This is a genomic window from Flavonifractor sp. AGMB03687 (genome assembly GCF_017811815.1).
GTDB lineage: Bacteria > Bacillota > Clostridia > Oscillospirales > Oscillospiraceae > Flavonifractor.
In genome coordinates, this window is sequence record NZ_JADKZI010000001.1 from 511,387 (window position 1) to 569,057 (window position 57,671).

Annotated in this window: 49 protein-coding genes and 2 pseudogenes (2 of these 51 only partly in view); 33 read left to right on the forward strand and 18 right to left on the reverse strand. The window is 56.8% G+C overall.

All coding sequences use genetic code 11. The annotated features are described in order from the left end of the window. Positions 1 to 161: the start of a helix-turn-helix transcriptional regulator gene (locus J9789_RS02460; protein WP_019541686.1), read on the reverse strand. The gene continues 373 nt to the left of window position 1, outside the view; the window shows 161 of its 534 coding nt (coding positions 1–161); the start codon lies at positions 159 to 161; the stop codon falls past the left edge of the window. 189 nt (positions 162 to 350) lie between these two features. Here J9789_RS02460 and J9789_RS02465 point away from each other — a divergent pair, with 189 nt between their 5' ends. The 14 genes and pseudogenes from J9789_RS02465 to J9789_RS02525 all read left to right on the forward strand — a co-directional run bounded on the left by J9789_RS02465 (position 351) and on the right by J9789_RS02525 (position 11,458). Further along, positions 351 to 539, forward strand: a complete 189-nt coding sequence (locus tag J9789_RS02465) for a hypothetical protein (RefSeq protein WP_016412724.1) — start codon at positions 351 to 353, stop codon at positions 537 to 539. Beyond that, a complete protein-coding gene (locus tag J9789_RS02470) occupies positions 540 to 1,616 on the forward strand; it encodes a site-specific integrase (RefSeq protein WP_209341963.1) in 1,077 nt (358 codons plus the stop codon). Further along, a complete protein-coding gene (locus J9789_RS02475) occupies positions 1,616 to 1,936 on the forward strand; it encodes a hypothetical protein (protein ID WP_019541684.1) in 321 nt (106 codons plus the stop codon). The genes J9789_RS02470 and J9789_RS02475 overlap by 1 nt, the downstream gene beginning before the upstream one ends. Before the next feature lie 7 nt (positions 1,937 to 1,943). Then, positions 1,944 to 3,098: a helicase RepA family protein gene (locus J9789_RS02480; RefSeq protein ID WP_031583915.1), complete on the forward strand. Its 1,155-nt coding sequence runs from the start codon at positions 1,944 to 1,946 to the stop codon at positions 3,096 to 3,098. A 320-nt stretch (positions 3,099 to 3,418) separates the two neighbouring features. Beyond that, complete coding sequence (locus J9789_RS02485; RefSeq protein ID WP_036376036.1) at positions 3,419 to 4,762, forward strand: plasmid recombination protein; 1,344 nt, start codon at positions 3,419 to 3,421, stop codon at positions 4,760 to 4,762. Positions 4,763 to 5,271: 509 nt separating this feature from the next. Beyond that, positions 5,272 to 7,191: a tetracycline resistance ribosomal protection protein Tet(W) gene (gene tet(W), locus J9789_RS02490; protein ID WP_209341965.1), complete on the forward strand. Its 1,920-nt coding sequence runs from the start codon at positions 5,272 to 5,274 to the stop codon at positions 7,189 to 7,191. A gap of 387 nt (positions 7,192 to 7,578) precedes the next feature. Further along, a complete protein-coding gene (locus J9789_RS16930) occupies positions 7,579 to 7,983 on the forward strand; it encodes a phage integrase N-terminal SAM-like domain-containing protein (RefSeq protein ID WP_209341966.1) in 405 nt (134 codons plus the stop codon). Continuing rightward, positions 7,928 to 8,149, forward strand: a pseudogene (locus J9789_RS02500) (TnpV protein); the annotation flags it as partial. The gene J9789_RS16930 and the pseudogene J9789_RS02500, both read left to right, overlap by 56 nt. Before the next feature lie 203 nt (positions 8,150 to 8,352). Continuing rightward, positions 8,353 to 8,925, forward strand: coding sequence for a TetR/AcrR family transcriptional regulator (locus tag J9789_RS02505; RefSeq protein ID WP_209341968.1), 573 nt, complete (start codon positions 8,353 to 8,355; stop codon positions 8,923 to 8,925). Positions 8,926 to 8,928: 3 nt separating this feature from the next. After that, positions 8,929 to 9,645 carry an NAD(P)H-dependent oxidoreductase gene (locus tag J9789_RS02510; RefSeq protein WP_209341969.1) on the forward strand — a complete coding sequence of 239 codons (717 nt, stop codon included), beginning with the start codon at positions 8,929 to 8,931 and terminating at the stop codon, positions 9,643 to 9,645. Between the two features lie 195 nt (positions 9,646 to 9,840). Next, positions 9,841 to 9,930 carry a helix-turn-helix transcriptional regulator gene (locus J9789_RS17360; protein ID WP_348633616.1) on the forward strand — a complete coding sequence of 30 codons (90 nt, stop codon included), beginning with the start codon at positions 9,841 to 9,843 and terminating at the stop codon, positions 9,928 to 9,930. A gap of 48 nt (positions 9,931 to 9,978) precedes the next feature. Continuing rightward, entirely contained in the window at positions 9,979 to 10,716 is a 738-nt protein-coding gene (locus J9789_RS02515; protein WP_348633617.1) for a transcriptional regulator, read from the forward strand. 19 nt (positions 10,717 to 10,735) lie between these two features. After that, on the forward strand, positions 10,736 to 11,257 hold the full coding sequence (locus J9789_RS02520) for a hypothetical protein (protein WP_209341970.1): 522 nt from the start codon (positions 10,736 to 10,738) through the stop codon (positions 11,255 to 11,257). 15 nt (positions 11,258 to 11,272) lie between these two features. Then, positions 11,273 to 11,458 carry a cysteine-rich KTR domain-containing protein gene (locus J9789_RS02525; RefSeq protein ID WP_055237695.1) on the forward strand — a complete coding sequence of 62 codons (186 nt, stop codon included), beginning with the start codon at positions 11,273 to 11,275 and terminating at the stop codon, positions 11,456 to 11,458. Between the two features lie 632 nt (positions 11,459 to 12,090). Here J9789_RS02525 and J9789_RS02530 read toward each other — a convergent pair. Genes J9789_RS02530 through J9789_RS02540 form a run of 3 tightly spaced genes read right to left on the reverse strand, consistent with a single transcriptional unit; the run spans position 12,091 to position 15,930 of the window. Then, positions 12,091 to 13,311, reverse strand: a complete 1,221-nt coding sequence (locus J9789_RS02530; protein ID WP_009260860.1) for an MFS transporter — start codon at positions 13,309 to 13,311, stop codon at positions 12,091 to 12,093. Next, a complete protein-coding gene (locus J9789_RS02535; RefSeq protein WP_209341972.1) occupies positions 13,304 to 14,713 on the reverse strand; it encodes a sodium:solute symporter family protein in 1,410 nt (469 codons plus the stop codon). The genes J9789_RS02530 and J9789_RS02535 overlap by 8 nt, the downstream gene beginning before the upstream one ends. A gap of 26 nt (positions 14,714 to 14,739) precedes the next feature. Beyond that, positions 14,740 to 15,930, reverse strand: a complete 1,191-nt coding sequence (locus J9789_RS02540; protein ID WP_009260858.1) for an amidohydrolase family protein — start codon at positions 15,928 to 15,930, stop codon at positions 14,740 to 14,742. A gap of 217 nt (positions 15,931 to 16,147) precedes the next feature. Here J9789_RS02540 and J9789_RS02545 point away from each other — a divergent pair, with 217 nt between their 5' ends. The 3 genes and pseudogenes from J9789_RS02545 (at position 16,148) to J9789_RS02555 (ending at position 19,729) form a co-directional block, all read left to right on the forward strand. Beyond that, the gene (locus J9789_RS02545; RefSeq protein WP_209341974.1) at positions 16,148 to 16,942 is read left to right on the forward strand and encodes a helix-turn-helix transcriptional regulator; all 795 of its coding nucleotides are present in this window, start codon (positions 16,148 to 16,150) and stop codon (positions 16,940 to 16,942) included. 139 nt (positions 16,943 to 17,081) lie between these two features. Next, a pseudogene (locus tag J9789_RS16935) lies at positions 17,082 to 17,261 on the forward strand (Fic family protein); the annotation flags it as partial. Positions 17,262 to 17,548: 287 nt separating this feature from the next. Beyond that, positions 17,549 to 19,729: an alpha-galactosidase gene (locus J9789_RS02555; protein ID WP_209341976.1), complete on the forward strand. Its 2,181-nt coding sequence runs from the start codon at positions 17,549 to 17,551 to the stop codon at positions 19,727 to 19,729. A gap of 47 nt (positions 19,730 to 19,776) precedes the next feature. Here J9789_RS02555 and J9789_RS02560 read toward each other — a convergent pair whose 3' ends face one another. The 7 genes from J9789_RS02560 to J9789_RS02590 all read right to left on the reverse strand — a co-directional run bounded on the left by J9789_RS02560 (position 19,777) and on the right by J9789_RS02590 (position 29,041). Beyond that, positions 19,777 to 21,474: an alpha-glucosidase gene (locus tag J9789_RS02560; RefSeq protein WP_209341978.1), complete on the reverse strand. Its 1,698-nt coding sequence runs from the start codon at positions 21,472 to 21,474 to the stop codon at positions 19,777 to 19,779. A 7-nt stretch (positions 21,475 to 21,481) separates the two neighbouring features. After that, complete coding sequence (locus J9789_RS02565; protein WP_209341980.1) at positions 21,482 to 23,485, reverse strand: alpha-amylase family protein; 2,004 nt, start codon at positions 23,483 to 23,485, stop codon at positions 21,482 to 21,484. Beyond that, positions 23,475 to 24,431: a carbohydrate kinase gene (locus tag J9789_RS02570; protein ID WP_209341982.1), complete on the reverse strand. Its 957-nt coding sequence runs from the start codon at positions 24,429 to 24,431 to the stop codon at positions 23,475 to 23,477. The genes J9789_RS02565 and J9789_RS02570 overlap by 11 nt, the downstream gene beginning before the upstream one ends. Positions 24,432 to 24,478: 47 nt before the next feature. Further along, on the reverse strand, positions 24,479 to 25,819 hold the full coding sequence (locus tag J9789_RS02575) for a glycoside hydrolase family 32 protein (protein WP_209341984.1): 1,341 nt from the start codon (positions 25,817 to 25,819) through the stop codon (positions 24,479 to 24,481). 100 nt (positions 25,820 to 25,919) lie between these two features. Continuing rightward, positions 25,920 to 26,780 carry a carbohydrate ABC transporter permease gene (locus J9789_RS02580; RefSeq protein ID WP_209341986.1) on the reverse strand — a complete coding sequence of 287 codons (861 nt, stop codon included), beginning with the start codon at positions 26,778 to 26,780 and terminating at the stop codon, positions 25,920 to 25,922. After that, a complete protein-coding gene (locus J9789_RS02585) occupies positions 26,780 to 27,652 on the reverse strand; it encodes a sugar ABC transporter permease (RefSeq protein ID WP_209341987.1) in 873 nt (290 codons plus the stop codon). The genes J9789_RS02580 and J9789_RS02585 overlap by 1 nt, the downstream gene beginning before the upstream one ends. Before the next feature lie 12 nt (positions 27,653 to 27,664). After that, the gene (locus J9789_RS02590; protein ID WP_209341988.1) at positions 27,665 to 29,041 is read right to left on the reverse strand and encodes an ABC transporter substrate-binding protein; all 1,377 of its coding nucleotides are present in this window, start codon (positions 29,039 to 29,041) and stop codon (positions 27,665 to 27,667) included. A 358-nt stretch (positions 29,042 to 29,399) separates the two neighbouring features. Between J9789_RS02590 and J9789_RS02595 the strand changes: the two genes are divergently transcribed. From J9789_RS02595 to J9789_RS02655, 13 genes are all read left to right on the forward strand, one after another. Next, positions 29,400 to 30,443 (forward strand): LacI family DNA-binding transcriptional regulator, encoded by a 1,044-nt coding sequence (locus J9789_RS02595; RefSeq protein WP_209341990.1) that lies wholly within the window; start codon positions 29,400 to 29,402, stop codon positions 30,441 to 30,443. 166 nt (positions 30,444 to 30,609) lie between these two features. Then, positions 30,610 to 31,215 (forward strand): TetR/AcrR family transcriptional regulator, encoded by a 606-nt coding sequence (locus J9789_RS02600; protein WP_209341992.1) that lies wholly within the window; start codon positions 30,610 to 30,612, stop codon positions 31,213 to 31,215. Between the two features lie 18 nt (positions 31,216 to 31,233). After that, a complete protein-coding gene (locus tag J9789_RS02605) occupies positions 31,234 to 33,225 on the forward strand; it encodes an MATE family efflux transporter (RefSeq protein WP_209341994.1) in 1,992 nt (663 codons plus the stop codon). A gap of 297 nt (positions 33,226 to 33,522) precedes the next feature. Continuing rightward, entirely contained in the window at positions 33,523 to 34,806 is a 1,284-nt protein-coding gene (locus J9789_RS02610) for a response regulator (protein WP_209341996.1), read from the forward strand. Next, positions 34,803 to 36,521 carry a sensor histidine kinase gene (locus tag J9789_RS02615; RefSeq protein ID WP_348633618.1) on the forward strand — a complete coding sequence of 573 codons (1,719 nt, stop codon included), beginning with the start codon at positions 34,803 to 34,805 and terminating at the stop codon, positions 36,519 to 36,521. Before J9789_RS02610 ends, J9789_RS02615 begins: the two co-directional genes overlap by 4 nt. Beyond that, complete coding sequence (locus tag J9789_RS02620) at positions 36,508 to 37,488, forward strand: substrate-binding domain-containing protein (protein ID WP_209341998.1); 981 nt, start codon at positions 36,508 to 36,510, stop codon at positions 37,486 to 37,488. The genes J9789_RS02615 and J9789_RS02620 overlap by 14 nt, the downstream gene beginning before the upstream one ends. Positions 37,489 to 37,669: 181 nt before the next feature. After that, the gene (locus J9789_RS02625) at positions 37,670 to 38,965 is read left to right on the forward strand and encodes a substrate-binding domain-containing protein (RefSeq protein WP_209342000.1); all 1,296 of its coding nucleotides are present in this window, start codon (positions 37,670 to 37,672) and stop codon (positions 38,963 to 38,965) included. Between the two features lie 199 nt (positions 38,966 to 39,164). Further along, complete coding sequence (locus J9789_RS02630) at positions 39,165 to 40,673, forward strand: sugar ABC transporter ATP-binding protein (protein ID WP_209342002.1); 1,509 nt, start codon at positions 39,165 to 39,167, stop codon at positions 40,671 to 40,673. A 159-nt stretch (positions 40,674 to 40,832) separates the two neighbouring features. Continuing rightward, positions 40,833 to 42,488 carry a galactoside ABC transporter permease gene (locus J9789_RS02635; protein ID WP_209342003.1) on the forward strand — a complete coding sequence of 552 codons (1,656 nt, stop codon included), beginning with the start codon at positions 40,833 to 40,835 and terminating at the stop codon, positions 42,486 to 42,488. Between the two features lie 194 nt (positions 42,489 to 42,682). After that, entirely contained in the window at positions 42,683 to 43,969 is a 1,287-nt protein-coding gene (locus tag J9789_RS02640) for a galactokinase family protein (protein WP_209342008.1), read from the forward strand. Positions 43,970 to 44,010: 41 nt separating this feature from the next. Next, positions 44,011 to 45,003 carry a UDP-glucose 4-epimerase GalE gene (gene galE, locus J9789_RS02645; RefSeq protein WP_209342009.1) on the forward strand — a complete coding sequence of 331 codons (993 nt, stop codon included), beginning with the start codon at positions 44,011 to 44,013 and terminating at the stop codon, positions 45,001 to 45,003. Between the two features lie 2 nt (positions 45,004 to 45,005). Further along, positions 45,006 to 46,502, forward strand: a complete 1,497-nt coding sequence (gene galT / locus J9789_RS02650; protein ID WP_209342011.1) for a UDP-glucose--hexose-1-phosphate uridylyltransferase — start codon at positions 45,006 to 45,008, stop codon at positions 46,500 to 46,502. 31 nt (positions 46,503 to 46,533) lie between these two features. Next, positions 46,534 to 47,004, forward strand: a complete 471-nt coding sequence (locus J9789_RS02655) for a GNAT family N-acetyltransferase (protein ID WP_209342012.1) — start codon at positions 46,534 to 46,536, stop codon at positions 47,002 to 47,004. A gap of 104 nt (positions 47,005 to 47,108) precedes the next feature. On the opposite strand, the gene J9789_RS02660 is transcribed toward J9789_RS02655, so the two are convergent. The 7 genes from J9789_RS02660 to J9789_RS02690 form a co-directional block, all read right to left on the reverse strand. After that, positions 47,109 to 48,521: a solute carrier family 23 protein gene (locus J9789_RS02660; RefSeq protein WP_209342014.1), complete on the reverse strand. Its 1,413-nt coding sequence runs from the start codon at positions 48,519 to 48,521 to the stop codon at positions 47,109 to 47,111. A gap of 184 nt (positions 48,522 to 48,705) precedes the next feature. Continuing rightward, positions 48,706 to 49,212: a xanthine dehydrogenase subunit XdhC gene (gene xdhC / locus J9789_RS02665; protein WP_209342016.1), complete on the reverse strand. Its 507-nt coding sequence runs from the start codon at positions 49,210 to 49,212 to the stop codon at positions 48,706 to 48,708. After that, on the reverse strand, positions 49,205 to 50,092 hold the full coding sequence (gene xdhB / locus J9789_RS02670) for a xanthine dehydrogenase subunit XdhB (protein WP_209342018.1): 888 nt from the start codon (positions 50,090 to 50,092) through the stop codon (positions 49,205 to 49,207). The genes xdhC and xdhB overlap by 8 nt, the downstream gene beginning before the upstream one ends. Next, on the reverse strand, positions 50,085 to 52,394 hold the full coding sequence (gene xdhA, locus J9789_RS02675; protein WP_209342026.1) for a xanthine dehydrogenase subunit XdhA: 2,310 nt from the start codon (positions 52,392 to 52,394) through the stop codon (positions 50,085 to 50,087). Before xdhA ends, xdhB begins: the two co-directional genes overlap by 8 nt. A gap of 43 nt (positions 52,395 to 52,437) precedes the next feature. Then, entirely contained in the window at positions 52,438 to 53,139 is a 702-nt protein-coding gene (locus tag J9789_RS02680; RefSeq protein ID WP_209342027.1) for a Crp/Fnr family transcriptional regulator, read from the reverse strand. A gap of 190 nt (positions 53,140 to 53,329) precedes the next feature. Continuing rightward, the gene (locus tag J9789_RS02685; RefSeq protein WP_209342029.1) at positions 53,330 to 54,499 is read right to left on the reverse strand and encodes an NADP-dependent malic enzyme; all 1,170 of its coding nucleotides are present in this window, start codon (positions 54,497 to 54,499) and stop codon (positions 53,330 to 53,332) included. A gap of 62 nt (positions 54,500 to 54,561) precedes the next feature. Continuing rightward, positions 54,562 to 54,738, reverse strand: a complete 177-nt coding sequence (locus J9789_RS02690; RefSeq protein ID WP_209342031.1) for a hypothetical protein — start codon at positions 54,736 to 54,738, stop codon at positions 54,562 to 54,564. 315 nt (positions 54,739 to 55,053) lie between these two features. Between J9789_RS02690 and glnA the strand changes: the two genes are divergently transcribed. From glnA to dapF, 3 genes are all read left to right on the forward strand, one after another. Further along, positions 55,054 to 56,385 carry a type I glutamate--ammonia ligase gene (gene glnA, locus J9789_RS02695; protein WP_209342033.1) on the forward strand — a complete coding sequence of 444 codons (1,332 nt, stop codon included), beginning with the start codon at positions 55,054 to 55,056 and terminating at the stop codon, positions 56,383 to 56,385. A gap of 27 nt (positions 56,386 to 56,412) precedes the next feature. Further along, entirely contained in the window at positions 56,413 to 56,931 is a 519-nt protein-coding gene (locus tag J9789_RS02700) for an ANTAR domain-containing protein (protein WP_209342035.1), read from the forward strand. A gap of 90 nt (positions 56,932 to 57,021) precedes the next feature. Then, a protein-coding gene (dapF, locus tag J9789_RS02705; protein ID WP_209342037.1) for a diaminopimelate epimerase crosses the window boundary here: on the forward strand, positions 57,022 to 57,671 show its 5' portion. The gene runs 142 nt beyond the window's last position; the window shows 650 of its 792 coding nt (coding positions 1–650); it begins with the start codon at positions 57,022 to 57,024; its stop codon lies off the right edge, out of view.

Genomic DNA, 57,671 nt, shown 5'->3' on the forward strand with positions numbered 1-57,671 from the left:
AGGGTCTTTGTCAGGTCGGCCTTGGGGGTGCGGCTCCCGGTTTCATACTGTGCCATACGCACATCGGCGGAGCGTTCCGGGAAACCCACCACCATGCCAAGATACTTCTGTGTGATGCCCTTCATGTTGCGGAAGAAACGAATACGTTCACCAATCGCCATAACTGCCAACTCCAATCTATGTAATGGGGACACTTGAAGTATAACAGATATGTTTAGACCAGTCAAGAGAAAAATAAATAAATTTGTTTATATTTTCTCGTTGGAAGGTCTTGACATAACGGAATAGAGTTAGTATAATAGGACTACGTTAAGCAAATAGCGTTAAATCAAAAGAAAGGAGGAATCCATATGGAGAACAGATTCATCCGGGCGGAAGAAGTTGCGGACGAGCTGGGTGTATCGAAGCCCTACGCCTATAAACTCATCCGGCAGCTCAACGAAGAATTGAAGGACAAGGGCTTCATCACCATCGCAGGGCGGGTCAACCGCCAGTATTTCAACGAACGGCTCTACGGGGCCAGAAAGGAAGGGAACTAAATGCCAGTCTTTAAGGACGAAGCAAGAGGAACATGGTACGTCATGGTGCGGTATCAGGACTGGACGGGGGAGCGCAAACAGAAGTGCAAGCGTGGCTTTGCCACCAAACGGGAGGCCCAGGAGTGGGAGCGCAGTTTCCAGATGCAGACCTCCGGCGACCTGGATATGACCTTTGAAGCCTTTACCGAGCTTTACACCAAGGATATGAAACCCCGGCTCAAGGAGAACACCTGGCTGACCAAGGAGAACATCATCCAGAAGAAAATTCTGCCCTACTTTGGCAAGCGGAAGATTAGCGAGATCACCACCAAGGACGTGATCGCATGGCAGAACGAGTTGCTGGCCTACCGGGACGAGAAGCGCAAGCCCTACTCGGCTACCTACCTCAAAACCCTGCACAACCAGCTTAGCGCCATCTTCAATCACGCTGTCCGCTTCTATGAGCTGCGCTCCAATCCCGCCGCCAAGGCTGGGAACATGGGGTCAGAGGAACGGAAGGAAATGCTGTTCTGGACGAAAGCGGAGTACCAGAAGTTTGCAGATGCCATGATGGACAAGCCCGTTTCCTACTACGCCTTTGAAATGCTCTACTGGTGTGGTATTCGGGAGGGGGAACTGCTGGCCCTGACCCCGGCAGACTTTGACTTTGAGGCCGGGACGGTGAAAATCAGCAAGTCCTATCAGCGGCTCCACGGCAAGGACGTCATTACCACGCCAAAGACGAAGAAAAGCAACCGCACCATTAAAATGCCCAACTTCCTCTGTGACGAGATGAAGGATTACCTGGGGATGCTCTACGGTATCGAGAAGAAGGAGCGCATTTTCACCATCACGAAAAGCTATCTCCACCATGAGATGGACAGAGGGGCGAAGTCGGCAGGGGTCAAGCGTATCAGAATCCACGACCTCCGGCATTCGCACATCTCACTTCTGATTGACATGGGCTTCTCCGCTGTGGCGATTGCTGACCGTGTGGGGCATGAGAGTATCGAGATCACCTATCGCTATGCCCACCTGTTTCCGTCCAAGCAGACGGAAATGGCAGACAAATTGGACTTTGAAAGGATGGGAGCGTAATGTCAGCTAAGAATTTGGACACTCACAACCGCTGGAGGAACAAGACCGTGGCCTTCCGGGTATCCCCGGAGGAAAACAAGCAGATTGACGCCGCTGTGCGGCTCTCTGGCCTGACGAAGCAGGACTACATCACCCGGCGGCTCTTAGACCGGGCCGTGGTGGTGCAGGGCAATCCCAGGGTCTACAAGGCCCTGCGTGACCAACTCGCCGCCGTCCTGGGGGAACTGCGGCGCATTGAGGCCGGGGGCGACGTGGGGGATGAACTTCTCGCCACCATTGACCTTATCTCAGTGACGCTGGGCGGCATGAAGGAGGATTGATAGATTGATGGATTCCAGAGAAACGAAAAGGACTGTCCCGGTTCCGTCTGTTGGCGCAGACGGGGAACAGCCCAATTCTCAAACAACTACCCAAAGTATAGCAGAGGAAACGGCTGAAAACAACCCCCAAGAGAAAGATTTAGAGGAAATGCTCCGGGATATGCGGCGCATGAACGACCCAGCCTACCTCCACACAGTTTCCATGAACGACCTTTACCAGAACATCTACCAGAGCAGACCGCCCGTAATAGACGGTCTGCTCTACCCTGGGACGTACCTCTTTGCGGGAGCGCCCAAGGTGGGCAAGTCGTTCCTGATGGCCCAGCTTGCCTACCATGTCAGCATGGGCCTCCCCCTGTGGGGCTACCCTGTCCACAAGGGGACTGTCCTCTATCTGGCGTTGGAGGACGACCACCGCCGCTTGCAGGGGCGGCTATACCGAATGTTCGGCACAGAGGGCACCGACAATCTGCTCTTTGCGGTCTACGCCAAACAGCTTGGCGTTGGCCTGGAGGAACAGCTAAAGAAGTTCGTCCGGGAACACCCGAACACCAAGCTGATTATCATTGACACCCTCCAGAAAATCCGGGAGGCTGGTGGGGATAAGTACAGCTACGCCAACGATTACGAGGTGGTGGGTAAGCTGAAACGCCTTGCCGATGATTGCGGCGTCTGCCTCCTGCTGGTACACCACACTCGAAAGCAACAGGCAGATGACAAATTCGATATGATCTCCGGCACCAACGGTCTGCTGGGAGCGGCGGACGGGGCCTTTCTTCTTCAAAAGGAGAAGCGGACAGACGGCAGCGCCGTTCTGGACGTGGCCGGGCGTGACCAGCAAGACCAGCGATTCTATCTTACCAGGGACAAGGAACGGCTGATATGGACGCTGGAGCGTACGGAAACGGAGGCATGGACAGAGCCGCCCGACCCGGTGCTGGAGGCCATAGCCGCCCTTGTGACGGCGGAGAAGCCGACCTGGGGTGGTACGGCCACCGAGCTGGTAGCGGCGCTCCAGACCGACATGAAGCCCAACGCCCTGGCGATGCGGCTAAACGTCCGGGCCGGGAAGCTGCTGATAGACTACCACATCCGCTATGAGAACAGCAGGAGCCACGCCGGGAGAAGTATCAGCCTGACGCTGGAACCGTCCCAGGCGTGACGACCGTGACGGCTGTGACGGCTTTTTTGAGAGTGGCGGCGGTGTCTGAAACATCGTCACGGTCGTCACGGCTGTCACGGGGAGCAGCAAAGTTTAGGCGGGGTGCAGGGTGCCCTTTTCAAAGGGCGGCCCTGCTGGGGGAGGCAACCGCAGTTGCCGGGGGCAAAGCCCCCACACCCCCTCGGAGAGCCCACGACACTTTGCAGACCGAAGGGATGAAAGTGTCATAGTGGGTTATTACACTTCCTGCAGGAAGTGCCTCCCCCGAACCCCCGTCCTCTTTCAACAACCCAACATCTGAAACAGGAGGATTTTTGCCTATGGCGAGAGGCGACGGTATTGACCGTACCAACGCAAGAAATATGAGGCTGACCGAAACCAAGATCGGTAACACCCAGCAGCACAACGAGCGTGAGAAGGATTCCTATGTCAATCAGGACATTGTACTGGAGCGGACGCCGCTCAATGTCCATTTCAAAACCCCGTCTGCCGGGTATCGGGAGATGTTTGCTCAAATGGAGGCCGACGGCGTGATCTCCACCCGTGGCATCAAGGAGGATGCCTTTCGATACGGTGAGTTGGTCTTTGATGTAAACTCCGCTTACTTCTACAATCACGGCGGGTATGACTTCGCAAAACAATTTTACACCGAAGCCTATAAAGCCGCAATCAAAATCGTGGGCGGAGAGCAGTATATTTTGTCGGCGGTCATGCACGCTGACGAGCGCAACCGGGCCATGTCCGAGGCGCTGGGGGAGGACGTGTACCACTACCACCTCCATGTGGTTTATATCCCGGTAGTGGAGAAGGAGATACGCTGGACAAAGCGGTGCAAGGACAAGTCCCTGGTGGGCAAGGTCAAGGAAACGATCATGCAGGTGAGCATGAGCAAGAAGTGGGCGTCCAAGCCCATTCTGGACGAAACTACCGGGGAGCCGTTACGCACAGCTAAGGGCAAACCCGTTCTACGAAAGTCGTACAGTGTCCTGCAAGATGATTTCTTTGAGCATATGCGCTCCGCTGGCTATGACGATGTAGAGCGTGGGGAACGTGGTAGTTCCGAAGAACATTTGACTGTTACGCAGTTCAAGACGGAGCGTGAGCAGGAACGGCTTGCACAGCTTCAAGAGGTGTCGGCGCTGGCCCAGGTTGAGGCCGACAAAAAGAATAAGGAGGCAGCATCAGCTGAGAAGAAAGCGGCCCAGGCCAGGGCTAAGCTGGACGATGTAGCGCCCTTGCTCAAGGGCATGGAGAAACTGGCGGCGGACTTCTCCGACGACCCGGAGCGGACGCTGCCGGAGGCGGGGCCGCTGGAATCGGCCAAGTCCTACCGGGAGAAAAAGGCCAAGCCCCTTTGGGAGAAGATCGTCAAGGTGCTGCGCTCCGTCTACCGGGCCTACTTCGACCTCAAGAGCAAGTTTGAGCGGTTGCAGAGCGCCTATGATCGTGAGGTCAGTAAGAACGGCTCCCTGTCAGCCAGGATTTATGAGGTTTGTGCCGAGAGGGACGGCTTGAAAGGGCAAGTCAGGGACTATGAGCGGGTCAGACGGGCCATTGGCCCGGAACAGGCGGACAGGATACTGGAGGCAGCTTACCAGCAGGAACAGGTCGAAAAGGAGCAGAAATGGGGTGCAAGGTCAAAAATAAGGGTAGGCGCACGATAATCACAAAAAATGGAGGTAATTTCATGGAAAAGTACATCTTTGACGAGGGCAACGGTCTGTGGTATGAGTTGCAGAGGGACTAACAATATTCGGGCGTGTGCGGCGGAAATCGTGGACACAGAAATTATTTGCGCATGAGGCCCCAAATCGGAGGGTGTCCCGGTGAATGCCCTCCTGATTTATTTGGGACAGCGGGTAAAAACTTCTTGCATTTTAGAGTGTGCTATGCTATACTGCTGTCATCCTGATTTGAGGAGTCTATCAAATATGCGGCAAGGTATTCTTAAATAAAATTTGATAATGGGCGCAAAAATGATTGCCCCTTGCAGGGGCTTGGTTTTTGTACCCAATTTTAAGAATACTTTTGCCTTTTTAGTAAATATCGTGACGGACCGCGGCTTATGTAAGTCGTGTATGTTTCTGTGTGTCCGAAGTCATGATCCCCAGCGGTAAAAGTATTAGCCGCTGGGGATTTTTGCGCCCATTCGGGCCTTGTATGGAGGATAGACATGAACATTATCAATATCGGGATTCTTGCCCATGTAGACGCTGGAAAGACGACCTTGACGGAGAGTCTGCTATATGCCAGTGGAGCCATTTCAGAACCAGGGAGCGTCGAAAAAGGGACAACGAGGACGGACACCTTGTTTTTGGAGCGGCAGCGTGGGATTACCATTCAAGCGGCAGTCACTTCCTTCCAGTGGCACAGATGTAAAGTTAACATTGTGGATACGCCCGGCCACATGGATTTTTTGGCGGAGGTGTACCGCTCTTTGGCTGTTTTAGATGGGGCCATCTTGGTGATCTCCGCGAAAGATGGCGTGCAGGCCCAGACCCGTATTCTGTTCCATGCCCTGCGGAAAATGAACATTCCCACCGTTATCTTTATCAACAAGATCGACCAGGCTGGCGTTGATTTGCAGAGCGTGGTTCAGTCTGTTCGGGATAAGCTCTCCGCCGATATTATCATCAAGCAGACGGTGTCGCTGTCCCCGGAAATAGTCCTGGAGGAAAATACCGACATAGAAGCATGGGATGCGGTCATCGAAAATAACGATGCATTATTGGAAAAGTATATCGCAGGAGAACCAATCAGCCAGGAAAAACTTGCGCGGGAGGAACAGCGGCGGGTTCAAGAAGCCTCCCTGTTTCCGGTCTATCATGGCAGCGCCAAAAAGGGCCTTGGCATTCAACCGTTGATGGATGCGGTGACAGGACTGTTCCAACCGATTGGGGAACAGGGGAGCGCCACCCTATGCGGCAGCGTTTTCAAGGTTGAGTACACCGATTGCGGCCAGCGGCGTGTCTATCTGCGGCTATACAGCGGAACGCTGCGCCTGCGGGATACGGTGGCCCTGGCCGGGAGAGAAAAGCTGAAAATCACAGAGATGCGTATTCCATCCAAAGGGGAAATTGTTCGGACAGACACCGCTTATCCGGGCGAAATTGTTATCCTTCCCAGCGACAGCGTGAGGTTAAACGATGTATTAGGGGATCAAACCCGGCTCCCTCGTAAAAGGTGGCGCGAGGCCCCCCTCCCCATGCTGCGGACGACGATTGCGCCGAAAACGGCAGCGCAAAGAGAACGGCTGCTGGACGCTCTTACGCAACTTGCGGATACTGACCCGCTTTTGCGCTGCGAAGTGGATTCCATCACCCATGAGATCATTCTTTCTTTTTTGGGCCGGGTGCAGTTGGAGGTCGTTTCCGCTTTGCTGTCGGAAAAATACAAGATTGAAACAGTGGTAAAGGAACCCACCGTCATTTATATGGAGCGGCCGCTCAAAGCAGCCAGCCACACCATCCATATCGAGGTGCCGCCCAACCCGTTTTGGGCATCTATCGGACTGTCTGTTACACCACTCCCGCTTGGCTCCGGCGTACAATACGAGAGCCGGGTTTCGCTGGGATACTTGAACCAGAGTTTTCAAAACGCTGTCAGGGATGGTATCCGTTACGGGCTGGAGCAGGGCTTGTTCGGCTGGAACGTAACGGACTGTAAGATTTGCTTTGAATACGGGCTTTATTACAGTCCAGTCAGCACGCCGGCGGACTTCCGCTCATTGGCCCCGATTGTATTGGAACAGGCATTGAAGGAATCGGGGACGCAGCTGCTGGAACCTTATCTCTCCTTCACCCTCTATGCGCCCCAGGAATACCTTTCCAGGGCTTATCATGATGCACCGAAATACTGTGCCACCATCGAAACGGCCCAGGTAAAAAAGGATGAAGTTGTCTTTACTGGCGAGATTCCCGCCCGCTGTATACAGGCATACCGTACTGATCTGGCCTTTTACACCAACGGGCAGAGCGTATGCCTTACAGAGCTAAAAGGGTATCAGGCCGCTGTCGGCGAGCCAATCATCCAGCCCCGTCGTCCAAACAGCCGTTTGGATAAGGTGCGCCATATGTTCAGTAAGATTCCTTGATACGCCACAGCAAGGATGGTTATTGCATTTCCCTGCCTTTCGTGGTAAAATGTAGTTGTAAACCACCAGAGAAAACAACAACCCTGCTACCCCCCGTTATCACCACCGATAACAATTTGATAACAGCCCATCGTATAGGGCTGGATAATATGGACACATCAAATAATCAAAAAAATGAGGTATCAAATTTATGAAGCAAAATCCGTTAAATATGATGCCCAACAACGAGTGGGAGTAAAATTGTCCTGATTTTTAAATAAAATCAGAGAAAAACTCTGTTTTTCTATCGAAAAAGTTGCAGAAAGAAAAAATGAAAAATTGACAAACCTCCTCATTTTTCAAGCCAAGGTAGCCACCGTGTTTTCAGAAAAATGAGGAGGTTTTGTTATGCCCAGACCGAGTGGGAAAGCTACAATCAGTTTGAAGGGAAATGCCAAGAATCTGCCCGACATTTACTTTCGTGAATTGGTACAGCTCTATTCCAGAGATTGCCGCACAAGGGGCATTGAAGAAGTCACGATTGCCGGGTATGAATACGCCTGTAAAAAGTTCCTTGAATACTTGCAGGAGGACATTCGATGCTCCGATTTGCGTCAAGAGCTGTTCGACGATTACCAGATGGAGCTTGCCACTAGAGTAAAGGCCGAAACGGTCAACAGCTATCTTTTCAAAATTTCGCCCGTCTTGAAGTTCGGCAAGGAACGCGGCTACATCACCGCCGACATTCAGTTGTCGCACATGGCCTACCCTACTTACAAGCGGCAAGCTGAACAGCTATCTTGCTGGCATTGACGAACAGGCGCAAGAAATGTTTTCTCGGTTAGTAAAACATATGGCAGAGCGTGAGGGCGTGACAGAACAGTTAAAAGCAGAAAATGGCTTAGAGTGGACGAGGCGAATGAATAACATTCGAGCGTGTGCGATGGAGCTTGTCAATGAGGAAATCATCTACAATTAAAGAATTGTAACGCATATAACCGTAAAATTTTGGTGGGTAGGGATAAACTCCTTACCCGTCATTTTTTGTTCTCTTATCTGCTTAAACAAGGCGTTTTGACACCAAAAAGCGTTACATACTCCACTTGTTAGTCGCAATCTCTTGACTTTTTGAACATCGTTCAGTATAATGTAACTGAACGATGTTCAATAGGGGGGTATAGTGTGGATAATAAAGAAGCAATCATACAGGCAGCGATTAAACTCATTGAGGAAAAAGGGGAACATTTAGAAGAAGTTACAGTCCGTGAGATATGCAAAAGAGCAGGTGTTGGATTAGGACTTGTAAATTATCATTTTGGAAACAAGGATAAACTCATCGAGCAATGTATTGAGCGTATGATAAACGGAACAGTCGAGCATTTTCAGAATATACGAGAGAAAACAGACGGTTTTACTCCTTTTGAGAAGTTGGAGTATCTCGGCAATATGACGCTTGATTTTCTGTTTGAACATTATGCCATTTCCAAAATTTCTGTTCTTACCGATATGCAGTCACCGAAAGAAAATGACAACACTTACAGAACTTATGCGGCATATCTTCCGCTTGTTGCAGCCTGCCGTCCTGACCTTGATGAAGCGGCGATAAAGCGAAAGACGCTGTATTTGATTACCGTTATGCAGCAAATGTTTTTGCGATACGAAATCATATCGCAAATATTGGGGATTGACCTTAGGCAGAAAGAAAATCGCAAGAATTTTCATACACAAGTTTTACACGATATTTTGGAGGTATAAAAAGTGAATATAACAGTGATAAATGGAACAGAAAAACACGGAGTTACCTACCGTTTAAAAGAGATGTTTTTAGCAGAATTCAGGGATAAGGCGACTATTACAGAACATTATCTTCCAAAGGACTGTCCGAGTTTCTGTACTGGCTGCCTGAGCTGTACATTAAAGGGTGAAAGCACTTGCAAGGACGCAGAATATATTGGGAGAATTGATAAATCACTTTTGGAAGCAGACTTGATTGTGATGACGTCCCCTGCCTATGTGTTTCACGCCACGGGAGCAATGAAAGCATTTCTTGACCATTTTGCTTACCGTTGGATACCGCACCGTCCTGCTCCTGAAATGTTTGGAAAGCGTGCAGTTATCATAACGCAATGCTTAGGCAACGGAGCAAAATCTGCGGCGAAAGATATTAAGCATAGTTTATCTTGGTGGGGAATTTCTAAAATCGGAATATTTACCGGCGCTTTAATGAGCGATATTGTTTGGGAAAAGCTATCCCGAAAGAAACAAGGCGAGCTTACGGAAAAGATTCAAAAGCTATCCCGAAAGTTTGCTCATATAGATTATACAAAGCCCGCACACACAAATTTGATTACGAAATTCAAGGTTTTCTTTTGCCGTATGATGCAGAAATCCATACATAAATCAGACCCCGAATACCTTGACGGGAAGTATTGGGCGGAGCAAGGTTGGCTTGACAGCGGCAGACCGTGGAAATAATGTGGGGCAAAACGAAATCTCGATTACTGGCAGATGTGAAAATGATAAATCAGTGAGTGATATATCAAATATTTTGCTCAAAATCAGTAAATGCCACGCAAAGTAGCAGGAAAATTCCGAATGTCATCTCTGCTTGCTTGTAATGCAAAGCACGGTTTTCTATACTTGGCGTATCAACATAAGGAGGTCACGAGAATGACATTTGCAGAAAAACTAAAATCTATCCGCAAGAAGGCAGGACTTTCGCAGGAACAGCTTGCGGAGAAGTTAGGCGTGTCAAGGTAGGCGGTTACAAAATGGGAAACTGAAACAGGCATTCCCGACATTGAAAATATGATGGCTATCTCTGCCCTGTTTGACATTTCCATTGACGAGCTGCTTTCCAATGAAAGAGGAATGAAAAAATCAGACGAGTATCTTTTTGAAAGCGTTACGGAATACGATATTGACGAGCCGAAACGCTATGATATGAAATTCGGTGGAGCAAAGCAATTCGTATTGTCTGGTTATGAGGGAGAGAAAATCCGTGTCCGTCTGGTATCTAATACCCTCTCCACGCTCCAGAACGATTTTAAGGTTAAAATTGACGACATCCGAAAACGGATTGATGTAGATGTAATCCGTAAAAACGGTATATCTGAAGCAACGGCAAAAGAAACTGTCAGTATTTTCGTTCAAATTCCTATGCCCTATGTGGGAAAAATTGAGGGTGCTGTCAATGCGGAAACCGTAGAAATCCGTTCTTTAGATTGCGACAGTATTGAGCTTGATGTAAAGACGCCGAATATCATTCTAAACGATGTCGGCGGCACAGTAGAAATTAACTGCAATCTGGATATGAGTGTGGTTTGCAATTCCTTAAAGGGATACCTTGCAATCAATCAGGTGTCGGCAACTTCCAAAATCCATATTCCAGAGGGTGAAGTATTTACTGCTGTTACGAAAGGTATTGGAACGAGCATTTCCTATGAAAAGGACGGCAGACAGACGGAATGCTTTGACACGCCCGATGCGGAAAATGTCATAGAACTGAACGGCATTAAAAGTGAGCTTGTTATTTGCAACGATTAAAAACGAAGGAGTGTAAAAAATGAATAATCTTGAAAAAATCCAAAAGACAATGAAGGTCTTTCAAACACTAACGAAGATTGTAATGGTATTTAGTTTTGTGGCGATTGCCTTTACATTAGTGGCTGGCAGCGTAAGTTTGATGGCAGATAAACTTCCATTTGGCGAGCTTCTGCAAAGGTTGCTCATAGAAGCTGACAGAACGATTGACAATCGTGAAATAGGAATAGCCCTGCTCTGTGAAAGCGTGGTTTTGATTTTCGGAGCGATTGAAGCTATTTGTGTTTGCAGATATTTTAAGTTGGAACTGAGCGAGGGAACACCTTTTACTGAAACAGGAGCAAAAAGCATAACGAAGCTCGGAATACTCTTTATTGTTGTAGATGTTTTATCAGCAGCATTTTCCTCTGCGATGGAAAAGTTTGCATTTATATCAGAACGGATGGATAACGGCGGTGGCATTGGTATCGGCATTTGCTTGATTTTACTTGCAATGGTTGTTCGCTACGGTGCGGAATTGGAGCAACGAGGCAGAGCAAAGTAACGCAGGAGGATTTCTATGGAAGATAGTAAATGGATACTCTGCCCTGTCTGCGGAAACAAAACGAGATTGCAGCTACGGGCAGATACGGAACTGAAAAATTTCCCGCTCTACTGCCCGAAATGCAAGCAGGAAAGTTTGATTAACGCAAAGGATTTGCAGGTAACGGTTATTAAAGGATTTGGAGCAAAAATACATAGCTGAATAGCAAAGCGACAAATTGAAATTTGAAAGGAGGAATTGAAAATGCTTTTTGATATTTTAGTGCGGCATTTCCATGGATATTACTGGGATTATTTGTTGCATTTGCCTGTGCCTATTTGGGTAAAAAGAAAGGTTAAATTCCGGTTTATTGGAATTTTTGAGGGAGGATATTGTGTCACTTAATATAGCAGAAACATTTGAACTATTGTTTGACGGTAAAACCACGGCTGGTTGTGATGCCTGTGATCCCAGTTTTCTGCTTGGGTCATCTCTTTTATCTCATCTATGGTTGATTCGCAAATGGGAACGGCTTTTGCAGATATGCGGTTTATCCTCAAATTTTCATTAGACTGAGAGGCTGACATTCCAAATTTCCGCATTGTTAGTCTGCGTCAGCCCCTTCGTAGGCAAGCGATGATCTGACCGGCCCGGTCAGCAGTAATCGGATTCCATAAATGGTGGGACGGCATGCGCGTCGCTTGTAGCGTGACTGCCTTCCTAACCACCTAGGAATTCTATTGACGCAAATACCGCGAACAGGAATCTTGTTCTGCTTCCTGTTCGCGGTATTTGTTTCAGGTGCTTGTCTAAAATGCACCATTGGCGACCGGAGACGTTTCTATCCGTAAAACTTAAACTTCACTGCGCTCAAAGATATGGTGTCTTTTCTCATAGCGGTATAGCAGAATACTGCAGATAATAACCATGGCAACACCCGCCAAAGACAACAGTAGCACATACTGGTATCCGGTATTTCCGTAATTGTCCAGCCAGTTTCCAATCAATGTATACGACCAGATATCGGTGGAATAACCCACAGCAGAGCAAATACCCATAGCGGTGCCGGTAATGGCCATTGGGATTTTTGCTTCAGGGATAGGTGTATACATACCGCTCCGCGCAGTAGACATAAAAATCAAGATTAGGAATGCTATGATAACTGCGATCACCATGGATCCGCTGTTTTGGGGAATTACAAACATACCAACAATGGCGGCTGAGAGAAATACCATGCAGATAATCATGAACTTGGGGGTTTTCCATTTGTCAAGCAGCATGCCTCCAACACCGACGACGCAGAGGCGTACAATGCACTTATTCATGATGGCAAAGGATGTGGCAAAGGCTACGCTCGTTCCGAAGACCCCATTCAGATAGGGATTCAGATAGGCGGAGCCGGTGGCGACAATAAACATGCCCATTACAATCAGGCCGTTCAGCCAGGTGACCGGATGCGCAATCGCCTGCTTTACCATTCGCACATTGAAATCGTTGTCGTTGATGCCCTTAACGTCCTTGAGCAAAAAGATAACCAGCAGGGCGATGATTACCAGTATGGTTGCATACAGCGCAGTCGCGATTTTAAAGGAGCTGACATATCCCAGCAGCGCCAGCAGTCCGTAGCTTGCCACTGCACCGACAAGTGCGTAACACCATTCAAATGTGCCAAACGTGCGTCCCTGGTCATCTTTGTCATCCGCCTGTGCACGAATGAGTTTCATGAAGGCGCTCCAATGGATAAAGGTAGTGGAGATGCCAAATCCAAAGTAGCATACCATCAGGACGGTATAGCCGCTCATAAAATACATCGCATAGCCAAGAGCGGCTGTCATCAGCAGGGAAAGAATGATGAGTTTCTTTGGGCTGAATTTGTCAGCCAACATTCCGCCAAACAGATAGCCAGGAGTTGCTGTCAGAGAGAAAAAGGTAATCAGTATACCAGCCTGGGTATTTGACAGGTTAAATGCCTCCAGAAACTGTGTATAAAATGTGGAACTGAGGTAAGGCAAATTGTAGATTAGGCAGGTAGATGTTAACAATAGAATTACGCCAAATTTTTTCGTTTTAAACATGGCCTTCATCCTTTCTTACCTTATTTGTAAGCACCGATATGATGCAGATCGTCCCTGCGCTGACAGCCAGTCCAAAGACATTGGACGGAATCTGTGCAAGCGCACTGATACGAAAAGATGGAAAATACTCCCACAACAAACTCAGCACAACAGTCATGACCATACTTATCAGCGCAGCTTTGCCTGTGACAAATTTGGAGTACAATCCTAACACCATTAGAACAAAGGCAGAAACACCGTAGAACAAGCCACCAATATAGCAAATATTTACAATATTGCTGGAGAACATCGATATGCTCAATGCGAACAGTGCCACGGCAAAAACGCAAATGCGACTGGTTACCAATATACTTTGATCATTTCGCTCTGACTTGCCAAGCGGAACATAGATATCGTTGACAATGAGTGTTGCCGTCGCGTGCAGCATTGATGTTCCGGTGGATATTGTTGCCGCAAATACAGCGGCCAGCCCTATGCCCAGCAGGCCGTGAGGGAAGAAGCGGACCAGCATGGTTGCAAATATCATGTTAGAATCTTCTATTCCAGGTAAAAGCACATAGGCAGCTATTCCAATTAATCCTAATGCCATTGAAATGATCACATAGAAACCGGCAGTGAAGAGCGCACCGAATTTTGCAGTTCCTGTGTCTTTTGCACTGACCATTCGCTGGATATAGTTCTGGTTCGTGGAGTAATTGAGCATGCAGAGCAGGATCCATGAGATTGGAGTCCATGCGCCCAGCTGATCAAAACGGAAGAATTCAACCGGCACATTTGCTTTTAATGTTGCATACCCGCCAGCCGCCCGAATCGAAAACGGCACCATTAGCAAGATACTGATCACAATTATGATAAACAGCACAGCATCGGTGTTTACAACTGCCCGCAGGCCGCCGGAGGTGAGAAAGAGAACGATTAGAACGGAAATCACAAGAGAGACATTGATATTGAATCCTGTGATAATATGAAGTACTGTGCAAGAAACAGTAAACTGGACTGAAAGGGCGGCAATATTGGTCAGAATATGGAGTATACAGGATAGAAGTTTGACTCCTTTGCCATACCGTTTGCCAAAATACTCGGGAAGTGTGGCACAATCCATGCGATTAAACTTCTTTGCCAAAAAGAGTCCCACCAGGATAAATGCTGGAGCTGCCGCTAAATTCCACCATATGCCGGAAATCCCGACAAAGTAGCAGTAACCAATTGCACCGACCAAGCCGCTGCCTCCAAAGTCGGTAGCCGCCATGGAAAAGCCTGCCTGCAGTTTATTAATCCCTTTTTCTGTCAGCAGAAACTCTTTGGATGAATCGGTGCAGCAGGTATTTCTGCCGCTAAGCCATCCAATGAGTATCACGACCAGAATCGTGCTGAACAAAACACAGTAGTCTATTATCTGCATAGAAATGTCCCTCCATAGGATACGTCTCAGTCTCTGAACAAAACGCCTTCCTTCCACACCATAGCAGGATATTTCATCATGCAGGAGATATCTTCATCGGGTGCACCGTCTACAACCACAAGATCGGCCAGTTTGCCAACGCAGATAGTACCCAGCTTGTCATCCATGCGGAGGATCTTTGCGCTCTCAATGGTGGCTTGTTTCAAGATGGTCTCATTGTCCACGCCATAGGATGCTCTTGCCTGAAACTCGATGCCCGGATATTTCGCCGCATTTTCCATATCCAGATCGGTACCGAAACCAATCGTGATGCCAGCGGCCTGGCAGAGGTGAATACCCTGCGCCATATGTGCGATACCATCTTCCGTCTTGCTCTTAAATTCAGGAACAACGGGGCCAGAGAGCTCAGAAACTAACGAATACGCCACCGCAAACGTAGGAACTGTACAAATATCATTCCCACGCTTGAGGATCAGCTCTACACACTCCTCATCCATATAGGAGGCGTGTTCAATGGTGCGGACGCCGGCCTTGATGGCTTCTTTGATCCCCAACGTGCCGTGGCAATGTGCGGCAACATAGGTCCCAAGTCCTTCCGCTGCTGCCACAATAGCGCGAAGCTCTTCGGGTGTGGTTACAATCTGACCAGGTACGCCGCCAAGATTCAGCATCGCCCCTGTGCACATATATTTGATAAAATCGACCCCTGCGGCACACTCCTCACGGCAGGCCTTCAGCATGGCGTCTGCACCGTCAATTTCCTTATAGAGCGTTCCAAAGCTGGAGTTGCCCCGTGTAGTGGGTGTCAGAATTTTGCCAGAGGTGATAACACGTGCGCCGGTCAGAACGCCGCTGTTGATGTTGTCGCGTACGGTTACAGAGGCATAATAGTCATTGCCAGCATCACGGATGGTGGTGTAACCCAATTTCAGATAAGTCTTGGCGTAAGCGGCGCTGTCCATTACATATGTGCTCTCACTGCGGTGCATTAAATACTCCCAGTTCTGGTTGGTAAACATCAAATGTGCATGCAGGTCAAAGTAACCCGGGATCACCGTTTTGCCGTTTAGATCATAGCACTCAGCATCTTCACAAGATTGTGTTCCACAGGGATAGATTCCTTGGATGTGTTTGCCGTCAATAAAAATGTCTGCGGTGGGATTGCTGTATCCATCCGTCAGGTATGGGATAAGACGACAGTTTTTTAATACAATCATTATAATTGCCTCCATGTTTTAGGATGTCCTTATCATATATTTTTCACAAAGAGGAGGCAATTTTGCAAATTCCTGCTTCGCCGGATTTGTGATTCAAAAATTCCGCTTGCACCGGAATTGACAATCTATTATAATCAAAAAGTCAAAGAAACAAAATATTTTATTTGTGTATTTTAGCGGATTTCCGTTTGAAATGGAATTGTTGGGGGGATGTGCGATGAATGAAATCAATATTTGCAAAGAAGTGGGTGCAAAAATCCGCTATTTTAGAAAATTGCAAGGCTATACGCTGGAGTCTTTTGCCACTATTTTGCACCGAAGTAAATCCGTCCTTTCTCAATATGAGCGGGGTGAGATTTCTATCGATTTGCTGACACTTCAGCAGATCAGTAATGCGCTGGGTGTTTCTATCGGCGCGCTCATTGACAACTACTGGAACGCATCAAACCTACTGATCACAAGTGGTTCTGCCAACCAAATTTCCATGGAAAATATGCGGCAGGAGTACATATATACGTACTTTTCCCACGCAAAAGCGCCGATCCTTAGAGTGCATCAATTATGCTACAACGAGAGTAAGACCCATGCGGCCATCTACACATATTCCTCAGAGAAATTAGATGGAGCCTCTTTTGAATACTTTTATACCGGTAAAATCGTCTGCGGCCAATCTTTTACGCGGCTGCTGCTTTCAAACCCGCTGATAGAAGATGATTTGCTGTTTCTTGAATTTCCCGCACGCTTTCGCGGCTCAGGGGCTGTCTTGGGCTTCCTAAGTACCTATTCAGTCGGTTCCTGCTTTCCTCTAGCAGCGATGGCTTTGCTCTCAAGTACAATTATCAGCGACAGGGAGTGGCTCATCTCTTGCCTTAGTTATAACAGAGATGATATGAAACTTAACAGGCAGTGCAACTGTTTCTTTGTTAATCAGGAAAAAAACCACTTCTTACATGAAAATATGGAGCTACATAAAAAGCTACATGGTAAATATTGGGACAACCAACCTTCCTGATTTTTATTTAAGCCACCTAGAATATAGTTGCGGTCATAGACACGGCTGGCTACCATGTCTATGACCGTAACTATATTTTAGGCGCGTATAAACGGGTATCCAATGAGGTGGAAGGCTGTAAAACGAGGAAGTTGCCTGTGCAATGAAGCTGCTGCTGGATGAGTATCACCAAGTAAAAGTGAAACGGCTGGAGTATCTGATTGATTTTTATGTACAATTTGAGCACATCCGTCCGTTTCAGGACGGCAATGGCCGGGTAGGACGATTGCTTTTCTTCAAGGAATGTCTGAACCATAGTATTGTTCCCTTTGTGATCTAGGATGACCTGAAGATGTTCTATTACCAGGGATTAAGCCAATGGGGCCCCGAAAATGGTTATCTGATGGACACCTGCCTGACGGTACAGGATCGTTTCCGGGCGTATCTGAAGTACTTTAATATCCCTGCCTGATTCTGTGTGCCGAGAGTAGATTTTTCAGATGACGTTTCTCTTGAGTTTGAATGAATACTCTGGTATAATCAAAATAAATTAGACGATTATTTTGCAATAAGTTCTGTTTCTGAATGGTGCCATGCACAACTCTTTCTGCTAAAGGATGAAACCGTATGATTCAATATGACGCTGAGCGCCGTACTCTTACGCTGCATACCCGCAGCACCAGCTATCAGATGAAGATCGATGCCACCGGCGTGCTGCTTCATACCTATTATGGCGAAAAACTGCGAAAGGGAGACCTCTCCCGGCTGATCTGTCCCGAGGACCGGGGTTTCTCCCCCAACCCCGACGAGGTGGGCCTGGACCGCACCTGGTCCCTGGATACCCAGCCCCAGGAGTACTCCTCCAGTGGCGTGGGCGACTTCCGCCAGCCTGCTCTGGAGGCCGATCTAGCCGATGGCAGCCATATCGTGGACCTGCGCTATGTGGGCCACACCGTGGCCGACGGCAAGTATGCCCTGGAGGGCCTGCCTGCCTTCTATGATGAGGGCGTAGCCGCCCAGACCCTGACGGTGGAGCTCCGGGACAAGTGCAGCGGCCTGACGGTGGAGCTGCTGTACGGCGTTCTGGAGGAGTATGACATGATCACCCGTGCCGTCCGGGTGCGCAACGATGGAGCCGCCCCCGTTCAGCTGACCCGGGTGGCCTCCGCCTGCCTGGACTTCTTCACCGGAGATTGGGATTTCATTACCCTGGGCGGCGCCTATGCCCGGGAGCGGGAGCCGGTGCGGACCACCCTGACCCAGGGTGTCCACACCGTGGGCAGCGTCCGTGGTTCCTCCAGCCACCAACAGAACCCCTTCCTGGTGCTGTGTGACCGGGATGCCACCGAGGATACCGGGTGCTGCTGGGCCATGGCCCTGGTGTACTCCGGCAATTTCCAGGCCACGGTGGAGCACACCCAGTTCCATGAGACCCGGATGACCATGGGCATCCACCCCTTCCACTTCTGCTGGCGGCTGGAGCCCGGCGAGAGCTTTACCGCGCCGGAGGCCGCCATGGTGTTCTCCCGGCAGGGCCTGGGCCATATGAGCCGGATGTTCCACCGGGCTATCCGTCTCAATCTGTGCCGGGGCCCCTGGAAGGATGCCCGCCGTCCTATCCTCATCAACAACTGGGAGGCCACCCTCTTCGATTTTGACGCCGACAAGATCTATTCCATTGCCCAGGCCGCCAGCAAGGTGGGCGTGGAGATGATGGTCATGGACGACGGCTGGTTCGGCCAGCGCAACGATGATTTCGGCGGACTGGGTGACTGGAACGTCAACCAGGAGAAGCTGCCCGGGGGACTGGCCCCTCTGGCGGAGCGCATCAAGGGCCTGGGTATGAAGTTCGGCATCTGGGTGGAGCCGGAGATGGTCAATGAAAACTCCGACCTCTATCGAGCCCACCCCGACTGGGCCTTCCAGGCCCCCGGCCGACCCGTCACCCGGGGCCGGTACCAGCTGGTGCTGGACCTCACCCGTGCCGAGGTGCGGCAGTATATTCTGGACAATCTGCGGACCATGCTCAAGAGTGCCGACATCTCCTATGTGAAGTGGGACATGAACCGCAGCCTCACTGATGTGTGGAGCGCCGGGCTGCCTGCGGAGCGCCAAGGCGAGGTATACCACCGCTTTGTACTGGGCGTGTATGAGATCCTGGAGGCCCTCCATCAGGAGTTCCCCCAGCTGCTCATTGAGGGCTGCTCCGGCGGCGGCGGACGCTTTGACTGCGGCATGCTCTACTACACGCCCCAGATCTGGTGCTCCGACAACACCGACGCCATGGACCGGCTGCGTATCCAGTACGGTACCTCCTACTGCTACCCCTGCTGCACCATGGGCGCCCATGTGTCTGCCGTGCCCAACGGTCTGACCCACCGGTCCACCCCATTCCATACCCGAGGCGTGGTGGCGGCTGCCGGTACCTTCGGTTATGAGCTGGACCTGAACGAGCTGTCTCCGGAGGAGCTGGAGGAGGTGGCTCACCAGATCGCCGCCTTCCGCAACTACTGGGACGTGGTGATGCGGGGAGACTACTACCGCCTGACCGACCCCTTCCGGCACGAGTGCTTCTGCGCCTGGATGCACGTGTCCCCCGACCGGACCCGGGCGGTGGTCAGTGTGGTCCAGACCCAGCGCCACGCCAATCCGGTGCGGCCCCTGCTGCGGATGAAGGGACTGGACCCCGACAAGGACTATCTGGTGGAGGGCAAGGTGTACGGAGGCGACGAGCTGATGTATGCCGGGCTGGCCCTTCCTTTCCTGGACGAGTGCCAGGCGGTACAGTATCAGATCAAAGAGGTATAAAAAAGAGGATCTGCTGCAAACGCAGCAGATCCTCTTTTTTATATTTGTTACTCCAGCACCCAGGCGGCAGCCTGCCAGGGCTGGAATTCCAGCGTCCCGGGGACAGCGGCGGCAGCCTCTGCCCAGTTGGCGATGAGCAGGCGGCTCTTTCGGCCTGTCAGCTCTTCCGGCAGGGCAAAGGTTGCCGGCTGGCCGGACAGGTTGCATATGGTGAGCAGGGTCTTACCCTCCAGGGTGCGCAGGTAGGCAAACAGCTGGGGGTGATCCGGCAGAATCAGCTGGTAGCTGCCGTATACGATAAGCTCACTGTCCGGGGAATTGCGGCGCAGGGAAATGAGCTTCTGGTAGTAGCGGAACACGGAGTCCGCCCGGCCCAGCTGCTCCTTGGCGTTGATTTCCCGGTAGTTGGGATTGACCATGATCCAGGGGTTACCGGCGGTAAATCCGGCGTTGGGGGAGTCATCCCACTGGAAGGGAGTACGGGCGTTGTCCCGACTCTTGTAGGCGATGGCCTCCAGCAGCTCCTCCGGCTGGAAGACCCCGCGGGCGGTGAGATCATGGTAAGCGTTGATGGACTCCAGGTCCCGGTAGTTCTCGATGGGCCCGAAGGGCACGTTGGTCATGCCCAGCTCCTCCCCCTGATAGACGTAGGGGGTGCCCTGCATCAGGTGGAGGCAGGTGGCGATGCACTTGGCCGACAGCTCCCGATACCGGGGGGAGTCATCTCCCAGCCGGGAGACGATACGGGGCTGGTCGTGGTTGCAGAAGTAGAGGCTGTTCCAGGCCACGTCTTCCAGCTCGTTCTGCCACCGGGACAGCAGCTTCTTGAGGGCAACCAGGTCAATCTTCCGGGTGCTCCACTTGCCGGTGACCGCGTCGCCGCCGTCCAGGTCCACGTGCTCGAACTGGAACACCATGTTGAGCTCGGTGCCCTGGGCGTTGGCGTATTGCTTGGCCTGGTCGATGGTCACACCGGCGCACTCGCCCACGGTGAGCAGATCATACTTGGAGAGCACCTTCTGGCGCATCTCCTGCAGATACTCGTGGACGTGGGGGCCGTTGCAGCAGCCCAGATTGCAGGAGGCGTAGGGTGCACCGCCGGTGGGCATGTCGGGCAGGCCTTCCCGCTTGGAGATCATGGAGATGACATCCATGCGGAAGCCGTCAATGCCCTTTTCGCACCACCAGGTCATCATATCAAAGACGGCGGTGCGTACCTCCGGGTTGTCCCAGTTCAGGTCGGGCTGCTTGGGGGAGAAGCAGTGGAGGTAGTACATATCGGTAGCGGAATCATAGGTCCAGGCGGAACCGGAGAAGGCGGAGCCCCAGTTGTTGGGCTCCTTGCCGTCCTTGCCCTCCCGCCAGATGTAGAAGTCTCGCTTGGGGTTGTCTTTGGACTGGCGGCTCTCCACAAACCAGGCGTGCTCGTCAGAGGTGTGGTTGACCACCAGATCCATGACGATCTTGATGCCCCGGGCGTGGGCCTCGGCCAGCAGGCGGTCAAAGTCGGCCATGGTGCCGAACTCCTCCATAATGGCCTGATAGTCGCTGATGTCGTAGCCGTTGTCGTCGTTGGGGGAGCGGTAGACGGGTGAGAGCCAGATCACATTGGCCCCCAGCTCCTTGATGTAGTCCAGCTTGCTGGTGATGCCGGGCAGATCCCCGATGCCGTCGCCGTTGGAGTCGCAAAAGCTGCGGGGGTAGATCTGGTAAATGACGCTCTCTTTCCACCATGCTTTGTTCATGACCATATCACTCCTCTGTGTGCAGGAACCAGGCAAAGCCGTAGGGGTAGAGCTGCACCTGGCTGAGATCCTCAAAGGTTCCGCCGTAGATCAGCTCCTCAAAGGGACCCTGGTCCCCATTGGAGACGGTGACAAATTCCTGGCTGAAATTGAAGAAGGCAATGAGCTTGCGGCCCTGATACCAACGGCCGATGCCCAGCACCCGGCTGTCCCCGGTATCAAAGGTCCACATATCCGCCCGAGCGTCGAAGGCGGGCTCGGCCGCCCGCAGCTCCTCCAGCCGCCGCAGGCCGATAAACTGCTTGCCCTGGCGGGTGGTGGGATCGTGGCGCATTTTGGCCATATCCCACTGGAAGTTGCCCCGGTGAATGTAGCGGCTGTCATCCCACTTCTCCCCGTCGTGGTGATAGGAGTAGTCGTTGAGCTGGCCCACCTCGTCTCCGCTGTACAGCACAGGGATGCCGCTCTGGGTGAGCATCCAGGCGTGGAGCATCAGGTCGCAGGAGACGGCACGCTCCAGCTTGAAGGGGTCCCGCTCATAGTCGGCGGCCTCCACCCCGCACAGAGAGGCGGTGGTGCCGCACAGCCGGGCGTCGCCCAGCCGGGGGTCGTCGTTGTACAGCTCGCCTCGGCTGCTGCTGCCGGGCAGCTTGCCGGTGAAAAAGTCGTTGAGATATTTCTTATGGGCCACCTCATTGGTGCCAAAGTGCTCCTTCAGCCAGGCATAATCCAGGCCCCAGCCGATGTCGTCGTGGCAGCGCAGGTAGTTGAGGAAGAGAAAGTCCCGGGGCAGGGCGCACACCGTGTCCATCTGATGGCGCAGCAGGGACACGTCGGCGGTGGCCAGGGTGTGCCAGGTGGTGGCCATGGTGGTCACGTTGTAGAGCATGTGGCATTCCGGCTTATCGGTGCTGCCGAAGTAGGGGGCCACCTTGGCGGGCTCCATGACTACCTCGCCCAGCAGCAGCACGCTGGGGCAGACGATCTCGCACACCATGCGCATCATCCGCACCAGGGTGTGGACCTGGGGCAGGTTGCGGCAGTCGGTGCCCAGATCCTTCCAGATGTAAGGGACCGCGTCCAGTCGGATCACGTCGATGCCCCGGTTGGCCAGGTAGAGCAGGTTCTCGGTCATGTCGTTGAACACCATGGGGTTGGCGTAGTTCAGATCCCACTGGTAGGGATAGAAGTTGGTCATGACCACCTGCTTGCAGTCATCCAGCCAGGTGAAGCTGCCGGGGGCGGTGGTGGGGAAGACCTGGGGCACGGTTTTCTCAAACTCCCGGGGGATATCCCAGCTGTCGTAGAAGAAGTAGCGCTCCCGGTAGCCCGGCTCGCCCGCCCGGGCCTTTTTGGCCCACTCGTGGTCCTCGCTGGTGTGGTTCATGACGAAGTCCAGGCACAGGCTGATGCCGTCCTTCCGGCAGGAATCCGCCAGATGCTCCAGATCGGCCATGGTGCCCAGCTCGGGCTGTACCTTCCGGAAGTTGGAGACGGCATAGCCGCCGTCGCTGCGGCCCTTGGGGCTCTCCAGCAGGGGCATCAGGTGGAGGTAGTTCACCCCGCACTCCTTCAGATAGGGCAGCTTCTCGGCCACCCCGTTGAGGGTACCGGCGAAAGCGTTGGTGTAGAGCATCATGCCCAGCAGCTCCCGGCGGCGGTACCAGTTGGGGTCGGCCTCCCGCCGGGCGTCCTGCACCCGCAGGTCGGACTTGCGTTCCTCCCAGCTCCGGCGGAGCATCTGGGTGAAGTAGTCGAAGGCGCCCAGATCGCCGTGGTACAGCTCGCAGTAGAGCCACTTCAATTCATCGTAGTGCCGGGCCAGACGGCGCTCAAAGACGGAGGCGTCCTCCCCGATTCCCACCTGAGCAGGGGTGAGGGGAGTGGCTGCCTTGGGTTTCTTTTTGCTTTTGGTTGCCTTGGGGGTCGGTGCCTCTGCCGCCTGCTTCACCAGCAGGTCGGTCTGTCCGGCGGCGGTGGCGGTCGTTTTCTTGGTCTGCTTACGCTTCATGGGCGCCCTCTCCTTCCTCCAGCTCCGCCAGCGTGGGCATGGCGGGGATGGCTCCGCTGCGGGAGCAGGTCTTGGAGGCCGCCCGGTTGGCAAAGGCCAGGATGGCTTCCAGCTCGGGAGCGGTCAGGCCCTCCAGGAGTTTCTGGCCACGGCGCACCAAACGGCTGAGCACCGCGCCCAGGAAGGTGTCACCGGCGCCGTTGGTGTCGGCCACGGTGGTGGCCACTCCGGGCACCAGGCCGGTCTTGCCCTGCCAGCGGTAGAAGGAACCCTTGTCGCCCAGGGTCACAAGGATGAGGCGGATGCCCTGGGCCTCCAGCAGCCGGGTGCCCTCCTGGGGATCGTCGGTGCCGGTGATGAGGGGCAGCTCCTCGTCGGACAGCTTGAGCACGTCCACCAGGGGCAGCGGCTTCTTCATCCACTCCACGGCCTCCGCCTGGCTGTTCCACAGGGCGTCCCGGTAGTTGGGGTCATAGCTTACCAGCACGCCCTTCTCCCGGGCGCTCTGGGCGGCGAAGAGGGTGGCCTCCCGGGCGGGCTCGGCGGTCAGGCTCACCGAGCCAAAGTGAAGGACCTTGCTCCCGGCGATCAGACCGGTGTCCACCTCCTCCGGCTTCAGGTTGCAGTCCGCTCCCCGCACGAAGCGGAAGGAGCGCTCGCCGGTGTCGGACACTGCCACCACGGCCATGGTGGTGGCGGCCTCATCGGTCCGCAGGCCGGACACATCCACCCGGTTCTCGGACAGCACCTGGGTCAGGTAGGCTCCGAAGCCATCCTGACCCACCTTGCCGATAAACGCGCTGCTGGCTCCCAGGCGGGCGGCGGCCACCGCCACGTTGGCGGGGGCGCCGCCGGGATTGGCGGCAAACAGCGGTACTTTTTGCTCATTGACCCCAGTCTGGGTCAGATCGATCAACACTTCGCCAATGGCGGTAATATCCATCATGGAGATCCTTCCTTTTTTGCTTGATATCCATCGTTGGTGGGAGAGATTCAGCGGTCCTCACGCAGGGTGAACAGCTCCTCCACCGGGCCTTCCAACCGGTCCTTTAATCCATAGACTACGTGGCTGACCACATAGCGCCCGTCATCCACGAACACCTCGATCAGATGGTCGTCCACAAATACATCCAGCCGGCAGCTTTCTCCGTCCAGCGCCGGAGTTTGGGCCACGGTCCGATGGTTGGGCAGATGGGGGAACACCTGGCTGCGGTCGGTGACGATCCGGCCGTCCTCCAGGGCGATGCGGTAGCCGCACACGTCCAGCGCCTCTCCGGCGTGGAGGGTGGCTTTTAGCCGGAAGGGCCGCTGCCGGATTGCCTGGTTCCAATCGCCCTCCACAGGGCGGAAAAGAGACTCAACATTTGGATGGGGGGTAAAGCAGAGCTTGCCCTGTCGCAGCTCCACTACCCGGGGCAGGCTCATCATGCCGTTCCAGGGGCCCCGGCCGTCGCCGGGGTCAGCCGCCGCCTGGGGCATCCGCATCCAGCCGATGAACACCCGGCGGCCCTCGCGGTCCAGTGTGGTCTGGGGGGCATAGAGATCCAGGCCGTAGTCCACATATTCCAGGGGACCTTTGAGGGAGAGGGTGCAGGTCGGATGGTCAAAGTCGGCCAGCCCCCACATGGCATGGTTGGCATACTCGATCTCCGGCGGGGTGACGCCCATAGGGGAGCCCAGCAGCACGTAGGTTTCGCCCAGCCGGAACAGGTCGGGACACTCCAGCATGGTGCGGAATTCCGGAGAAGAATACTGATTGACGTACTCCCAGTGCAGTCCGTCCCGGCTGCGGTAAAAGAGAGCCTTGCCCTGCTCCTTGCGGAAGGTGCTGCCCAGGATCATGTAATAGAGTCCGTCCTGCTTCCACACCTTGGGGTCTCTGGTGTCCTTGGCATCGCCCAGGGACTCGTCGCCCAGCACCGGGATGATCTGGCGCTTGGCCCCCATGTTGTCAAAGGTGCGGCCGTCCTCCGAGATCACCATGGCCTGGCTGGTCACATAGGCATCGTCAGGCGGGATGTGGATGTCCTCCTCATCCTGCCGGAGGTAGCGCACGGCAGAGTAGTACAGACACAGCTTCCCGTCCAGCTCCAGGGCGGTGCCCGAAAAGACGCCGTTCTGGTCGTAGCCCTTGGTGGGGTAGAGGGCTACCCCCAGGTGCTCCCAGTGGACCAGGTCACGGCTTACCGCGTGGCCCCAGTGCATGGTGCCCCACCGTGGGGCGTAGGGGAAGTATTGGTAAAAGAGGTGGTACTCACCTCGGTAATAGATAAAGCCGTTGGGATCGTTGATCCAGTTTCCCGGCGCTTTCATGTGCAGAGTATCGTTCCACATGGGTGTGCCTTGTCTCCTTTCCGGTTGCGTCGATAAAGCAGTATAACCGAAATTCTACCACAAGGGCAAGAGGCCCTTGTGGTAGAATTGGACAGGCATGTTATTTGACTGCGCCGGAAACAACGCCGCCGATGATCTGCTTCTGGAGGATCACATAGAGGATGAGAATGGGGATGACGCACAGCAGCAGGCCGGCCATGATGGTGCCATAGTCGGCGGAATAGGTGCCGTAGAAGCTGTAGGTGGACAGGGGCAGGGTGAGCAGCTCCTTGTCGGTGAGCACCAGGGAGGGCAGCAGGTAGTCATTCCAGAAGGCAAGGGAGTTGAGGATCACCATGGTGGCGATGATGGGCTTGAGCAGGGGGAAGACGATCTTGAAGAAGGTCTGACGGTGGGTGCAGCCGTCGATGTAGGCCGCTTCCTCCAGGGCGATGGGAATGTTGCCCTTGATGAAGCCGTGGAACATGAACACCGACATGGCCATGGAGAAGCCGGTGTGCATAAAGATCAGGGTGATGCGGTGGTTGAGCACGTTGAGAGTGCCGCCGTAGATGCTCACCAGGGGGATCATGATGGCCTGGAAGGGGATGATCATGGAGGCCACCATCAGAGCGAAGGCGATCTTGGAAATGATGTTGTTGCGGCGGACGATGTAGTAGGCCAGCATGGCGGACAGCAGAGTGACCAGCACAGTGGCCGACACCGTCACGATGAGGGAGTTCTTAAAGGCGTTGAGGAAGTCCATCTGGGTAAAGGCCTTCACAAAGTTGTCGAAGGACAGGCCCTTGATGGTGAACAGCCAGGAGAAGGGATCGGTAATGATATCCCGCTTTTCCTTCAGGGAGTTGATGACCACCATGATGAAGGGGAACATATAGGCGATGAAGATGATGATCATACCGATCATGGCCAGCGCGTTGGCCAGCTTGCGCTTGTTGCCGCCGATGGTCGTGTTATTCATTATGCATCCACCTCACGTTTCTTGGTCAGGTACACCTGAATGCCGCTGATAATGGCTACGATCACAAACAGGATCAGAGCCTCGGCCTGGCCCACACCGAACTGACGGGAGGTAAAGGCCTTTTCATAGACGTGCATGGCGGCCATCTCGGTGGTGCCGTAGGGAGCGCCGGCGGTCAGGGACAGGTTCACATCGTACACCATGAAGGCGCGGGACAGGGTCAGGAACAGGCAGATGGTGATGGAGGACATCATCAGGGGCAGGATGATGTGGCGCAGCTTGGTCCAGCCGGTGGCGCCGTCGATGCTGGCGGCCTCCATCACGTCCTTGTTCAGGCCCATGAAGCCGGCCACGTAGATGAGGATCATGTAGCCGGACAGCTGCCACACGGAGACGATCACCAGGGCCACAAAGGCCAGGGTGGGGTCAGACAGCCAGGAGGCGCCGAAGAGTTCCCAGCCGGTGGCCTCGCCGATGCCCACAAACACACGGGAGAACACGAACTGCCAGATGTAGCCAAGCACCAGACCGCCGATCAGGTTGGGGGTGAAGAAGCCGGCCCGGAAGAAGTTCTGGCCCTTAAAGCCGCGGGTCAGCAGGTAGGCGATGGCAAAGGCCAGAATGTTGACCACCACTACCACGACCACCACATATTTGAAGGTCAGCAGCAGGGAGGACCAGAACTGGCTATCCTTCAGTACGCTGAGGAAGTTGGCGCCGCCGATGAAGTTTTTCTCGGTGGAGACGCCGTTCCAGTCGGTCAGGGTCAGGTAAATACCGTAGATAAAGGGGACGATCACCACTGCCGCAAAACAGAACAGGCCGGGCAGGGCGAACCCGCAGAAATCTTTTCCTCCGCTTTTTCTTTTCATCCTAGCTCCTCCTTACTGCTGTTCGTCCCAATAGGCCACGATGGAATCGATCAGCTCCGCCCGGTCGCTTCTGTCTGCCAGATACTTCTGCAGGGCGGCGCCCAGAACAGACCAGTGGTCGTTGGGGACGATGGCGGATGCGTTGAAGGCGGTGCCCTCATGCACCCGGCTGTAGATGTCACGGCTCAGGGGATCGGAAGGCTCATAGGGGTTGTTCTGGAAGGGCGGGATGATCTTACAGGTCTTGACCAGCATCTGCTGGCCGATCTCGCTGAACACGATCCAGTTCAAAAACTCCTTGGCCGCGGCCTGCTCCTTCTCTGTGGCCACAATGCCGTCCAGCATGATCTGCTTGGAGGGGGAGGCCTGGATCTGCTGGTTCACAAAGTCGTCGGGGTCGTTGTTCAGGAAGTAGGGCAGGAAGCCGTACTCATCGTCCTCCTCGGCGTCGGCCTCGGCCAGGTTGGGCCAGGCCCAGTTGCCGTTGAACCAGAAGGCGGTCTTGCCGTCGGCCAGGTCGATGACCATCTCGTCATAGTCGGCGCCCAGGGGGTCCCGGTAGGCCACGTTGTACTTCTTCAGGATATCGAACATATCCAGGAACTGGGACATGCGGTCATAGGTGGTCAGGTCCAGCTGACCGTCCTTGATCCGATTGATGCACTCGGCGGCGCCGTCGGAGGTGCCGTCGTAGGTCTCATAGATGTACTGCAGGTGATGGGCGCCCAGGGACCAGTCCTCCATGGCCAGGGAGACAGGATGCTCCATGCCGGCCGCCACCAGCCGGTCCAGCAGAGCCACAAAGTCGTCCTGGGTCCGGATGGTGGAGGGATCGAAGGTCTCACCCAGGGTCTCCTCGATCACTTCCTTGTGGTAGATGATACCGCGGCCCTCGATACACAGAGGGAAGCTGTACACCTTTCCGTTGATCTGAGTGGTGTAGCCCTCGGCTTCCTGGATCCAGGGCTGGTCGGACAGATCAGCGGCCTTCTCTTCCGCCAGGGCGATGACGTCGGTGGTATCCAGAATGGACAGAGTGGGGGGATTGCCGGAGTTGTACAGGCTGACGACTTTGGTATAGGGGGAATCGCCGTCGGTAACAGGCATGACCTCCACATGTACGCCGGACTTCTCCTCAAAGACCTCGCCCATCTCTACCAGGGCGGTCTGGATCTCGGCCTTGGAGTTGAGCAGGGTGATGCTGGTGCCGCTGAGGGATTGGTCGTACTCAAAGGTGTCTACCGAGGTGTCGATGGGTTCTACCTCTTCCACTTCATTGGGGTCGTCCGGATCGCTGGCAAAGCCGAATCTGCACCCGGACAGCAGGCCGGCCAGCAGAGCGGCCGAAAGACCCAACGCGAGGAATCTGGTCGGTGCGTGTTTCTTCATTGTCTCTCCTCCTGTTTCCTCTTTTCTTTTCTGTAAATTATGGCGCGAAAACATATAAAAACCGGTTATGTAACCGGTAATGGAACCGGTTATTCTTGCTTAAGAATACTCCCCACAGTAAGCTTCCGTCAATGGTTTTCACCCGTTGGAAATATTTTTGTAAATTCCGCCTCATTTCCAGCGCTTGAAATTATGCACAATTACACCCAGCCCCGCCGAGCGCCAGGGATTGCATCCATTTCTTCTCTTTGTTATAATAAAATTCAATCAAATCTGAGAAGAAAACGCGCAATTATCTTCAAGGTTTTAACAGCCGTGTGTCCTGCCTGCAAGGCCTCGGCAGATTGAAGGGCTTGATATGGAAGAGAAAAAAAGAGTGACCTTTGATGACATCGCCAGATATACCAATTTCTCAAAGACCACCATCTCCAGATATTTTAATGATCCGGATTCTTTGACGGAGAAGAGCCAGCAGATCATTTCAGAGGCGCTGGAGAAGCTGGATTATCATGAGAACCGGGTGGCCCGTATTCTGGCCATGGGGAAGACGGAATTCATCGGGGTCATCGTGCCGGAGTTTTACCACCGCTTCTATTCCGAGGTGCTCAACCAGATCCTGGCCACCTATGAGACCTTTGGCTATAAATTTCTGGTGTTTATCGGCAACAACAATAAGGAGAGTGAGTGCCGGTACATCAAGGAGCTGCTTTCCTACCAGATCGAGGGTATGATCGTGCTGAGCCATACCCTCTCCTCCCAGGAGCTGGCCCAGTTCCAGATCCCGGTGGTGGCCATCGAGCGGGAGGATCAGTACGTATGCAGCGTCAACACCGACAATGAGGCCGGGGGACGGCAGGCCGCTGCCCTGCTGGAGGAGCAACAGTGCGATGTCCTGATCCATATCAACTCTCCCACCGATCCCCGTATCCCCGCCTACGGGCGCATCCGGGGTTTTGAGGATTACTGTCAGGCCAACGGCCTGGCCCATGAGGTGGTCCTGCGGGACCTGGACCGCTCCTATGAGGAGGACCAGGTTATCCTCAAGGACATCCTACAGGAATGGGACAAGAAATATGCCAGGAAGAAGATCGGCGTATTCCTGGCCAACGATACCACCGCCAATACCCTCCTGAACCTGATTATCCGCCGCTACGGCTACCTGCCCAAGGAGTACTGCATCGTCGGCTTTGATAACTCGCCCACCTCCAGAGAGGCTATCATTCCTCTGAGCACGGTGGGGCAGCAGGTGGACCGGCTGGCCCATGAGGCGGTCAGCCTGCTGGTGGACCAGATCAAGGCCCGCAAGCAGGGGAAGACCCCGGGTGAGTCGGCCCCGGTTCATAAGATTGTCCCTCCCGTTCTGTTCCGGCGGGCCACCGCTGGAGGGGTGGATGTCATCTGAGGACCGACCCCCGGTAAGCCACCGCTTATATTGAGAAGAAAGAAGGACCGCCCTGTGCTGCAGGGTGGTCCTTCTTGTTTTTAAAAATTTTCCGGTACCCCGTTGACAAACTAATACTGTTAGTTGTGCCATAACTAATGGTATTAGTTTTAGGAGGAATCAGACCATGAGCGCAAAAGGACTGAGCAAGGAGATCATTGTGGCGGAGGCGGTGGCCTGCGTGGCCGACACGGGGCAGCCGCTCATCTCGCTCCACGAGCTGGCCCGCCGGTTGGGCATCAAAACCCCCTCGCTGTACAACCACATCAAAAACACCCGGGAGCTGCGCAATGAGGTATTTCGCTGCGCCATTGACCGCTTTGTGGAAAACCAGCGGGCGGCCACCCAGGGAAAGCAGAAGGATGAGGCGGTGCGGGCCTTTGCAGAGGCCTATCACACCTTCGCGGTGGAAAACAAGGGCCTGTACCGGCTGATCATGTCCATCCCGTCGGAGGAGGATGAGCAGGCCAAGGAAATGGCCCTCCCTCTGCTGGATACGGTGGTGGATATCCTGGAGGAGTACGGTCTGTCGGAGGAGAGGATCGCCCACTGGCAGCGTGTCTTCCGTGCCATCCTCCACGGATTCATTTCCCAGGAGGACCTGGGCTATTTTTATCACTACACCTCCACCGACCTGAAAAAGAGTCGGGAGATTGCCGTGCAGTGCTTCCTGGACGGACTTCATGCGGAACTGTCCGGGGGAGCCCCTTCGGCGGAGAAGCGTCAAGCATGATGAGTAGGAGAAGAAGCCATGACAAAAAGCAGTACGAAAAACAATGAGTTATTTACCTCCATGCCGGTGGGGAGGGCGGTAGCCAAGCTGGCCATCCCCACGGTAGTCAGCCAGATCATCGTCATTCTCTACAGCCTGGCCGACACCTTCTTTATCGGACAGATCGGTGACCCCAACCAGCTGGCCGCCCTGTCCATCACCTTTCCCATCTATACCCTGCTGACCGCGGTGGCCAACCTGTTCGGTATCGGCGCCAACAGCGTGATCGCCAGAAGCCTGGGCCAGAACGACGAGATGACGGCCAAGAAGGCCTCCGCCTTCAGCTTCTGGGGCAGCCTGGCGGTGACCCTGGTGCTGTCTATCCTGTTGGCCATCTTTATGACCCCGGTGCTGAATTTCTTCGGCGCCGATGAGTATACCTTTGGCTTTACCAGAGACTATCTGTTCTGGGTCTTTGTCATCGGCGGCCTGCCCACAGTGGCGGGTCTGACCCTGGGACACCTGGTGCGGTCGGTGGGCAAGACCAAGGAGGCCGGCTTCGGCCTGGCCCTGGGCGGCATCCTGAACATTATCCTGGACCCTGTGTTTATCTTTGTGTTCCATATGAATGTGGCCGGCGCGGCCGTGGCCACTATGCTGTCCAATGCCATCTCCATGGTGTATTTCTTTTTCGTGCTGGCCCGGATCAGAAAATCCACCGTGCTCACTCTGGCGCCCAAGTACTTCTCTTTGGAGAAAAAGGTGGCCTGGGGCACCCTGTCGGTGGGCTTTCCCGCCGCTCTGTCGGTGCTGCTGGTGTCGGTGTCCATCTCGGTGCTGAACGGCCTGCTGCTGCGGCGTGAGGGCGGCAATATCCTCTCCGCCGCCTACGGCGTGACCTCCAAATGCGGTACCATCGCCCTGCACATCAGCATCGGTATCGCCCAGGGTGTCATGCCCCTCATCGGCTATAGCTACGGTGCCAAAGACCACAAGCGGGTCCATGCGGTGTGCCGGCTCTCCTTTATTATCCTGCTGATTTTCTCTGTGATCTTCCTTGCCATCGTGCAGTTCATTCCCGGTACCATCGTCCGGATGTTCACCCCCGATGCGGCCACCATTGAGGTGGGCAGCACCTTCATGCGCTGCTGGTCCTGGTGCGTCATCGGCATGAGCCTGTTCAATATGTACAACTCCATCTTCCAGGCCGTGGGCAAGTGGCAGACCTCGCTGCTGCTGGCGGTGCTCCGCCTGGGTGTGATCTTCACGGTCCTCAGCTTTACCCTGGATGCCCTCTTCGGGGTGACCGGTCTGATGTGGGTGCAGGCCATCACCGACACGGTGTCCTGCCTCATCGCTGTGGCCCTGTATAACCGCTTCAAGAAGGCCATGCTCAAGGAGATCCAGACGGAGCCGGAGGCTGCCCCCGCCCCCGCTACCCACAACCGGGTGATCACCATCAGCCGGGAGTTTGGCAGCGGCGGCCGGACCATCGGCAAGGAAGTGGCCGCCAAGCTGGGGATCCCCTGCTATGACAGCGACCTCATCGAAAAGATCGCCGCCGAGAGCGGTCTGGCCAAGGAATACATCGAGAAAAATGGCGAGTACGCATCCTCCGACCGGCTGTTTGACAACGCCATGGCGGGCCGGGAGCGGGACGGACAGTCCGCCGCGGACAAGATGTGGCTGGCCCAGAAGAAGGTCATCACCGACCTGGCCCAGCAGGAGTCCTGTGTCATCGTGGGCCGCTGTGCCGACTACATCCTGCGAGATGTGGCAGACTGCCTGACGGTATTTGTCCATGCATCCGACGAGCAGCGGGCCGAGCGCATCGTGACGGTGTACGGTCAGCGGGAGGAGTCTCCCGCTCAGCGGCTCCACGACAAGGACAAGAAACGGAAGGCCTACTATGAGCTCTATACCGGCACCCAGTGGGGCCAGGCGGACAACTATGAGCTCTGCCTGGACAGCGGCAAAATAGGTCTGGACCGGTGTGTCGACATGATTGCCAAGCTTTATCAGAGCGCCTGAGTCCATATCCAGTCCCCCGGAACGCCTTGCTTTACAAGGTGTTCCGGGGGACTTTTTTGTTGAGTGTCCTTAAAAGTCTGCCGCATGCGGTGATTTTCGGCAAAAGGGGAAACAAATGGGCAAAGAATGGTTTGAGAAAAAGTCAACTATCTGGTATAATAAAAGACCAATGCCCCAAAGACGGGAGCGAGACGACTCTTTGGTCAGAGCGCTTGCTGCAGCCGGAAAGATCCAATGCGCGGGAAGCGTCGGCTTCATGGTTTCAAAGCCTCCCCCGCAAGAAAGGACGGTGCCGCAATGGCCGTGAAGACACCCTATACCGTAGTGGTTGCGGACGACGAGGATGAACTGAGAGAAGCGGTATGTACCATGATCCCCTGGGAGGATTTCGGATTCTGCCTGGTGGGAAGCGCCAGCAACGGACTGGACGCCCTCCAGCTGGTGGAAAAGCATAAGCCGGACCTGCTGCTGACCGATATCCGGATGCCCTTTATCTCCGGAATCGAACTGGCCCGGCAGGTGCGGGAGGTGCGACCCGCCACCAACATCGCCTTCCTCAGCGGTTATGACGACTTTGAATACGCCAAGCAGGCCATTCAATATAATATTATCAGTTACATGCTCAAGCCCCTGACCATGGAGGGACTGGCCACGGAGCTGGGCAACATCCGCCAGAAGATCGACGCCCAGTATGCCCAGTTCCGCCATACCGATCCCAGAGCGGAGGGCGGGGACCTGCGGGCGGCTATGCTGATGCCCCTGATGCTGGATGAATATGCCGAGACAGAGGGGGAGACCGCCCTGGAGCGCTATGGGCGGCAGTGCGGTCTGCTGCGGGACCTGGAGGACAGGCCCTACTATGTAGTGATGGTGTCCACCCTGATGGACGAGGAGGGGAACGGCTGCACCGAGCCCTCCTTTGTATCCTCGGTGGACCGGCTGGGCTCCAAATACCTGCGCAGCGTCAGCTTTTTCACCTGGGGGAAGGTGGTCACTGTGCTGCTGGGCAATCCGTCGGACTTTGAGGAGTATCTGCACATTCTGGCCGACGAGATCCCCCAGATGGCGGACCGCGTTCTGGGCAAGCGCTGCCGCATCGGCGTCAGCCGGGCGGTTCGCTCCCTCACGTCCCTGCACGACGCCTACCGGGAGGCCATCGAGGCCCTCCGCCAGGGGGATCGGACTGAGGGAGGCGCCCAGTTCATCAGCGACCTGGCCCCGGCGGTGAAGGGCGGCAGCCTGCTGTGCCGGCGGGCGCTGGAGGCCCTGGACCAGCACTATATGGAGGCCGACCTCTCCCTGGTGTCCCTCAGCGGCATGCTGGGCGCCAGCCCCAACCATCTGAGCGCCTGTATCAAGAAGTACACCGGCGAGACCTTCATCAATATCCTGATCCGCAAGCGTATGGACGCCGCCCGGGAGCTGCTGGCCATTCCCGGCCTCAAGATCCAGGAGGTGGCTCAGCGCTGCGGCTACACCGATCAGCATTATTTCAGCTACTGCTTTAAGAAATACTGCGGCGAGTCCCCCAATGCCCTGCGCCGCAGGCTGGAGCAGGAGAAGGCAGGTGAGGTCCTGTGAAAAAAGACGCCCCCAGGACCGGGCTGCGTACCACCACCATCCTGGTGACCATGGTGGTGAGTGTGGTGGCCATCATTCTCTGCTGCTGTATCGTGCTCTTTCTCAACCGCTACCGCAGTGCCGTGGTTCAGAATGCCCGCACCAGCAGCGCCCAGGCGGTGTCCCAGGTATCCACCACGGTGAGCAATTATCTGAAAGATATGACGCAGGCTATGGAGCTGGTCAAACAGTCCATGTCGGAGAGCGCGGACAGCCGGGACAAGCTGCTGTCCGCCTTTTTGAAGTTCCGCCCGGAGGTTGTGGCGGTCACCAGCTATTCCGAGGACGGCCAGCTGCTGGACTGCTGGGCTCTGGGCCGGGAGCCCAGGGAGAACATCCTTGAAAACCTCTCCTTTGACCTGGAGATGGCCAAGGCCTCCGACTCCGCCTATATGACGCCCCCCCACGTGGAATCTCTCTTTGAGGGGTATTATCCCTGGGTGGTGACCATGACGGCGCCGCTGGAGCCGGGAGAACAGGCGGCCTGGGTGTCCCTGGACCTGAGCTTCTCCAGCATTTCCAGCTACATCAACAACGTCAGCATCGGCCAGCGGGGCTACTGCTTCCTGATGGACAAGGCCGGAAACATTGTGTACCACCCCCAGCAGCAGCTGCTGTACGCCGGACTGAAGTCGGAGCAGATAGCGGCCCTGGCCGGGATGCAGGACGGCACCTACGCCAATGATACGGTGATCTACTGTGCTGCCAGCGTGGCGGGCAGTGATTGGCGGGTAGTGGGCGTCAGCTACGTGGACGAGTTGGTCAACCGCAACGTCACCGAGATGATCCATCTGTCCATGGTCTTGGCTGTGGTGGTGCTGGCGGCGGCAGTGCTGACCAGCTGGCTGCTTTCCCGGCTGCTGGGACGGCCACTGCGGGGACTGACCGCCGCCATGGAGAGCTTTGAGACCGACGCCGACCACTTTACCTACCGGCCGGTGGGCGGTACCCGGGAGGTGCAGGAGCTGTCCGACTCCTTCGGGCACATGGTGCTGCGCATCCAGCAGCTGATGTCCACCGTCCGGGAGGAGGAGGTCAACCTCCGCAAGACGGAGTTGAAGGCCCTCCAGGCCCAGATCAACCCCCATTTCCTGTACAACACCCTGGACTCCATCGCCTGGATGTGTGAGCAGGGGCGCAATGCCGAGGCGGTGCGCATGGTCCATGCCCTGGCCCGCCTTTTCCGCATCAGCATCAGCAAAGGCCATGAGCTGATCCCCATCGCCAAAGAGATCCAGCACGCCGAGAGCTATCTGCAGATCCAGAAATACCGGTACAAGAACCAGTTTGTCTATACCTTTGATGTGGACCCGGAGTGTCTGAATTACTACTGCAACAAGATCACCCTCCAGCCCATCATTGAAAACGCCATCAACCACGGGCTGGATCTGCTGGTGGATGAGGGTGAGATCAATGTGCGGGTGCGGCAGGACGGGGACGACATCGTCTTTTACGTCCAGGACAACGGGGTGGGCATGACGCCGGAGCAGCTGCGCACCATCATGCAGCGGAACCCCAGCGACCGCACCGGTATCGGCATCAAGAACGTGGACGACCGTTTGAAGATTTATTTTGGAAAGGACTACGGGCTGCATATTACCAGCGAACCGGATGTGGGGACCTGTGTGGAAATCCGTATGCCCAAGCTGGAGGAGGGGGATTATGAGGCGAAGTAAAGGGGCCGGTCTGCTCTGCGGCGTGCTGGCCTGCGCCCTTCTGGCCGGGTGCGGCGCCGGTTCCTCCACGGCAGAGCAGCATAAGGTGACCCTGGTGGCCAAGTCCACCCAGACGGAGTTCTGGCTGTCGGTCTTTGCCGGGGCCGAGGCGGCTGCCACCGAGTACAACCTGGAGCTGACCATCATCGGGCCGGAGACCGAGGAGGACTACGAGACTCAGAATCAGATGGTGGCCGAGGCCGTGGAGGAGGGGGCAGACGCCATTGTGTTCTCTGCCATTGATTACAAAAACAATGCCTCCGCCATCGATGAGGCGGCCCAGAAGGGCGTCAAGGTGGTGGCCATCGACAGCAGTGTGGACTCCGACATGGTGAGCACCTACATCGGTACCGACAACTACGCGGCAGGACAGATGGCGGCCCAGGCGGCCCTGGACCGGGTGGACGGCCCCCTTCAGGTGGGGATCATCAACTATGACATTAGCAGTGCCAACGGCCAGGAGCGGGAACGGGGTGCTGTGGATGTGCTGGAGGAGAGCGGCCGGGCTCAGGTAGTGGCAGTGGTCAACACCCTGGCGGAGGCCGGGCACGCCCAGACCGACACGGAAACCATGCTGAAAAACTATCCCCAGATCAATGTGCTGCTGGCTTTCAATGAGCCCACCAGTGTGGGCGCGGCGGAGGCGGTGGAGAAGCTGGGCCTGTCCCAGCGGGTCTTCCTGGTGGGTTTTGACTCCAACGTGGCCACGGTAGATGGCCTGCAGGACGGGGCGGTGGACGCCCTGGTGGTGCAGAATCCCTATGCCATGGGTTACCTGGGGGTGGAGAGTGCCTACCAGCTGATCAGCGGCCACGGCGGCAGTCTGGAACCGGTGGTGGACACCTCCACCCAGGTGGTGGATCGGGACAACCTTTTCACCATGGACAGCCAGAAAGCCCTGTTTGCGTTTGAACTGCACTGGGAGTAGACAGATTGCACAAGAAGATGAAAGAAAATTTTTGTACATTGTTTTATTCACATAAATTTTTACCCTTCTTTCAGTGAATTTTCACCTTGTTTTTCCAGAGAATTTCCACTAAAATTATTAAGTGTAAACGGGTCTGATAAGGACAGATCTGACAAATACCCAAGGAAAAAGGAGAATTGCTATGAAGAAGAGAATTCTTGCACTGTCCCTGACGGCTGCTATGGCTCTCAGCCTGGCTGCCTGCGGCGGCGGCACCGGCAACACCACCGAGAGCGGCGCCCCCGAGACCACCACCGGCGGCTCCGAGACCACTACCGTTGCCAACAAGGATAAGCCCCTGGTGTGGTTCAACCGTCAGCCCTCCAACAGCACCACCGGCGAGCTGGACATGGCTGCTCTGACCTTCAACGACAACACCTACTACGTGGGCTTCGACGCCAACCAGGGCGCTGAGCTCCAGGGCACCATGATCCTGGACTACATCAAGGCTCACATCGATGAGATCGACAAGAACGGCGACGGCATCATCGGCTACGTTCTGGCTGTGGGCGACATCGGCCACAACGACTCCATCGCCCGTACCCGCGGCGTCCGTGCCGCTCTGGGCACCGCCGTTGAGAAGGACGGCGTGATCGACAGCACTCCCGTGGGCACCAACGTGGACGGCACCTCCACCTTCGTGCAGGACGGCACCCTCGAGGTGAACGGCAAGACCTACACCGTGCGTGAGCTGGCCTCTCAGGAGATGAAGAACTCCGCCGGCGCCACTTGGGACGCTGCCACCGCCGGCAACGCCATCACCACCTGGGCTTCCTCCTTCGGTGATCAGATCGACATCGTGGCCTCCAACAACGACGGCATGGGCATGGCCATGTTCAACTCCTGGTCCAAGGCCAACGAGGTTCCCACCTTCGGCTATGACGCCAACTCCGACGCCGTTGCCGCTATCGCTGAGGGCTACGGCGGCACCATCAGCCAGCACGCTGACGTTCAGGCTTACCTGACCCTGCGTGTGCTGCGCAACGCTCTGGACGGCGTGGACATCGACACCGGTATCGGCACCGCTGACGAGGCCGGCAACGTGCTGACCGACGACGTCTTCTACTATGACGAGGCTACCCGTTCCTACTACGCTCTGAACGTGGCTGTCACCGCTGACAACTATGAGAGCTTCCTGGATTCCACCGTTACTTACGAGCCTGTCTCCAACCAGCTGGACGCTGCTGAGCATCCCGTGAAGAACGTGTGGCTGAACATCTACAACTCCGCCGATAACTTCCTGGGCTCCACCTATCAGCCCCTGCTGCAGAAGTACGACGATCTGCTCAACCTGAACGTGGAGTACATCGCCGGCGACGGCCAGACCGAGTCCAACATCACCAACCGTCTGAGCAACCCCGGCGCCTATGACGCTTTCGCCATCAACATGGTGAAGACCGACAACGCCGCTTCCTACACCGGCATCCTGGGCCAGTAAGAAAAGGCGCGGACCGCTCAGGTCCCATCGTGAATAACAAGAAATAACCGTTTGCTATTAGGGAGAAGGAATTCTCCGTACGGGAGGAGGAACTCTCCGTTCGGGAGGAGGAATTCTCCCTAATAGCACATTTAAGTGAAAACCGGCAGAATCAGACTTTTCGCTGAAACTGCTAATATGCATAACGGGAGTAACGAGAATGGCAGATGCGAAAGATGATATTGTCCTGTCAATCCGCGGTATGAGCAAGTCCTTTGGCCGCAACCGGGTGCTTGACCACATCAATCTGGATGTGAAGCGCGGTACGGTCATGGGTCTTATGGGCGAGAATGGCGCCGGTAAGTCCACGATGATGAAGTGCCTGTTCGGTACTTATCAGAAGGATGAAGGAAAGATTTTCTTAAACGGCAAGGAGATCAGCTTTTCCGGTCCTAAAGACGCACTGGAAAACGGAATCGCCATGGTGCACCAGGAACTGAACCAGTGCCTGGAGCGGAACGTGATCGACAATCTGTTCCTTGGCCGCTATCCCGTCAATTCCGCCGGCGTCATTGACGAAGGCAGGATGAAGAAAAAGGCGTCCGAGCTGTTCCGCAAGCTCGGAATGACCGTCAATTTGACCCAGCCCATGCGGAACATGTCTGTTTCGCAGCGGCAGATGTGTGAGATTGCCAAGGCAATTTCCTACAACGCCCAGGTGATCGTCCTGGACGAGCCCACTTCCTCTCTGACCGTGCAGGAAGTCGACAAGCTGTTTGAAATGATGCGGATGCTGAAGGAGCAGGGCATCGCCCTGATCTACATCTCTCACAAGATGGATGAGATCTTCGAGATCTGTGACGAGATCTCGGTGCTCCGGGACGGCAATCTGGTCATGACCAAGCCCTCCAAGGAGACCAACATGAACGAGCTGATCTCGGCCATGGTGGGCCGCTCTCTGGAGAGCCGCTTCCCCCCGGTGGATAACCAGCCGGGCGATACGATCCTGTCTGTTCAGCACCTGTCCACCAAGTACGCGCCCCATCTGCAGGACATCACCTTTGACGTCCGGGAGGGCGAGATCTTCGGCCTGTACGGCCTGGTGGGCGCCGGTCGTACCGAGCTGCTGGAGACCATCTTCGGCGTACGGACGCGAGCGGCCGGGCGTGTTTACTTCAAAAACCGCCTGATGAACTTCAACAACGCCAAGGAAGCCATTGAGCATGGCTTTGCCATGATCACCGAGGAGCGCAAGGCCAACGGCCTGTTCCTCAAGTGCGACCTTACCTTCAATACCACCATTGCCAACCTGAATCAGTATAAGGCCGGCGTGGCCCTCTCCACACCGAAGATGGTCAAGGCCACCAACAAAGAGATCAAGGTCATGCACACCAAGTGTATGGGACCTGATGATATGATCAGCAGCCTCTCCGGCGGCAACCAGCAGAAGGTCATCTTCGGCAAGTGGCTGGAGCGTGAGCCCCAGATCTTTATGATGGACGAGCCTACCCGAGGCATCGACGTGGGCGCCAAGTACGAGATCTACGAGCTGATCATCCAGATGGCAAAGCAGGGAAAGACGATCATCGTCGTTTCCTCCGAAATGCCTGAGATCCTGGGTATCACCAACCGGATCGGTGTTATGTCCAACGGACATCTTTCCGGCATCGTGAATACCAAGGAGACCGATCAGGAGGAGCTCCTGAGACTGAGCGCCAAATACCTCTAAACATGCCAATGAGACAAAGCGGGGAAGCTTTGTGCGTATTGAGAGGAGAGCATGGTTCGAGAGAGGCCGACGGAATCAGACCGCAGTCCGGAGCCGTGCGCCAGCGAGGACGGAGCCCATGGGCCTGTCCGATGGACACTATAATGGGAGAAATTGCTTATGGTAGCAGAGAACACAAAAATTCTTACGGCTGAGCAGGAGGCCAACCTCCTTCAGCCGATCGATGAATATGTCGGGGGCATCCAGGCGAAGATCGACGCCCTGCGCGTGGATGGTACGGACAGAGTCATCGAGATCCAGAACAGCATTGACAACCTGAAGCGGGACCGGATCTATACCGCCCAGGAGAAGGCTGCCAAGCTGGAAACCTACAAGAAGGATCTGGAGGCCGCCAAGGCGGTGGAGGCCAAGAACAAGGAAGGGGTCTCCAAGCTGATCGCCCAGGCGGAGAGCTATCTCAAGGAACACTACAACACCGATTACTATCAGGCGGTGCTGGAGAGCTGCAAGGAAGAAAAGAAGCTGGCCCTGGAGAACTACACGGCTTCCGTGGCCCAGCTGAACAAGGAGCACCAGGAGACGGTCTCCAAGCTCAGCGACCAGCACGAGATCAAGGACGAGAAGTACGTCCACAAGAACCGCCTGTTTGACGCCAAGATGCAGCGGGCCCAGAACCTGCAGCAGGTGAAGGACCGTCAGCATGCCGCTTTCGATCACAAGTTCCACCTGATCGATATGCTGCGCATGTCCAAGTTTACCTTCGGCGAGACCATGGCCCAGAAGTGGGAAAACTACAAGTATTCCTTCAACCGCCGGGACTTCCTGCTGAAAAACGGCCTGTACATCGCCATCATCATCATCTTCATTGCCCTTTGTATCATCACCCCCATCGTGAAGAACACCCCGCTGCTCACCGTGAATAACGTGCTGAACATCCTGTCCCAGGCCTCTCCCAGAATGTTCCTGGCCCTGGGCGTGGCGGGGCTCATCCTGCTGGCCGGTACCGACCTGTCCATCGGCCGTATGGTTGGTATGGGCATGACGGCGGCCACCATCGTGATGCACTCCGGCCCCAACACCGGCGGTGTGTTCGGTCATATCTTTGACTTCTCCGGTATCCCCGTCATCGTCCGGGTGTTCCTGGCCCTGGTGGTCTGTATCATCCTGTGCACCATCTTCACCACCATCGCCGGCTTCTTCACCGCCAAGTTCAAGATGCACCCCTTCATTTCCACCATGGCTACCATGCTGGTTATCTTCGGCCTGGTAACCTACTCCACCAAGGGCGTGTCCTTCGGCGGCATTGATCCCACCATTCCCAAGATGATCATTCCCCGCGTCAACGGCTTCCCCACCATCATCCTGTGGGCTGTGGCTGCTGTGGCCGTGGTGTGGTTCATCTGGAACAAGACCACCTTTGGTAAGAACCTGTACGCCGTGGGCGGCAACCCCGAGGCTGCCTCTGTTTCCGGTATCTCCGTGTTCAAGGTCACCGTGGGTGCCTTCATCATGGCCGGCGTGCTCTACGGCTTCGGTTCCTGGCTGGAGTGCCTGCGTATGACCGGTTCCGGCTCCGCCGCTTATGGCCAGGGCTGGGAAATGGACGCCATCGCGGCCTGCGTCGTGGGCGGCATCTCCTTCACCGGTGGTATCGGTAAGATCTCCGGCTGTGTGGTGGGCGTGTTCATCTTCACCGCCCTGACCTACTCCCTGACCATCCTGGGTATCGACACCAACCTGCAGTTCGTGTTCTCCGGCATCATCATCCTGGTTGCCGTTATGCTGGACTGCCTGAAGTACGTGCAGAAGAAGTAATTTATTCCGCCTTTTTCATATGGAAGCGGGAAGCCGCTGCAAGGCAGACGCGGGGGACCGGTCTGCTTTGCGGCGGCTTTTGTACGGCTTGCCGCATTGGCAGCGGGAGCGGAATGTGCTATGATGAAACCAAGATCCCGGACGGGCGCGGCGTGAGCTCCGCCTGCTCCGGCATGTAAAAGGAGAGAAGAACCATGCAAGAACTGGGCGCTGTGCGTAAGGCGCTGGCCGCCGGTGAGCTGGACGGGGCGCTGAGCCGCCTGCTGTGCCGAGACCTCACCGCCGGCCGCAAGCGGGTGGCTGACCTGCTGGATGGATTCCAGAAGACCTTCGGGGTTGGGGATGACACCCCCATCACCCTGTGTTCCGCGCCGGGCCGCACCGAGATCTGCGGCAACCATACCGATCATCAGCATGGCCGGGTCCTGGCCGGTGCGGTAGACCTGGACTTTTTGGCCTGCGCCGCCCCCAACGGCACCAACACCATCCGCTTCCAGTCCCAGGGCTGGCCTCTGGTGGAGGTGGACTTGGATACGCTGGAGCCCAAGGAGGAGGAAAAGGAGTCCACCGCCTCCCTGGTGCGGGGCATGGCGGCCCAGGCGGCCCAGCGGGGCTACCCGGTGGCCGGCTTTGACGTCTATGCCACTTCCGAGGTGCTGCCCGGCTCCGGCCTGTCCTCCTCCGCCGCCTGCGAGGTGCTGCTGGGCGTGGTGGAGAATCACCTGTTCTGCCGGGACGAGCTGGACCCGGTGACCATCGCCCAGATGGGTCAGAAGGCGGAGAACATCTACTTCGGCAAGCCCAGCGGCCTGATGGACCAGACCGCCTCCTCCGTGGGCGGCGCCGTGGCCATCGACTTCGCCGACCCCGCCGCTCCTGTGGTGCGCACCGTGGCGGTGGACCTGAACGGTCTGGGCTACGCTCTGTGCATCATTGACTCGGGCGCCAGCCACGCCGATCTCACCAGTGAGTATGCCGCCGTGCCTCAGGAGATGTGTGCTGTGGCTGCTTACTTCGGCAAGAAGGTGCTGCGGGAGGTGGAGGAGTCCCAGGTGCTCCAGGCCCTGCCCCAGCTGCGTAAGGCGGTGGGCGACCGGGCGGTGCTCCGCGCCCTCCACTTCTTTGCCGACGATCAGCGGGTCAAGCAGGAGGCCGACGCCCTGGAGCAGGGCGACATGGAGACCTTCCTGGCGGTGGTAAACCAGTCGGGCCGCTCCTCTTGGGACCTGCTGCAAAATATCACCCCTGCCGGTGCGGTGCAGGATCAGGCCATGGCTGTGGCCCTGACGGTGGCCGAGCGGGCCCTGAACGGCCGGGGCGCCTGCCGGGTCCACGGCGGCGGCTTTGCCGGTACCATCCAGGCCTTTGTGCCTCTGGATATTCTGGACCAGTTCCGCAAGCAGGTGGAAGCCAGCCTGGGCGAGGGCAGCTGCCACGTGCTGAGCATCCGTCCCGTGGGCGGAACGGTTCTCTGGCCCTGAACAAAAGCATAGTGTGATTGTGAAAGGAGCGCGTCTGAACAATGGCAATTTTGGTATTGGGCGGAGCCGGATACATTGGCTCCCACACGGTATATGAACTCATCGACGCCGGCCGGGAAGTGGTGGTGGCCGACAACCTGCAGACCGGTTTCCGGGCTGCGGTCCATCCCAAGGCAAAGTTTTATGAGCTGGACATCCGGGACCGGGGCGCCTTGGACACCCTCTTCCAGGCGGAAAACATCGAGGGTGTGATCCACTTTGCCGCCTCCTCCCAGGTGGGCGAGTCCATGTCCGATCCCCTGAAGTACTATGATAACAACCTCTACGGCACCATGGTGCTCCTCCAGTCCATGGTGGCCCACGGTGTGGATAAGATCGTTTTCTCCTCCACCGCCGCCACCTACGGCGAGCCCGAGCGGGTGCCCATCCTGGAGGACGATCGCACCGTGCCTACCAACTGCTACGGTGAGACCAAGCTGTCCATGGAGCACATGATGAGCTGGGTGTCCAAGGCCCACGGCCTGCGCTACGTGGCCCTGCGCTACTTCAACGCCTGCGGCGCCCACGTTTCCGGCCAGATCGGCGAGGCCCATGATCCCGAGACCCACCTGATTCCCATCATCCTCCAGGTCCCCCTGGGCCAGCGGGAGGCGGTCAGCGTCTTCGGCGACGACTATCCCACCAAGGACGGCACCTGCATCCGGGACTACATCCATGTTACCGACCTGGCTCAGGCCCACATCCTGGCCCTGGACTACCTGCTGAAGGGCGGGGAGAACAATGTGTTCAACCTGGGCAACGGCGTGGGCTTCACCGTGAAGGAAGTGGTGGATGTGGCTCGCGAGGTCACCGGCCATCCCATCCCCGCCAAGATGGCCCCCCGCCGGGCGGGCGATCCCGCCCAGCTCATCGCCTCCTCCGAGAAGGCCATCCAGGTACTGGGCTGGAAGCCTCAGTACAACGACCTGAACACCATCGTGGCCTCCGCCTGGGCCTGGCACAAGAGCCATCCCCACGGCTTTGAGGAGGGCTGAGCATGGAGCGGGAAGAAGCCCTTGCCAAGCTGGTGGCCTACGGGGTGGAGAAGGAGCTGATCCAGCCCGAGGACCAGATCTGGGCGGTGAATACCCTGCTGGATGTGCTGGGACTGAGCAGCTGTGCGCTGCCCGAGGTCCAGGCTCCCGCAGAGGGAGAGCTGCCTGAGATCCTGGGGGCCCTGGCAGACGATGCCCACGCCCGTGGCGTGCTGCCCGAGGATTCCGTGACCTATCGGGATCTCTTTGATACCCGGCTGATGGGTGTGCTCACCCCCCGGCCCTCCCAGGTGATTGCTAAGTTCCGCGCCCTCTGTGCGCAGGACCCCAAGGCGGCCACCGACTGGTACTACAAGTTCAGCCAGGACACCAACTACATCCGCCGGGACCGCATTGCCAAGGACGTGCAGTGGAAGGCCCAGACCGAGTACGGTGAACTGGATATCACCATTAACCTCTCCAAGCCGGAGAAGGACCCCAAGGCCATCGCGGCGGCCCGCAACCTGCCCGCCTCCGCCTATCCCCGGTGCCAGCTGTGTGCCGAGAATGAGGGCTACGCCGGCCGGCTGGATCATCCCGCCCGGGAGAACCACCGCATCGTGCCCATCACCATCAACTGTTCCCCCTGGTACCTGCAGTACTCCCCCTATGTGTACTACAACGAGCACTGCATCTGCCTGAACAAGGTCCACACCCCCATGAAGATCGACCGGGCCTGCTTTGCCAAGCTGCTGGACTTCGTGGGTCAGTTCCCCCACTATTTTGTGGGCTCCAACGCTGACCTGCCCATCGTGGGCGGCTCCATCCTGGCCCACGACCACTTCCAGGGCGGCCGGTACACCTTCGCCATGGAGAAGGCTCCGGTGGAGACGCCCTTCACCTTCCCGGGCTATGAGGACGTTACCGCCGGTATCGTCAAGTGGCCCATGTCGGTGGTGCGTCTCACCTGCGCCGATCCTCAGCGGCTCATCGACCTGGCCGACAAGATCCTGGCCAGCTGGCGGGGCTATACCGACGAGGCGGCCATGATCCTGGCTGAGACCGACGGGGAGCCCCACAACACCATCACCCCCATCGCCCGGCGGCGGGGGAACGACTACGAGATGGACCTGGTGCTGCGCAATAACCTGACCACCGAGGAGCATCCTCTGGGCCTGTACCATCCCCACGCCGAGCTCCATCACATCAAGAAGGAGAACATCGGCCTCATCGAGGTGATGGGTCTGGCGGTGCTGCCCGCCCGTTTGAAGACCGAGCTGGTGGCGGTGGCGGACAAGCTGGCCAACGGCGGCGACCTGCGGGCCGATCCGCTGACGGCGGCCCACGCAAGCTGGGCGGAGGGCTTTGCGCCTAACTACACCATTACGGCGGACAACGCCCTGGATGTGGTCTACCACGAGACCGGCCTGGTGTTTGCCAAGGTGCTGGAGCACGCCGGCGTCTACGCCCGTACCCCGGAGGGGAAAGAGGCCTTCCTCCGGTTCCTGAAGCAGGTGTAAGAGAGATTGTGATTGAGACAGGAGGGCAGACATGACAGAAGCGGTCAAAATCGTCAATCTGGCGGATGCGCCGGAGTTCATGGAAGAGGTGTCCCGGTGGCTTTGGCTGGAATGGGCCAAGGATGACGGCTATTCCTTGGAAGAGATCATCTACCGGACCAAGTATGCCTCCCAGCGGGACACGGTGCCCCAGATGCTGGTGGCGGTGTGGGAGGACAAGCCGGTAGGCGTGGTATCCCTGTGGCTCAATGACCTGAAGACCCGGCAGGACCTCACCCCCTGGATGGCCACTCTGTATGTGAAGGACGAGTGCCGGAATATGCATATCGGCCAAAAACTGCAAATCGCCAGCATCGAGGCGGTGCGGGCGCTCCATCGCTATGACTGCCTCTATCTGATCACCAAGCTGAACGGCTACTATGAGCGGCTGGGCTGGAAGTTTGTGGACGAGGCCCCCACAGGGGGCGGCGCCCATGAGCGCATCTATCGCTACGACCTCTAAATCAAAACAAAGAAAACCAACAGCGGCGGCTCCCTTGGGAGCCGCCGCTGTTGGTTTGAGCAAATGGGCATCTATATGTTGGAATGGGCAGCGATAGGAATGAATCAGTCCTTTTGATCTGCGGAGTGCTTCTCCTTGGGCAGGATCAGACTGAGCAGCAGGGATACCACAAACACGCCGGCCACGGCATTGCCGTTGAAGATGTCGCCCACCGCGGAGGGGAAGGCGGCAAAGAAGTTGCCGGAGGTCTGGGTCAGGCCGATGCCGATGCAGAAGGACAGAGAGACGATGATCATGGTGCGGTCGTTGAACTCGCACTCCTTGAGCATCTTGATGCCCTCATACATAATGGAGCCGAACATCATGACGGTGCAGCCGCCCAGGACCGACTGGGGCAGGGAGTTGAAGAACGCGCCCAGCGGGGGGAAGAGGGAGGCCAGGATCAGGATCAGGGCACCCATGAGAATGGTAAAGCGGTTGATGACGCCGGTCATGGTGACCAGGCCCACGTTCTGGCTGAAGGAGGTCAGGGGCAGGCAGCCGAAGCAGCCGGAGATGGAGCTGGAGAAGCCGTCTACCGCCAGGGAGCCCTGCAGCTCCTCGATCTTCAGCTCGCGGCCCAGGGCGCCCTGAGCCACGGCGGCGGTGGCGCCGGTGGTCTCGGCAGCGGAGACCAGGAAGACGATGGCGATGGTGAAGAAGGCACCCAGGTCAAACACAGGGAAGTGGCTGGTGAGGAAGACCGGCTTGGGCAGGCTGAAGAAGCCCACTTCGCTGATGGTCTTCTGAATGGCGGAGAAGTCGATCATGGGAGCAATGCCGGCCACCGTCAGGATGGCGGAAGCCACGTAGCCCACGATGAGGCCTACCAGAATGTTCAGATTCTTGTAGACGCCCTTGAGGCAGTAGCGGGACACCAGGCAAACGATCAGAGTGAAGGCACCGACAGCCAGGTGGTACCAGGAGCCGAAATCGGCGGCGCCGTTGCCGCCGCCCCAGGAGTTCATACCCACCGACAGCAGGGAGAGGCCGATAGCAATGACCACGCAGGAGGATACCACGGGGGTGAGGAAGCGCTTCCAGTACTTGGCGCTGAGTCCCACCAAACCTTCAAAGATACCGCCTAAGATGACTGCGCCTACCATGCCTTCGTAGCCCAGGGCAGGGTTGGTACAGATCATCAGCAGGCTGCCCAGGAAGGTAAAGCTGACGCCCATGACGATGGGCAGCTTGGAGCCGATTTTCCAGATGGGATAGAGCTGCATGCAGGTGCCGATACCGGCAGCGAACATGGCGCACTGGAGCAGCTGGGTGATCTCCACAGCCGTAAGGTGGGTGTCTGTACCGCGCACCACAGCGGCGCTGCACACGATCAGAACAGGGGCCAGGTTGGCCACAAACATGGCCAGAACGTGCTGTAATCCGAAGGGGATGGCTTTGGACAGGGGGACTCTTCCGTTGAGCTGGTAGATGTTTTCTTGGCTGACTGTTTTGATTTCCGCTTCCTTGTTTACCATCAGTAGCACCTCACTTACCGATCTGCAAATAACTATTTTTTATTCTAAATGTATATTTTTTAGTAAAAAGGGGTGCAAAAATCCCCTTCGGTCAGGAGCCGAACGTTTTGTACACACTATGAACCATCGACAGGACCGAAGGGGACTGAAAAGAAATCGGGGGATATCAGACTGCGGGGCGAGATTACACAGCGTCGGCCTCGGCGTTCTTGCCCAGGCGGCGGAGCATGGTCTTTTTCACCGCGCGGAAGATGTTTTCGTATCCGGTGCACCGGCACAGGTGACCGGACATCAGCTTGCGGATCTCGTCGTCGGAGTACTCCTTGCCCGACTCCAGGATCTCCGCCGCGCTCATGACAAAGCCGGGGGTGCAGAAGCCGCACTGAACGGCGGCCTCGTCAATGAAGGCCTGCTGGATATCGGAGATCTCGCCGTTGGGTCCGGCCAGACCCTCCAGGGTGAGGATCTCCTTGCCGTCGGCCCACACCGCCAGATAGATGCAGGAGTTGAAGCACTCGCCGTTGACCAGCACGTTGCAGGCGCCGCACTCGCCTACCTCGCAGCCCTTCTTGACGCTGGTGAGGCGGTAATCGTCCCGCAGCATGTCGGTGAGGGAGGCCCGCACGTCGATCATTTTCTCTACCTGCTTGCCGTTGATGATGCAGCGGACCAGTTTGTACTGATTACTCATGGATCACACCTCCTGCCAGACGAATGGACTCTTTCAGAGCGCGCTCGGCCAGCACCACCGCGATGTGCTGCCGGAAGTCCTTGGCTGCCCGCCAGCTGTCTCTGGGGTTGATGTCCTCCAGCACAGTGTGGGCAAAGGCCTTGATCTCGGCCTGGGTGGTGGGCTTGCCCTTGGCGTACGCCTCCGCAGTAACCGCCCGCATGGGAATGGGGCCTGCCACGCCGTAGGCAATGCGCACATCCTCCATAGTGGATTTGTCGGCGGACAACTTCACGTTCACCGAGCAGCCGGTGGTGGCGATGTCCATGGCATTGCGCATGGCGTACTTGATGTAGTGGCCGTCATATCCCTCATACGAAGCCTTGGGAATGAGGATACCGGTCTGGAGCTCGCCGGGGCGCAGGTCCACCTGGCCGGCCTTGATGTAGAAGTCCTGGATGGGGATGCGGCGCACGCCCTCCGGACCGGTGATCTCGATGATGGCGTCCCAGGCGAACAGGGTGGAGGCGGAGTCGGCGGAGGTCACGCCGTTGCAAGTGTTGCCGCCGATGGTGCCGATGTTGCGGATCTGGGGGCCGCCCACCTGGTCCACCGCCTGGCCCAGCACGTTGATGTGGGCCTGGATGATGGGATCCTTGGTGATATGGGAGAAGCTGGTGAGAGAACCGATGCGGATGGTGCCGTCCTCCTCTAGGGAGACGCCGCGGATCTCGTCCAGGCCGTAGATGCTGACCAGCTCCTTGCCGGCCCGCTTGCCCTCCCGCATCTGGACCAGCACGTCACTGCCGCCGGCAATGATCTGGGCTTCCGGATGCTCCAGCAGCAGCTGGACGGCGTGGGTTACGCTCTCCGCCTCGTAAAGTGCCTTAATATCATACATGGTCGGAGCCCTCCTTTTCGATCAGACCCTCTTCCTCGAAGCGGCGGAAGAGGATGTGGGGATTGACAGGTGCGTCGTTGACAAAGACGCCGGTGGCCTGGTAGACCGCGTTGCGGATGGCGGGCGCCACCGAGCAGGTGGGGGGCTCGCCCAGGGCCTTGGTGCCGAAGGAACTGGTGGGCTCCGGATTTTCCACGAAGAAGGCCCGCAGGCGGGGGTGGTCCATAAAGGTGGACAGCTTGTAGTCCAGCAGGTTGTTGTTCAGGGCACGGCCGGTCTTGTCATCGAAGAGCAGCTTCTCCGACAGGCCGAAGCCGATGCCCATGCTCATGCCGCCGTGGACCTGGGCCTCTGCCAGGGCGGGGTTGATGATGGTGCCGGCATCGTGGACGTTGACCAGATCCAGCAGCTTCACCTTGCACATGGGGATATCCACTTCCACTTCGGCGAAGGTGCAGCCGAAGGAGTAGGCGTTGGACTTGATCTGGGAGGTGCTCTCGGCGGTAATGTGCTGGCTGTGGGTCAGGCTGTAGAGAGCCTCGGTAGCCAGCTCGCCCAGAGTCATCAGCACCCGGCCGTCGGTGATGCGGACGATGTTGCCGTCCACGATGTCCAGATTGTAGGGGGGCATCCGGGTCAGCTCGTGGGCGTATTTCAGGATGCGCTCCTTCAGCAGCATACCGGTCTGCCGGATGGCAAAACCTGCGGTGTAGGTCTGGCGGGAGGCGTAGGCGCCGGTGCCGAAGGGGGTAACGTCGGTGTCCTGGCAGGAGACCACGTGGACCTTGTCCAGAGGCACGCCCACCACGTCGGCGGTCATCTGGGTGTAGGCCGTGTCGGCGCCCTGGCCGATCTCGGTCTCACCCAGCTGAACCTGGAGGGAACCATCCTGGTTGAGGACCATCCGGCAGGAGGAGGTTTCAAGGGAGATGGGCCACACAGCGGTGTTGTACCAGAACACCGCCATACCGATGCCCCGGCGGATATCGCCGGTCTGGTTCTGGTAGGCCTTGTACTTCCGCAGGTAATCGGTGACCTCCATACCCTTGTCAATGCACTGATTGAAGGTGTCGGAGTACAGCTCGTTCTTGGAGAAGGGATCCATATACCCCACCGGCATCAGATTTTTCCGGCGGAATTCAATGGGGTCCATGCCCAGACGGGCGGCCACCTCTTCGGTGTGGCATTCCACCGCCCACATGGCCTGGGGGATGCCGTAGCCGCGCATGGCGCCGGCCACGGACTTGTTGGTGAACACGGTGTAGGCGTCCACCTCCACGTTGTCGCAGGGGTAGAGCTGGGGGAAGGCGCCTGCGCCCTTGGCGCAGATGCTGTGACCGTGAGAGGCATAGGCGCCCTGGTCGGAGAAGGCCTCCAGCTTGCGGGCGGCGTAGGTGCCGTCGGGCCGCACCCAGGAGACGATGTGGCTGTGGATGGCGTGGCGTACCCGGTTGGAGACGAAGGTGTCCTCACGGGGGATGTCCAGCTTGACCAGATGGCCACCCAGCTGCATGCACAGCCAGGCGCACAGGGGCTCGTAAAGCACGTCCTGCTTGTTGCCGAAGCCGCCGCCGATGTAGGGTTTGATGATCTGGATCTTGCCCCACTCAACACCCAGGGCCTGGCCTACCACCCGGCGGACGATGTGGGGGATCTGGGTGGAGGTGACTACCTTGATGCGGTCGCCAATCATCTCGGCGAAGCAGATGAAGTTCTCAATGTGGCAGTGCTGAACGGTGGGGGTCTGGTACCAGCCCTCCACCTTGATGAGGCCGGGTTCCTTGATGGCCTCCTCATAGTTGCCCTTGCGGATGGTGGTGTGCTTGAGGATATTGTTGGGATAGGCCTCGTGGAGCTGGGGGGCGCCGTCCTTCATGGCCTCATGGACGTCCAGCACGAAGGGATACTCCTCGTATTCCACCTTGATGGCCCGGATGGCCTGGGCGGCAGCCACCTCGTTTTCCGCTACCACCGCGCCGATGTCGTCGCCGTAGAAGCGGACCCGGTCGGTGAGCACCAGGCGGTCTGCCACGTCCTGGTGGCTCTCGTCGGTGGACCAGGGGTGACCGGCGGTGGGGAAGTAGTGCTTCTCTTTCAGGTCAAAGCAGGTAAATACCTTGATGACGCCGGGAATGGCCTCCGCGGCGGAGGTGTCGATGGATTTTACCCGGCCATTGGCAATGGTAGCGTGCAGCACCTGAGCGATGTAGGCGCTCTTGTCGCACAGATCGTCGGTGTACTTGGTGCGGCCGATGGCCTTGTCATAGGCGTCCACGCGGGTCACTTTTTTTCCGACATACATGGCGCGTTCCTCCTTTTGCATCTCCGTGTTGACGGAGGGATGTTCAGCCGTTGATGTGATGTTCGATATGGGCTTTCATGGCCCGGTAGCCCTCCTCGGGAATGAGGATCTTTCCATGCTGGACCCGGATGAACCCCAGCTCCTCCAGCTTCTGGACGCTGCGGTTGAGGGTTTTGACGGAAAAGCCGATCTCCTCGGCAATCTGAGACCGGGTGTGCCGCAGCTCCAGGACCTGGGGGGTGGGCAGCCGTTGCTCGAATTTCCGGATCAGGTGGACCATCAGCCGGTCCTTGCCCTCCATAAAGAGGTATTTGCGGGCCTCGGCGGTCTGGGTGATGAGGCGGCGCATATTTTCCTGGGTGCGCAGGAACAGGGCGTCCACGTCCATCCGCATCCAGTCCATATAGGCGGAGGCGGGGATGGAGAGGACCCGGCAGGGGGTGGAGGCAATGATACTGATGCGATATTGAGGCAGACCGGCGAAGCACTCGATCTCGCCGAAGAAATCGCCGGGCCCGAAGTCCTTGAAGGGGTAGGACCGCTCATGCATAGGCCACTCCACACCGGTCACCTTGCCGGAGAGAATGATAAAGATGTGGGTGCAGTCCGTGCCTGCCTTAATAAAGGTGCTCTCCGCCTCAATGTCGATGAGCGTCATATAGTACTTGACCTCTTCGGTACAGTTGCGGAACAGCAGTTCCATGTAGTTCCGCTTCTGGGGCGGCAGCGCCTGAAAGACGTCCACAGGACCTCACCTCCTTATGCCCCTATTATATCGTGTAATTCCCACAAAAAGAAAGGTCATGTGTCTCATTTTTCTGGAGTTTTTTTCACAGGATAAAAGAAAGTTAACTGTACAGTCCAAAAAGGCCTGCTTCCCACCGGGTGGAGAGGAAGCAGGCCTTTGCTTTTACTATATAATTGTAAGGAGAAGGTCAGATTCGGGCAATGCCCTGCTCTCTGGCTGCCTGTGCCACGGCGTCGGCTACGGCGTCGGCCACGCTCTTGTCCAGAGCGGAGGGCAGGATGTACTCGGCGCTGAGTTGGTCATCGGTCACCAGGGCAGCCAGAGCCTTGGCGGCCCGGATCTTCATGTCCTCGGTGATCTCCTTGGCCCGAACGGCCAGAGCGCCCTTGAAGACGCCGGGGAAGACCAGCACGTTGTTGATCTGGTTGGGGAAGTCGGAGCGGCCGGTGCCGATGACGGCAGCGCCGCCCTTCTTGGCCTCGTCGGGCATGATCTCTGGGGTGGGGTTGGCCATGGCAAAGACGATGCCCTGGTTCATGGTGGACACCATTTCGGCGGTCACCAGATTGGGACGGGACACGCCCACGAAGGCGTCGGCCCCCTTGAGGGCGTCGGCCAGGGTGCCGTGCTCGTGATTCAGGTTGGAGATGTGGGAGATCTCCTCCTGGCCGGGATTGAGACCCTCGTCACCCTCGCAGATAATGCCGTGGATGTCGCACATGACGATGTTGCCGAAGCCCATGGAGATGAGCAGCTTTCCAATGGCGATGCCGGCGGCGCCGGCGCCGTTGATGACGATCTTCATCTGGCCCATGTCCTTGCCGGTGACTCGGGCGGCGTTGAGCATGGCGGCGGCCACCACGATAGCGGTGCCGTGCTGGTCGTCATGGAACACGGGGATGTCGCAGATCTCCTTCAGACGGCGCTCCACCTCAAAGCAGCGGGGAGCGGCGATGTCCTCCAAATTGATGCCGCCGAAGCTCTTGGAGATGAGGTAGATGGTCTCCACCAGCTTGTCCACGTCCTTGGTGTCCACACAGATGGGGAAGGCGTCCACGCCGCCGAACTCCTTGAACAGGGCACACTTGCCCTCCATCACCGGCATGCCGGCGGCGGGGCCGATGTCGCCCAGACCCAGCACGGCGGAGCCGTCGGTGATGACGGCCACCAGATTGCTCCGGCGGGTGAGCCGGAAGGACTGCTCATAGTCCTTGGCAATGACCCGGCAGGGCTCGGCCACGCCGGGGGTGTACATGAGGGAGAGGTCCTCCCGGGTCTCGATGGGTTTGCGGGAGACCACTTCGATCTTACCCTGGAGCTCGTAGTGGAGGTTCAGGGCCTGTTCATTCACGTCCATGAAAAGCCTTCTTTCTTAAACCATTTCTTCGGGGTGGAACACTTCGTCAAACCGCTCCGCAGTCAGGAAGCCCAGGCTGACGCAGGCATCGTCTGGGGGATACCTTCAGCATGGGCTTTCTTGGCAGTATCAGCGGTGTTGCTGTAGCCGATATAGGAGTTAAAAACAGTGACCGGTATCAGGGAGTTGTCCCGGCCGGCGGTGATGACCACGGTGCAGTTGCGGTTGAAGAAGTCCATACAATTTACATTTTTGCATTTTAGCACAAAAGAGGATGGAAAGAAACCCTATGCGGATAAAAATGGGCAAATTTGTGCCGGAAACCGAGAAAGCGTCAAACAGGATTTGTGCTGTCCGCACAAGGAACGGGTAGTCAGCAGGCGGTACCCTGCCGGTTGCCACAAAAATCTTTTTCTGGTTTCCAAATCCTTGACAGAAGAAAGCAGAGCACGTATACTAAATTTTGTGAACAAAGGCGTTCCGGCCCAGGGGGCGGAGCGCCTTCTTTGCTATCTGAAATCTATGATTTTGAATGAGAGAAAGGGGCCCCTGTCATGCCGCATACCAAAGAAGATATCATCCGCATGGTACGGGAAGAGGATGTCAAATTCATCCGTCTGCAATTCACCGACATTTTCGGCCAGCTGAAAAACGTGGCCATCACCGCTTCCCAGATTGAGAAGGCGGTCAACAATCAGTGTATGTTCGACGGTTCCTCCATCGAGGGCTTTGTCCGTATCGACGAGTCCGACCAGTACCTGTACCCCGACCTGAGATCCTATCGGGTGTTTCCCTGGCAGCCCCACCACGGCAAGGTGGCCCGCCTGATCTGCGACGTGCACAACACCGATGGTTCTCCCTTCGCCGGCGACCCCCGCTACGTGCTGAAGCGGGCCCTGCAGAAGGCCAAGGACATGGGCTTTGATGCCTTTAATGTGGGTCCCGAGGCGGAATTCTTCCTGTTCCAGACCGATGACGAGGGTAAGCCCACCACCAAGACCAACGACGAGGCCAGCTACTTCGATCTGGGCCCCCTGGACCACGGCGAGTCTACCCGCCGGGAGATCTGCCTGGCGCTGGAGGCTATGAAGTTTGAGATCGAGGCCAGCCACCACGAGTGCGCCCAGGGCCAGCATGAGATCGACTTCAAGTATGAGGAGGCCCTCCACGCCGCCGACAACATTATGACCTTCAAGCTGGCGGTCAAGACCCTGGCCCAGAAGAACGGCCTGCACGCCACCTTTATGCCCAAGCCCATCTACGGCGTGGCCGGCTCCGGTATGCACACCAACATGTCCCTGTTCCGCAACGGCAAGAATGTGTTTTATGATCCCAACGGCGAGCGGGGCCTGTCCAAGGAGGCCTACAGCTTCATCGCCGGCCTGCTGGCCCACGTGAAGGGCATGGCGGCCATCACCAACCCCCTGGTCAACTCCTACAAGCGGCTGGTACCCGGTTACGAGGCTCCCTGCTATCTGGCTTGGTCTGCCTCCAACCGCTCCGCTCTTATCCGTATCCCCGCCTCCCGCGGCCAGTCCACCCGTGTGGAGCTCCGTTCCCCCGATCCGGCCTGCAACCCCTATCTGGCTTTCGCCGTCTGCCTGGCCGCCGGCCTGGACGGCATCGAGAAGGGCCTGACCCCGCCCGCCGAGATCACCGAGAACATCTACGCTATGGACGACGCCACCCGGAAGGGCAACGGCATCGACTCCCTGCCCGGCTCTCTGGAGGAGGCCATCCATGCCCTGGAGGCCGACCAGCTGATCCTGGACACCCTGGGCAACCACGTGGCCCAGAACTACCTGGAAGGCAAGAAGAAGGAGTGGGAAGAGTACCGCACCCGCGTGTCCTCCTGGGAGCGGGAGAGATACATCATCAACTATTGATCCCCGGCAGCGTGACAGGAAGCGGACATGGAAAAGGTGATCGTGGCCTTTGCCGGCCCTCAGAACGGCAAACGTATCCGGGAGATCCTGGAGCGGTCGGGCACCGCGACCTGTCTGCTGTGTACCTCCGCTGACCAGGTGCGCCGCACGGTGCATGAACAGCAGGTGCCCGCCGTGGTGTGCGGCTATAAATTTGCCGACGGCCCGGCGGAGCTGCTCTATGAGGATCTGCCCTCCTATTGTCATATGCTCATCGTGGCCTCCCAGAGCCTGCTGGATCTGGTGCAGAATCCGGAGATCCTGCGGCTGAGCGCCCCGGCCTCCCGCAGTGAGCTGCTGAGCGCAGTGGAGGATCTGCTGGCCCAGGTTCAGGCCCAGCCCCTCCGGCGCAGTCAGACGGAGCGGGACCTGATCGCCCGGGCCAAGGCCAAGCTGATGACCGAGGGCCTGACCGAGGAGGAGGCCCACCGGGCCCTCCAGAAAAAGAGCATGGCCGCCGGCGTCAAGCTGGCCCAGGCGGCCCGCATGGTGCTAGCGTACCGGTAAACGGCATATCGTAAAGAGACAGAGCAGTCTCGCGGCGGCGGTCCGAGGCGTGACCGCCGCCGCTTTGTATCCAGAGACAGGAGGGACGCTATGCGTTTTACCAAGATGGAGGGCCTGGGCAACGACTACATCTACCTCAACGGTCTGGACGGCCTGCCGGAGGACCTGCCCGGCTTAGCCCGGCGGATGAGCGACCGCCACTTTGGGGTGGGGAGTGATGGGCTGATCTGCATCTGCCCGTCGGACCGGGCGGATTTTAAAATGCTGATGTTTAACGCCGACGGCTCTCAGGGGGAGATGTGCGGCAACGGCATCCGCTGCCTGGGCAAGTACGTCTACGACAAGGGGCTTACCCGCAAGCGGACCCTGACCATTGAGACCGGCGGGGGCCTGCGCACCCTGGAACTGCTGACGGAGGACGGCCTGGTGAAGGCCGTCCGTGTGAATATGGGCCATCCCCAGGTGGGGGCGGCCATGGAGCTGACCGCGGGGGACCGGCTGTGGCAGGTGATCCCGGTATCTATGGGCAATCCCCATGCCGTCCTCTTTGTGGACCAGCCCGAGGAGCTGGATCTGGCTACGCTGGGCCCCAGCTTTGAGCACCACCCGGCCTTTCCTAGCGGAGTCAACACCGAATTTATCCGCTGTCTTTCCCAGGACCGGCTGGTGATGCGGGTGTGGGAGCGGGGCAGCGGCGAGACCATGGCCTGCGGCACCGGCGCCTGCGCGGCGCTGGCAGC

Coding starts and splice junctions, on each gene's coding strand:
- J9789_RS02520 (WP_209341970.1), top strand. CDS start 10,736: ATGAATAATCTTGAAAAAATCCAAAAGACAATGAAGGTCTTTCAAACA.
- xdhC (WP_209342016.1), bottom strand. CDS start 49,212: ATGAGTAATCAGTACAAACTGGTCCGCTGCATCATCAACGGCAAGCAG.
- J9789_RS17360 (WP_348633616.1), top strand. CDS start 9,841: ATGACATTTGCAGAAAAACTAAAATCTATCCGCAAGAAGGCAGGACTT.
- J9789_RS02595 (WP_209341990.1), top strand. CDS start 29,400: ATGGAAGAGAAAAAAAGAGTGACCTTTGATGACATCGCCAGATATACC.
- J9789_RS02565 (WP_209341980.1), bottom strand. CDS start 23,485: ATGAAGCGTAAGCAGACCAAGAAAACGACCGCCACCGCCGCCGGACAG.
- J9789_RS02465 (WP_016412724.1), top strand. CDS start 351: ATGGAGAACAGATTCATCCGGGCGGAAGAAGTTGCGGACGAGCTGGGT.
- J9789_RS02660 (WP_209342014.1), bottom strand. CDS start 48,521: ATGGTAAACAAGGAAGCGGAAATCAAAACAGTCAGCCAAGAAAACATC.
- J9789_RS02525 (WP_055237695.1), top strand. CDS start 11,273: ATGGAAGATAGTAAATGGATACTCTGCCCTGTCTGCGGAAACAAAACG.
- J9789_RS02655 (WP_209342012.1), top strand. CDS start 46,534: ATGACAGAAGCGGTCAAAATCGTCAATCTGGCGGATGCGCCGGAGTTC.
- J9789_RS02685 (WP_209342029.1), bottom strand. CDS start 54,499: ATGGACGTGAATGAACAGGCCCTGAACCTCCACTACGAGCTCCAGGGT.
- galE (WP_209342009.1), top strand. CDS start 44,011: ATGGCAATTTTGGTATTGGGCGGAGCCGGATACATTGGCTCCCACACG.
- J9789_RS02625 (WP_209342000.1), top strand. CDS start 37,670: ATGAAGAAGAGAATTCTTGCACTGTCCCTGACGGCTGCTATGGCTCTC.
- J9789_RS02605 (WP_209341994.1), top strand. CDS start 31,234: ATGACAAAAAGCAGTACGAAAAACAATGAGTTATTTACCTCCATGCCG.
- J9789_RS02555 (WP_209341976.1), top strand. CDS start 17,549: ATGATTCAATATGACGCTGAGCGCCGTACTCTTACGCTGCATACCCGC.
- J9789_RS02630 (WP_209342002.1), top strand. CDS start 39,165: ATGGCAGATGCGAAAGATGATATTGTCCTGTCAATCCGCGGTATGAGC.
- J9789_RS02585 (WP_209341987.1), bottom strand. CDS start 27,652: ATGAAAAGAAAAAGCGGAGGAAAAGATTTCTGCGGGTTCGCCCTGCCC.
- galT (WP_209342011.1), top strand. CDS start 45,006: ATGGAGCGGGAAGAAGCCCTTGCCAAGCTGGTGGCCTACGGGGTGGAG.
- J9789_RS02530 (WP_009260860.1), bottom strand. CDS start 13,311: ATGTTTAAAACGAAAAAATTTGGCGTAATTCTATTGTTAACATCTACC.
- J9789_RS02635 (WP_209342003.1), top strand. CDS start 40,833: ATGGTAGCAGAGAACACAAAAATTCTTACGGCTGAGCAGGAGGCCAAC.
- J9789_RS02590 (WP_209341988.1), bottom strand. CDS start 29,041: ATGAAGAAACACGCACCGACCAGATTCCTCGCGTTGGGTCTTTCGGCC.
- J9789_RS02470 (WP_209341963.1), top strand. CDS start 540: ATGCCAGTCTTTAAGGACGAAGCAAGAGGAACATGGTACGTCATGGTG.
- J9789_RS02560 (WP_209341978.1), bottom strand. CDS start 21,474: ATGAACAAAGCATGGTGGAAAGAGAGCGTCATTTACCAGATCTACCCC.
- J9789_RS02640 (WP_209342008.1), top strand. CDS start 42,683: ATGCAAGAACTGGGCGCTGTGCGTAAGGCGCTGGCCGCCGGTGAGCTG.
- J9789_RS02580 (WP_209341986.1), bottom strand. CDS start 26,780: ATGAATAACACGACCATCGGCGGCAACAAGCGCAAGCTGGCCAACGCG.
- J9789_RS16930 (WP_209341966.1), top strand. CDS start 7,579: ATGCCCAGACCGAGTGGGAAAGCTACAATCAGTTTGAAGGGAAATGCC.
- glnA (WP_209342033.1), top strand. CDS start 55,054: ATGCCGCATACCAAAGAAGATATCATCCGCATGGTACGGGAAGAGGAT.
- xdhB (WP_209342018.1), bottom strand. CDS start 50,092: ATGTATGATATTAAGGCACTTTACGAGGCGGAGAGCGTAACCCACGCC.
- J9789_RS02480 (WP_031583915.1), top strand. CDS start 1,944: ATGGATTCCAGAGAAACGAAAAGGACTGTCCCGGTTCCGTCTGTTGGC.
- J9789_RS02475 (WP_019541684.1), top strand. CDS start 1,616: ATGTCAGCTAAGAATTTGGACACTCACAACCGCTGGAGGAACAAGACC.
- J9789_RS02600 (WP_209341992.1), top strand. CDS start 30,610: ATGAGCGCAAAAGGACTGAGCAAGGAGATCATTGTGGCGGAGGCGGTG.
- J9789_RS02570 (WP_209341982.1), bottom strand. CDS start 24,431: ATGATGGATATTACCGCCATTGGCGAAGTGTTGATCGATCTGACCCAG.
- J9789_RS02620 (WP_209341998.1), top strand. CDS start 36,508: ATGAGGCGAAGTAAAGGGGCCGGTCTGCTCTGCGGCGTGCTGGCCTGC.
- J9789_RS02610 (WP_209341996.1), top strand. CDS start 33,523: ATGGCCGTGAAGACACCCTATACCGTAGTGGTTGCGGACGACGAGGAT.
- J9789_RS02485 (WP_036376036.1), top strand. CDS start 3,419: ATGGCGAGAGGCGACGGTATTGACCGTACCAACGCAAGAAATATGAGG.
- J9789_RS02690 (WP_209342031.1), bottom strand. CDS start 54,738: ATGGACTTCTTCAACCGCAACTGCACCGTGGTCATCACCGCCGGCCGG.
- xdhA (WP_209342026.1), bottom strand. CDS start 52,394: ATGTATGTCGGAAAAAAAGTGACCCGCGTGGACGCCTATGACAAGGCC.
- J9789_RS02540 (WP_009260858.1), bottom strand. CDS start 15,930: ATGATTGTATTAAAAAACTGTCGTCTTATCCCATACCTGACGGATGGA.
- J9789_RS02535 (WP_209341972.1), bottom strand. CDS start 14,713: ATGCAGATAATAGACTACTGTGTTTTGTTCAGCACGATTCTGGTCGTG.
- J9789_RS02515 (WP_348633617.1), top strand. CDS start 9,979: ATGATGGCTATCTCTGCCCTGTTTGACATTTCCATTGACGAGCTGCTT.
- J9789_RS02700 (WP_209342035.1), top strand. CDS start 56,413: ATGGAAAAGGTGATCGTGGCCTTTGCCGGCCCTCAGAACGGCAAACGT.
- J9789_RS02575 (WP_209341984.1), bottom strand. CDS start 25,819: ATGTGGAACGATACTCTGCACATGAAAGCGCCGGGAAACTGGATCAAC.
- J9789_RS02545 (WP_209341974.1), top strand. CDS start 16,148: ATGAATGAAATCAATATTTGCAAAGAAGTGGGTGCAAAAATCCGCTAT.